Here is a 51,009-nt window from a genome sequence, read left to right on the forward strand (position 1 = left end):
CGTTGGAGGTGCCGACAAACTCGGCAACGAAGGTGGTGGCCGGTTTCATGTACAGGTTGCGTGGGGTATCGACCTGCTCGATGCGGCCGCGATTGAACACCGCCACGCGGTCAGACATCGACAGCGCTTCGGTCTGGTCGTGGGTAACGAAAATGAAGGTGATGCCCAGCTGGCGTTGCAGCTTTTTCAGCTCACCCTGCATCTGCTCGCGCAGTTTCAGGTCGAGTGCGCCCAGCGGCTCGTCGAGCAACAGTACCCGCGGCCGATTGACCAGGGCCCGCGCCAAGGCCACGCGCTGGCGCTGGCCACCGGAAAGCTGCGCCGGTTTGCGCTCGCCATAGCCCGCCAGGGCCACCATCGCCAAGGCCTCTTCGGCACGCGCATGGCGTTCGGCCTTGGCCACGCCCTTGACCTTGAGGCCGTAGGCGATGTTGTCGAGCACGTTCATGTGCGGGAACAGTGCGTAGTCCTGGAACACGGTGTTGACGTCGCGCTGGTAGGGCGGCACACCAGCGGCTTCGACGCCATGGATGCGGATGGAACCACTGTCCGGCTGCTCGAAGCCGGCGATCAGGCGCAGGCACGTGGTCTTGCCCGAACCGGAAGGGCCGAGCATGGAGAAGAACTCGCCGTCGACGATGTCGATGCTGACCTGGTCGACGGCCTTGACCTCGCCGAAGGTGCGCGATACCTCGGTGAACTGGACTGCTAAGGGCATGGGCACGACTCAGTTATTCATCAATTGGCTTCAACGGCCTAATCGCTGGCAACAACGCGAACAGTGTGGGAGCCGGCTTGCCGGCGATGAGGCCGGTCCAGGCCAGATAAAACTCAACGCCCGCCCATGATCGCAATGTAGTCCTGCGTCCAGCGGCTATACGGCACGAACTTGCCGCCCTGGGCCTGTGGGGTCTTCCAGAAGGCGATCTTGTCGAAATTGTCGAAGCCGTTGGTCTTGCAGCCCTCGGCCCCCAGCAATTCGCTGCCGGTACAGGCCGCCGGCACCGCCGGCAACGAGCCGAACCAGGCCGCCACGTCGCCCTGTACCTTCGGCTGCAGTGACCAGTCCATCCATTTGTAGGCGCAATTGGGGTGCTTGGCCTCGCTGTGCAGCATGGTGGTGTCGGCCCAGCCGGTGGCGCCTTCCTTCGGTATGGTCGAGGCTACCGGCTGGTTCTCGGCCTTCAGGCCATTGACCATGTAGCCCCACGAACTGGAAGCGACCACGCCTTCGTTTTTCACATCGCTCATCTGCACCGTCGCGTCATGCCAGTAACGGTGAATCAGCGGTTGCTGCTGGCGCAGCAGGTCGAGCACGGCCTTGTACTGGGCTTCGTTCAGCTCGTACGGGTCCTGGATGCCCAGTTCAGGCTTGGCCGACTTCAGGTATAACGCTGCATCGGCGATGTAGATCGGCCCGTCATAGGCCTGCACGCGGCCCTTGTTCGGTTTGCCATCGGGCAGGTCCTGCGCTTCGAACACCACGCTCCAGCTGTTCGGCGCCTGCTTGAATGTGTTGGTGTTGTACAGCAGCACGTTTGGCCCCCACTGGTACGGGGTGCCGAAAACCTGCTTGTCGACGACGTACCAGCCGCCGTTCTGCAGGCGCGGGTCGAGGTTCTTCCAGTTGGGGATCAGCGCGGTGTTGATCGGTTGCACCTTCTTGCCGACGATCAGGCGCAGCGAAGCGTCGCCGGAGGCGGTGACCAGGTCGTAACCGCCCTTGTTCATCAGGCTGACCATTTCGTCGGAGGTGGCGGCGGTCTTGACGCTGACCTTGCAGCCGGTCTCCTTCTCGAAGCCCGTGACCCAGTCGTAGGCCTTGTCGCTCTCGCCGCGTTCGATATAGCCGGGCCAGGCGACGATATCCAGCCGGCCTTCGCCGGCGCCCAGGGCCTTGGGCAGCTCGGCGGCCTGCAGGCCGGCGCTGGCCAGCAGCGCGCCGGTCACGGCGCCGAGCAATGCGGTCTTGTGCACTGACATGGTGTTCCCTCTTTTTGGAGATCTTGGTCGGGGCAGTCGTCAAGAAAGCAGTGGAGCGATTGTCATAAGCGTAGTGCGCTTGCGCGACTTCGAGTCTAGTTGCGTTTTTTGCTTATCCACGCAACATCCGGAAGCAAATCCAGGGATGGCCTTCCACCCGCCAGGCCGTACTCTGCGGGTTACCTTCGTTACCGTGGAGACGCACGCATGAACACCCGGGGCCTGCTCGATCAATTGCTCAAATCCGGCCAGGAACTGCTGAACAAACAGTCTGGCTCAGGCAAGCCCTCGACCGGTGGCGCCGGCCTCGGCAGCCTGCTCTCCGGGGCTGGCGGCGGGGCCTTGGGGGCTGGGGCGCTGGGCTTGTTGCTAGGCAACAAGAAGGCGCGCAAGTACGGCGGCAAGGTGATCACCTACGGCGGCCTGGCCGCGCTCGGGGTGCTCGCCTACAAAGCCTATGGCAACTGGCAGGCCCGCCAGGGGGCAGGGCAGGCGGGCGAACCGCAAACCCTCGACCGCCTGCCGCCGGCACAGGCCGAGCAGCACAGCCAGGCGGTATTGCGCGCCCTGGTGGCGGCCGCCAAGTCCGATGGCCATATCGACGAGCGCGAGCGCACGCTGATCGAGGGCGAATTTACCCGCCTGGACAGCGACCGCGAGCTGCAGCACTGGCTGCACGACGAGCTGAACAAGCCGCTGGACCCGGCCGAAGTAGCCCGCGCCGCGCAAACGCCTGAGATGGCCGCCGAGATGTATCTGGCCAGCCTGATGATGGTCGACCAGGAGAACTTCATGGAGCGCGCCTACCTGGACGAACTGGCGCGGCAGCTGCACCTGGACCCAGCGCTGCGCCAGGAGCTGGAAAGCCAGGCGCGCCTTGGCGCAGGGCAATAACCTGCAAATGGCCTGTCCATCAGGCATGGATGCCTGATTACCCCGCATTTCAGCCGCAAAAGCGTAGGAAGCCTGGGCTATACTTCGGCGATTTTCCCGCTCGTTGTGAATTCCTGAGGGCTGAATGTGAAGAACTGGACGTTGCGCCAACGGATCCTGGCAAGTTTCGCCGTGATCATCGCCATCATGCTGCTGATGATCGTGGCCGCCTACTCGCGGTTGGTGGCGATCGAAAGTGCCGAGGAGGCGGTCGGCACCGACAGCATTCCCGGGGTTTACTACAGCTCGATGATCCGCAGCGCCTGGGTCGACAGTTACGTCACCAGCCAGCAGTTGGTGGGGTTGTCCGACCACCGCGAAATCACTGCGGCAGACATGGAGCTGTTCAAAAGCTTTGAAGACCGCCTCAAGCAGCACATGGCCAGCTATCAGCAGACCATTCAGGACAATGACGACCAGGCGCGCTTCGACACCTTCATCCAGATGGAGGAAACCTACACGCATATCATCGGCCAGGTCCTGGACGCTTACCGTCGGCACGACTACACCGAAGCCGAGCGGCTGATCAAGGACGTCCTCACCCCGGCCTGGGTGGACGGCCGCAAGCACCTCAATACGGTGATCGAGCACAACCGCGAATCCGCCGATGCCGCTACCCACGAGATCGTCAGCGCCGTGAGCACCGCCAAGGGCAGCATGATCGTCTCGCTGCTGTTGGCGATCGTTGCGGCCGGTATCTGCGGCCTGTTGCTGATGCGTGCTATCACCGCCCCCGTACAGCGCGTGGTGCATGCCCTCGACAAATTGCGTTCGGGCGACTTGAGCATGCGCCTGAGCCTCGACCGCAAGGACGAGTTCGGTGCCATCGAGAGCGGCTTCAACGAAATGGCCGAGGCGCTTGCCAACCTGGTGTCCCAGGCCCAGCGTTCGTCGGTGCAGGTGACCACCTCGGTCACTGAAATTGCCGCCACCTCCAAGCAGCAGCAGGCCACCGCCACAGAAACCGCGGCCACTACGACCGAAATCGGCGCCACCTCGCGTGAGATCGCCGCTACCTCGCGCGACCTGGTGCGGACCATGACCGAAGTCACCAGCGCCGCAGACCAAGCGTCGAGCCTGGCTGGTTCCGGCCAGCAGGGCCTGGCGCGCATGGAAGACACCATGCACCAGGTGATGGGCGCTGCCGACCTGGTTAACGCCAAGCTGGCGATCCTCAACGAAAAGGCCAGTAACATCACCCAGGTGGTGGTGACCATCGTCAAGGTCGCCGACCAGACCAACCTGCTGTCGCTCAATGCCGCGATCGAAGCGGAAAAGGCCGGCGAGTACGGCCGTGGCTTTGCCGTAGTGGCCACCGAGGTGCGGCGCTTGGCTGACCAGACGGCGGTGGCGACTTACGACATCGAGCAGATGGTGCGGGAAATCCAGTCGGCGGTCTCGGCCGGGGTCATGGGCATGGACAAGTTCTCCGAAGAGGTGCGCCGCGGCATGTTCGAGGTGCAGCAGGTGGGCGAGCAACTGACCCAGATCATCCACCAGGTGCAGGCGCTGGCGCCGCGGGTGCTGATGGTCAACGAAGGCATGCAGGCCCAGGCTACCGGTGCCGAGCAGATCAACCAGGCGCTGGCCCAGCTCAGCGACGCCAGCACCCAGACGGTGGAATCGCTGCGCCAGGCCAGTTTCGCCATTGACGAACTGAGCCAGGTGGCCGCGGGCCTGCGCGGCGGTGTTTCGCGCTTCAAAGTCTGACCGCCATGACCGACCTGCACCCTCATACGGCAGCAGCGGCCAGCGCCAAGGGCACGCTGTACCTGCAGTTTCGTCTCAACGAGCAACGCTTTGCCCTGGACGTGCGCGAAGTGGTCGAGGTGCTGCCGCGCCGGCCGCTCAAGCCGATCGCCCAGGCACCGGCCTGGGTCGCTGGCATTGTGGCCCACCGTGGCGTGCTGGTGCCGGTGGTCGACCTGTCGGCGCTGAGCTTTGCGCGCCCGGCGGCAGCGCGCACCAGCACACGCCTGGTGCTGGTGCGCTACCGTGGCGAGCATCAACTTGGGTTGATCCTCGAGCAAGCCACCGAAACCTTGCGTTGCCCCGCCGAGGAATTCCAGCCCTATGGTCTGGATAACGGCGAGGCGCGTTACCTGGGCCCGGTTCGCCAGGACGCCAGCGGCTTGCTGCAGCGTATCGAAGTCGATGATTTGCTAACCGATGCCGTGCGCGAGCTGCTGTTCCCCCCTGAGCCCGGGCAGGTGCCAGCATGAGCGAGCAACGCTTCTTCCGCTTCTTGCAGGAGCGGATCGGCCTGGATGTCGACTCGGTGGGTGCGCCCATGGTCGAACGTGCCCTGCAGCAGCGCTGCGTCGCGGTAAATGCCATCGACTTGCACGACTACTGGCTGCGCTTGCAGCAATCTGCAGAAGAACAGCAGGCGCTGATTGAGGCGGTGATCGTTCCGGAGACGTGGTTCTTCCGGTATCCGGAGTCCTTCACTGCGTTGGTCGGGCTGGCCCACAAGCGCCTGGCCGAGCTTGCCGGCGAACGGCCCCTGCGCTTGCTGAGCCTGCCATGCTCCACGGGGGAAGAACCCTATTCGCTGGCCATGGCCCTGCTCGACTCCGGGATGAGCCCGACGGCGTTTCACATCGACGGCATCGATATCAGCCCCAACTCGGTGGCCAAAGGTGTGCAGGGCGTTTATGGACGCAACTCGTTCCGTGGCAGCGAGCTGGCGTTTCGCGAGCGGCACTTCCACGAGTTCGACGACGGTCACCTGCTGGATGAGCGCGTTCGCGCACAGGTCAGCCTGAAAGTGGGTAACGTGCTCGATCCCGCTTTGAGCAGCCGCAATGGGGACTACGACTTCGTGTTCTGCCGCAACTTGCTGATCTATTTCGATGTGCCGACGCAACAGCGGGTGTTCGAAGTGCTCAAGCGCCTCACCCATGCCCAGGGCGTGCTGTTCATCGGGCCGGCTGAGGGTAGCCTGCTGGCGCGGCTGGGCATGCGGCCTCTGGGGATTGCCCAGTCGTTTGCCTATGTCCGCCAACTGGCGGATACGCCCTCGGCACCACCGCCGATACGGCGCAGCTTGCCGGCGCCAGCAGCGCCGAGCCGGCCCATGCCTGCACCCGCGCGCGTTTCGCGGCCATTGCGCCAGGCCCCGGTTGCCGCGCCTGGCGCCGCGCAGCGCGAAAGCGAAAGCGAGCTGCTGGCCAGCATTGCCCGCCAGGCCAACGCCGGCGACAGCGCGCAGGCCCGCGCCGGTTGCCAGCGCTACCTGCAGCAATTTGCGCCCAAGGCCCAGGTGTATTACTGGCTGGGCCTGCTCAGCGATACCGAAGGCGATGCCCGCCAAGCGCTGACCCATTACCGCAAGGCCTTGTACCTGGAGCCTCAGCACCCCGAAGCGCTGTTGCACCTGGCCATGCTGCTGGCGGCCCAGGGCGACGAAGCCGGTGCCCGCCGCTTGCAGGAGCGCGCGGCGCGCGCAGGCCGGGAGAGTGAACGATGAACGTCGAACACGCGATCAAGCTGCTCGCTGAGGATGACGAGCGCATCGACGATTGCTGGAACCGCATCGGCGTGCACGGCGACAAGCAGTGCCCGCTGCTGGAGCGGCATATCCATTGCCGCAATTGTGAAGTTTACGCCGCCGCTGCCACCCGCCTGCTCGACCGTTATTCACTGGCCCAGGACGATCAGCTGCATGAGGCTGCAGTGGTCGAGAGCCGCGCCGGGCGCTCGTTGCTGTTGTTCCGCCTGGGCGAGGAGTGGCTGGCCCTGGCCACCGCCTGCCTGGCCGAGATTGCGCCAGTGCAGCCGGTGCACTCCTTGCCCCATCAGCGCTCGCGGGTGCTGCAAGGGGTGGCCAATGTGCGCGGTGCGCTGGTGCCGTGCCTGTCGTTGAGCGAGCTGTTGGGGCTGGCGCCTGGGCCTGAGCAGGCGCGTAGCGGCCGCAGCATGCCACGGCTGCTGATACTCGCGGCGGCGGGCGGGCCCGTGGTGGTGGCGGTGGACGAGATCGACGGCATTCATCGCCTCGACACCGCACTGCCGGGCGCCCCGCAAGATTGCGCACCGTACACCGCTGCCGTGCTGCAGTGGCGCGGGCGCAGCGTACGCGTGCTGGACGATCAACAACTACTGTCTGCCGTGCAGCGGAGCCTGTCATGACCCCTGAACAAATGCGCGACGCATCGTTGCTCGAACTGTTCAGCCTTGAAGCCGAAGCCCAGACCCAGGTGCTCAGCGCGGGCCTGATGGCCCTGGAGCGCAACCCGACCCAGGCCGACCAGCTCGAAGCCTGCATGCGCGCGGCGCACTCCCTGAAAGGCGCGGCACGCATTGTCGGCATCGATGCCGGGGTCAGCGTGGCCCATGTCATGGAAGACTGCCTGGTAGCCGCCCAGGAAGGCCGCTTGCTGCTGCGCGCCGAGCATATCGACGCATTGCTGCGCGGCACTGACCTGCTGCTGCATATCGCCACACCCGGTGACCCCGCAGGTGAGGCGGCAGTCCCCGCGTTCCTGGCGCAGATGGCAGGCCTGCTCGACCCAGCTGCCGCGCCTTTACCACCCGCGTTGCCGGCCGAGCCTGCGGTGCCCGTTTTTGTCCCGCCAGTGGTCGAGCCGGTTTTCAGCGACCCCGAGCCCGAAGTCGAACCGCTGTTGCCGCGCAAGGCCGGTAAGCGCGGCGGGGAGGGCGGCGAGCGGGTGTTGCGGGTGACCGCCGACCGGCTCAACAGCCTGCTCGACCTGTCGAGCAAATCGCTGGTCGAGACTCAACGCCTCAAGCCTTATCTCGCCACCTTGCAGCGTCTCAAACGCATGCACGGCCAGGGCATGCGCGCCCTCGACGGGCTGAAGAACCACCTGGAAGACAGCGGCCAGAGCCTGGAAGTGCTCGACGCGCTGGCCCAGACCCAGCGGATGCTGGTGGAAACCCAGCAGATCCTGCAACAACAGGCCGCCGACCTCGACGAGTTCGGCTGGCAGGCCAGCCAGCGCGCCCAGTTGCTCTACGACACCGCTCTGGCCTGCCGCATGCGCCCGTTTGCCGATGTGCTCACCGGGCAGAGCCGCATGGTGCGTGACTTGGGCCGCTCGCTGGGCAAGCAGGTGCGCCTGCAGATCGAAGGTGACAAGACCCAGGTTGACCGCGATGTGCTGGAAAAACTCGAAGCACCGTTGACCCACCTGCTGCGCAACGCGGTCGACCATGGTATCGAACTGCCCGAGCAGCGTTTGTTGGCAGGCAAGCCGGAAGACGGCGCAATCCGCCTTCGCGCCTCGCACCAGGCGGGGATGTTGATACTCGAACTGAGCGATGACGGCGCTGGCATCGACCTGCAGCGGCTGCGGCGCAGTATCGTCCAGCGCGGCTTGTCCCCCGCAGAAACCGTGGCGCAGATGAGCGAAGCGGAGCTGCTGACCTTTCTGTTCCTGCCGGGCTTCAGCATGCGCGACAAGGTGACCGAAGTGTCCGGCCGCGGCGTTGGCCTGGATGCGGTGCAGCACATGGTCCGTGACTTGCGCGGCTCGATCGAGCTGACCCAGCAGGCCGGCCAGGGCTGCCGCTTCCACCTGGAAGTGCCGCTGACGCTGTCGGTGGTGCGCAGCCTGGTCGTGGAAGTCGGCGGAGAAGCCTATGCGTTTCCGCTGGCGCATATCGAGCGCACGTTGGAGGTAGCGGCCGAGCAGATCGTGCAGATCGAAGGCCGTCAGCATTTCTGGCACGAGGGCCGGCATATCGGCCTGGTGGCGGCCACCCAGCTGCTCAACCGGCCGACCGCACAGGGCGATCAAAGCAGCTTGCGGGTGGTGGTCATTCGCGAGCGTGAGCAGTTGTATGGCGTGGCCGTGGAACGCTTGATCGGTGAACGTGTGCTGGTGGTGATGCCGCTGGATCCGCGCCTGGGCAAGGTTCAGGACATTTCGGCAGGGGCACTGCTGGACGACGGCTCGGTGGTGTTGATCGTCGATGTCGAAGACCTGTTGCGTTCGGTCGAGAAGCTGCTCAGCACCGGCCGCCTGGAGCGCATCGAGCGTGGCGTGCAAGGCGGCCGTGGTGCCAGCCGCAAGCGCATTCTGGTGGTCGACGACTCGCTCACCGTGCGCGAGCTGCAACGCAAGCTGCTGAGCAACCGCGGCTTCGAGGTGGCGGTAGCGGTCGATGGCATGGACGGCTGGAACGCGCTGCGTAGCGAAGACTTCGACATGCTGATCACCGATATCGACATGCCACGCATGGACGGTATCGAACTGGTCACCCTGGTGCGCCGCGACCAGCGCCTGCAGGCACTGCCGGTGATGGTGGTGTCGTACAAGGACCGCGAGGAAGATCGACGGCGTGGCCTGGACGCTGGCGCCGACTACTATTTGGCAAAGGCCAGCTTCCACGATGATGCGTTGCTGGATGCCGTGGTAGAACTGATCGGAGATGCTCAGGGATGAAGGTCGCCATCGTCAACGATATGCCCATGGCGGTAGAGGCGTTGCGCCGGGCCTTGGCGTTCGAGCCTGCGCACGAGGTGATCTGGGTGGCCGGTGATGGCGCCGAGGCCGTGCGCCAGTGCGCCGTGGCCACCCCCGACCTGATTCTCATGGACCTGATCATGCCGGTGATGGACGGTGTGGAGGCGACCCGGCGGATCATGGCCGAGACGCCGTGCGCCATCGTCATCGTCACCGTCGACCGCAAGCAGAACGTGCACCGGGTGTTCGAAGCCATGGGCCATGGCGCGCTTGATGTGGTCGACACCCCGGCCCTGGGCGCCGGGGATGCGCGTGAGGCGGCGGCGCCGCTGCTGCGCAAGATCCTCAATATCAGCTGGCTGATCGGCCAGCAACGGCCCGGCGTAACCAAACCGGTGGCGGCACCCTTGCGCGATGCCGCACAGCGCCGCGGCCTGGTGGCGATCGGCTCGTCGGCCGGTGGGCCAGCCGCGCTGGAAGTGCTGCTCAAGGGGCTGCCCAAGGCGTTTCCGGCGTCCATCGTGCTGGTTCAGCATGTCGACCAGGTGTTCGCCGCTGGCATGGCCGAGTGGCTCGCCAGCGCCTGTGACCTGCCGGTGCGCCTGGCCCGTGAGGGCGAGCCACCGCAGCCTGGCCAGGTGCTGCTGGCGGGCACCAACCACCATATACGCCTGCTGCAGAACGGCCAGTTGGCCTACACTGCCGAACCTGTCAACGAAATCTACCGGCCCTCGATCGATGTGTTCTTCGAGAGCGTGGCGCGTTACTGGCGCGGCGATGCGGTGGGTGTTTTGCTCACCGGCATGGGCCGCGATGGCGCCCAGGGCCTCAAACTGATGCGCCAGCAAGGCTTTCTGACCATCGCTCAGGACCAGTCCAGCAGCGCAGTCTATGGCATGCCCAAGGCTGCCGCGGCAATCGGTGCGGCGGTGGAAATCCGTCCGCTGGAACGGATTGCAGGGCGCTTGATGGAAATCTTCGCACAATGACGAATGTATTGAATCACCCCGCCCACGCGGCCGTGATCAGGTGAATACGGATGACTGATCTACCCATCGAAGGTTTTGCGACCGCCAATGAAAATTCGGCGATGGTCTTGCTGGTCGACGATCAGGCGATGATCGGCGAAGCGGTGCGTCGTGGCCTGGCCCACGAAGAGAACATCGACTTCCACTTCTGCGCCGACCCGCACCAGGCGGTGGCCCAGGCCATGCGCATCAAACCCACGGTAATCCTCCAGGACCTGATCATGCCGGGCCTCGACGGCCTGTCCCTGGTGCGCGAGTACCGCAACAACCCGGCCACCCAGGACATCCCGATCATAGTCCTGTCGACCAAGGAAGACCCGCTGGTCAAAAGCGCAGCCTTCGCGGCAGGTGCCAACGACTACCTGGTCAAGCTGCCGGACACCATCGAGCTGGTGGCGCGCATCCGCTATCACTCGCGCTCGTACCTGACCCTGCTACAGCGCGACGAGGCATACCGTGCACTGCGCGTGAGCCAGCAACAGCTGCTCGACACCAACCTGATGCTGCAGCGGCTGATGAACTCTGACGGCCTGACCGGGCTGTCCAACCGCCGCCATTTCGACGAGTACCTGGAGCTGGAATGGCGCCGGGCGATGCGTGAACAGCAGCAGTTGTCGTTACTGATGATCGATGTCGATTACTTCAAGGTCTACAACGACAGTTTCGGCCACCTGGCCGGGGACGAGGCGTTGCGCCAGGTGGCTGAGGCCATTCGCGGTTCCTGCGCACGGCCCACCGACCTGCCGGCGCGCTACGGTGGCGAGGAGTTCGCCCTGGTGCTGCCCAATACCTCCCCGGGCGGTGCGCGCCTGGTCGCCGAGAAGCTACGCCAGACCGTGCATGGCCTGAGTATCCCGCACACGGCGCCGCAGGCCGATTCGCGGCTGACGGTCAGCATTGGCCTGGCGACCCACACACCTGCGGTCGGCAGCCATTGCCGGCAGTTGATTTCGGCAGCGGACAAGGGCTTGTACCTGGCCAAGAACAGCGGCCGCAACCAGGTCGGCATTGCCTGAGGCACGAGCGGTAGCCCAACGGGCTGCCGCAGCTCCCTGGATCGGTTATACTCGCGGGCTTTTCACCGAATTCGTACGAGAGCCGCGCGCCCATGGAAATCCAACCGATTCTGAACACCATCAAGGACCTCACCGAGCGTTCCCAGTCCATTCGGGGGTATCTTTGACTACGATCAAAAGCATGACCGCCTGATCGAAGTCAACCGCGAGCTGGAAGACCCAGCCGTGTGGAACAAGCCCGAGTATGCCCAGGCCCTGGGCCGCGAACGCGCCATGCTGGCGCAGGTCGTCGAGACCCTGGACAAGATGGCCGGCGGCCTGGCCGACTGCAAGGACCTGCTCGACATGGCCGTTGAGGAAAATGACGAAAACGCCGTGAGCGACGTCGTGACCGAGCTGGAAGGCCTGGAAGAAAACCTGGCACAGCTTGAGTTCCGTCGCATGTTCAGCGGCGAGATGGACATGAACAACGCCTACCTGGACATCCAGGCCGGCTCCGGCGGTACCGAAGCGCAGGACTGGGCCAACATCCTGCTGCGCATGTACCTGCGCTGGGCCGACAAGCGCGGTTTCGACGCCACCATCATCGAGCTCTCCGAAGGTGAGGTCGCCGGTATCAAGGGCGCCACCGTGCATATCAAGGGCGAGTACGCCTTCGGCTGGCTGCGCACTGAGATCGGCGTGCACCGCCTGGTGCGCAAAAGCCCGTTCGACTCCGGCGCCCGTCGTCACACGTCGTTCTCGGCGGTGTTCGTATCGCCCGAGATCGACGACAAGGTCGAGATCGACATCAACCCGTCCGACCTGCGTATCGACACCTACCGCTCCTCGGGTGCCGGTGGTCAGCACGTGAACACCACCGACTCTGCGGTGCGTATCACCCACGTGCCTACCAACACCGTGGTGGCCTGCCAGAACGAACGCTCCCAGCACGCCAACAAAGACACCGCCATGAAAATGCTGCGGGCCAAGTTGTACGAGCTGGAAATGCAGAAGCGCAACGCCGCTTCCCAGGCGCTTGAAGACAGCAAGTCGGACATCGGCTGGGGCCACCAGATCCGCTCCTACGTGCTGGATGACTCCCGCATCAAGGACCTGCGTACCGGCGTAGAGCGCAGCGACTGCCAGAAGGTTCTGGACGGCGACCTCGACCAGTACCTGGAAGCTAGCCTCAAGCAGGGGCTGTAAGCCGCACACCACCGCCGCGATGCCCGGCTGCCTGCCGGCATCGCGTGCCCTGCCCGACAAGGGCAACGAATACCTGATGGAAAGAATGACGACATGAGCGACCTCAAGACCGAATCGCAAGACCTGCAACAGGAAGAAAACACCCTGATCGCCCTGCGCAAGGAAAAGCTTGCCGCAGAGCGCGCCAAGGGCAATGCCTTCCCCAATGACTTCCGTCGCGACAGCTACTGCAACGACCTGCAGAAGCAGTACGCCGACAAGACCAAGGAAGAACTGGAAGCTGCAGCGATTCCGGTCAAGGTTGCCGGGCGCATCATGCTCAACCGTGGCTCGTTCATGGTGATCCAGGACATGACCGGCCGCATCCAGGTCTACGTCAACCGCAAGACCCTGCCGGAAGAAACCCTGGCCGCCGTCAAGACCTGGGACCTGGGCGACATCATCAGCGCCGAGGGCACCCTGGCGCGCTCCGGTAAAGGCGACCTGTACGTCGAAATGACCAACGTACGCCTGCTGACCAAGTCGCTGCGCCCGCTGCCGGACAAACACCACGGCCTGACCGACACCGAGCAGCGCTACCGTCAGCGCTACGTCGACCTGATGGTCAACGAAGAAACCCGCCACACCTTCCGTGTGCGTTCGCAAGTGATCTCGCACATCCGCAAGTTCCTCACCGAGCGCGACTTCCTCGAAGTCGAAACGCCGATGCTGCAGACCATCCCGGGTGGTGCCGCGGCCAAGCCGTTCGAAACCCACCACAATGCCCTGGACATGGCCATGTTCCTGCGTATCGCGCCGGAGCTGTACCTCAAGCGTCTGGTGGTCGGTGGCTTCGAGAAGGTCTTCGAGATCAACCGCAACTTCCGTAACGAAGGCGTATCGACCCGGCACAACCCCGAGTTCACCATGCTCGAGTTCTACCAGGCCTACGCCGACTACAACGACAACATGGACCTTACCGAAGAGCTGTTCCGCGAGCTGGCGCAGCTGGTACTGGGCACCACCGACGTGCCGTACGGCGACAAGGTGTTCCACTTCGGCGAGCCGTTCGTGCGCCTGTCGGTGTTCGACTCGATCCTCAAGTACAACCCGCAGCTGTCTGCCGCCGACCTGCAGGACGTCGACAAGGCGCGTGCTATCGCCAAGAAAGCCGGTGCCAAGGTGCTCGGCCATGAAGGCCTGGGCAAGCTGCAGGTGATGATTTTCGAAGAGCTGGTCGAGCACAAGCTGGAGCAGCCGCACTTCATCACCGAGTACCCGTTCGAAGTCTCGCCGCTGGCGCGCCGCAACGACGAGAACCCGGCTGTAACCGACCGCTTCGAGCTGTTCATCGGTGGCCGCGAAATCGCCAACGCCTACTCCGAGCTCAACGACGCCGAAGACCAGGCCGAGCGCTTCCTGGCCCAGGTGGCCGAGAAAGACGCCGGTGATGACGAAGCCATGCATTACGATGCCGACTTCGTTCGCGCCCTGGAATACGGCATGCCGCCGACCGCCGGTGAAGGCATCGGCATCGACCGCCTGGTGATGCTGCTGACCAACTCGCCGTCGATTCGCGACGTGATCCTGTTCCCGCACATGCGTCCACAGGCCTGAGCCAATTGAACAAGCCGCCTTCATGGGCGGCTTTTTCTTGCCTGAAACCTTATGTTGTCTGTCAGGCCCTATCGCCGGCAAGCCGGCTCCCACAGGTTACCGCACTGCGCTTGAGTACAGTGGAGTAGCTGCTATCGCCGGCTTGCCGGCGATAGGGCCGGTACAGTCACCCCAAGATCGATGAGGTACACCCGTGACCCCCGCAACCGCCCAGCAAGGCGCCGCCGGCATTGCCACCGCCGTCGCCGAAAGCGTGCAATACCAGGGTCGCAAGACCGCCCGCCAAGGCAGCGAACAGCGCCGCCAGCTTATCCTCGACGCCGCCATGCGCATCGTCGTGCGTGACGGCGTGCGTGGCGTGCGTCACCGTGCGGTGGCGGCCGAGGCGGGCGTGCCGCTGTCGGCCACCACCTACTATTTCAAGGATATCGAGGACCTGCTCACCGATACCTTCGCCCAGTACGTCGAGCGCAGCGCCGCCTATATGGCCAAGCTCTGGGCCAATACCGAAGTGGTCCTGCGCCAGCTGCTGGCCCAGGGCGATGGCAGCGCGCAATCGCGGGCGCGGCTGGCCGACGAAGTGGCGCGCATGACCGCCGACTATGTGTCCCGTCAGTTGCTCAACCGTCGCGACTTCATGATGGCCGAACAGGCCTTCCGCCAGGAGGCGCTGCTGTGCCCGCGCCTGGCCGAGCTGGTGCGTGCCCATGAGCAGATTCTGCTGCATGGCACGCGGCAGCTTTTGCAGGTCGTCGGCTCGCAGCAGCCGGAACAGGACGCCCAGATGTTGACGGCGATTATCGAGCAGATGGAATATCAGGGCCTGCTCAAGGACGCCGATGCGCAAGCCGATGGGCAGATGCTCGCTATGCTTACCCGTTACCTGCACCTGGTGTTGGCATCGGCCTGAGCACAGTCCGAACTTTCAAGGAGAACCTGATGAAAGCCTGGCGTGTGGTGTTGTTGACGTTGTCATTCCTGCTGCTGGGCGGTTGTCTGGTGACCTTCCATGAGCCGCTGCCGAGTAATCAGGCGGCGCCCAAGGCCCTGCTCGGCCAGTGGAGCAGCAAGGATGCCTGGGGCGAACCGCTGAAACTGGTCATCAGCCGCAGTGGCGCCGATGCCTACAAGGCCGTAGCCACGGCCAAGGGCAAGAAACCTGCAGAATATGTGTTCACCGTATCGCGCCACGGCAACCGCTGGTACCTCTCGGCCGGTGTGCCCAAGCGCCTGGGTGGCAATTTCCTGATCGGCGGCTTCGATATCGTCGATGGCAAGGAGCTGGTGCTATACAACCTCGACGTCGAGCAGGTGCAGCAGGCGGTCGAGAAGAAGGAACTGAGCGGGCACAGCATCGAGGTACCCGAAGACAACGGCGCAGGCGTTCTGATCGACAGCCCGTCCGCGCGGGTGCTGGCCTACCTGGATGACCCGGCCAATTCCGACCTGTTCGTCGAGGTGGCACGCTTCCAGCGCCGCGGCAAATAGCCAGGATCTGATTTCAAGGAGTCCCCGGTGGACGAGTATCAGCAGACCATACGCGCGCTGTCCGACCGCATTGTCGCGGCGCAGACCCCGATCCGCGTGCTGGATGCGGTGAAGTGGGACGATAGCATTCGCCAGGGCTTTCTCAAGTCCAAGGGCAAGGAGCCACCCGCGGTAGACCGCGCCTATTACCAGTCGCGCCCGCTGTCGTTCGATTCCAGCGCGGTCAAGGCCGAGTTCCAGAGCATCGAGCGCGACATCACCCGTCGGCTCGGCCAGTTCAACCCGGTCGGGCAGATCATGCGGCGCATGTGCAAGGAGTACCGCATGGTGGTGCGCATGCTTGAAGCGCGCGGCACCGAGGACTTCGGCCTGATCTCCCAGGAACTGTACGGCGCGGCGTCCGATGCGTTCCACGCCGGCGACCCGACCCTGGCCGATCTGGGCCTGATGCTTTCCGACTACCTGAACAACATCGATGGCCGTGGCGACCTCAAGGACGAGCCAAAGAACCTCACTGCCAAGGAGGCCGTGGACATTCTCCAGCGGCGCCTGAACAAGGTGTTCGGCGAGGCCGAGGAAACCATCCGCGTGTTCGAGTCCGATGGCATCGTCGCCGATGCTGCAGCGGGCGCCGACTACATCAAGGTACGCGCTGACGCCATGTTCAACAGCCGCGACGTACGCGCGCTGGAGGTGCATGAGGGCCTGGTGCACGTAGGTACCACACTGAACGGGCTCAATCAGCCGATCTGCACCTTCCTCGCCAAGGGGCCGCCCTCCTCGACGGTGACCCAGGAGGGCCTGGCGATCCTCATGGAGGTGATCGCCTTTGCCTCCTACCCCAGCCGCCTGCGCAAGCTCACCAACCGCACCCGCGCCATTCACATGGTCGAGGAGGGCGCTGATTTTCTGCAGGTGTTCGAATTCTTCCGCGCCCAGGGCTTCGAGATGGCGCAAAGCTACAGCAACGCCAGCCGGGTGTTCCGCGGTTCGGTGCCCAATGGGTTGCCGTTTACCAAGGACTTGTCCTACCTCAAAGGCTTCATCATGGTTTACAACTACATTCAGTTGGCCGTGAAGAAGGGCAAGCTTGAGCAGATTCCGCTGCTGTTCTGCGGCAAGACCACCCTCGAAGACATGCGCACCTTGCGCCAGCTGGTCGAAGAGGGCCTGGTGGAGCCGCCCAAATACCTGCCGGAGCAGTTTCGCGACCTCAACGCGCTGTCGGCGTGGATGTGCTTCTCCAACTTCCTCAACCACCTGAGCCTTGATCGCATTGAAGCCGATTACGCGAACATTCTCTGAGCGCTGCCGCTGGCTGGCACTAGGCATGTTGCTGCTGGGGCTTGGGGGGTGCAGCAGCCTGCTGTTCTACCCAGAGCCTGGCCAGCCGTTCACGCCGGAGCGGGCGAAGCTGCAGTACCGCGATGTCACCCTTTCTACTGCGGACGGTGTCCGCCTGCATGGCTGGTGGCTGCCAGCCAAGGCCGGCGTGGCGGTCAAAGGCACGGTGCTGCACCTGCATGGCAACGGCGGCAACCTGGCCGGGCACCTTGGCGGCAGCTACTGGCTGCCGGAGCAAGGCTACCAGGTGCTGATGATCGATTACCGCGGCTATGGCTTGTCCCAAGGCAAACCTGGCTTGCCGGAGGTCTATGAAGACATCGCGGCGGCCATGGCCTGGCTCGACCAGGCACCCGAGGTCAAGGGCAAGCCCTTGGTGTTGCTGGGGCAGAGCCTTGGCGGGGCGATGGCCATTCACTACCTGGCCGAGCACCCGGACCAGCGCCAGCGCTTCAGCGCGTTGGTGTTCGATGGGGTGCCGGCCAGCTATCGCGATGTCGGGCGGTTTGCCCTGAGTACCTCATGGATGACCTGGCCGTTGCAGGTGCCGTTGTCCTGGCTGGTGCCCGATGGCGACAGCGCGATCCGTTCGGTGGAGCGCCTGAGTAGCCCGCCGAAGCTGTTCTTCCACAGCATCGACGACAACCTGGTGCCGATGAACAACGGCATCCGGCTGTACCAGCACGCACCGCCACCGCGGGTGCTGCAACTGACCCGTGGCGGCCACGTGCAGACCTTCGCTGACCCGGTGTGGCGCCAGGTGATGCTGCGCTTTCTCGATGACCCGAGCCATTTCAACGGCCTGCGGCGGCTTGCCGAAGTGCCCAACTACCCTGACGAGAAGAACAAGCAATGAGTGAAGAACGCAACGCCATCCCGCTGATTCTGACCGGTGTCGGCAGCATCATCGTGACGGTGGGGGCCCTCTGGTATTACGGCTACCTGCATTTCGCAAAACCGGAGGATGCACTGCTGTTGCAGGACTTCACCATGCTCAAGACCATTCCCGGCGAGGATTACAAGGTATCCCTCGACCGCGCGCCGCAGGTCGCGCAGTGCGTGGATGGCGTGCTGGTATTGTTCGACACCGAGCAGAAAGGCCTGACCGGCGTGCTGGTGGACAACCGCAAGCGTGCGGTGCGGTGCATGGGCGAGGAGACGCCGAAGCAGGTGCAGTGAGCAGTCACTTCCTTTGGCTGTCGCAGGGTAAACCCGCTCCCACAGGTACCTCACTTGTGGGAGCGGGCTTGCCCCGCGAAGAGGCCAGAACTGACAAACAAAAACCCCGCCATCACGGCGGGGTTCTTGTTTCAGCTAGCCAGCTTACTGCGCCTGGCTCACCGAACGCGGTGCCACCGGCTGGTTGTCGTTGGAGATGGTCACCTCCACGCGGCGGTTCTGCGCACGGCCCGCGTTGCTGGAGTTTTCAGCCACCGGGTACTCCTTGCCGTAGCCTTGGGCGACGATGCGCGCCGGGTCTACGCCTGCACGTACCAGGGCCATGCGCACGGCAGCGGCGCGGCGCTCGGACAGGGTCTGGTTGTAGTTGGCCGAGCCGACGCTGTCGGTGTAGCCCTCGACGATCACCTTGCGCTCAGGGTTTTCCTGAAGGAACTGCGCCAGCTTGGTGACGTTAGGCAAGGCGCTGCTCTTGAGCTCGGCCTTGTTGAAATCGAACAGCACATCGCCGAACGTGACCAGCGTACCGCGGTCGGTCTGCTTGGCGTTGAGGCTGTCCTGCAGCTTGGCGATCTGTGCGTCGCGGGCATCCAGCTTGGCCTGGGCACGCTGGGCGGAGGCGTTTTTCAGCTCGCCTTCGGCGGTGCGCAGGGCGATGGTCTGCTTGGCCACTTCGACACGCTGGTTGGTCAGGTAAGCCAGCTGGTCGACCTTCTGGGTGTCCTCACGGTCCATGTAGGCCTTGTCGGCCTTGTTCAGCCAGTCCTGGGCGTCCTTGGTTTCAAGGGCCGCGACCTTGCTCGACTGCGGGTCGCTCTGCAGCGAAGAGAAGTTGGTGCGGGCCGACTCCAGGTTGGCGTTCGGGTCGTGCGAGCAAGCAGCGAGACCGACGCTCAGGGCCAGCAGGGCGGGAATCATGACGTAGTTGCGCATAGTGTTCATCCTTTGATCGAGTGCGAAGGCTAAGGCGGGCAGGGCAGGGCTCACTGAGCGCTGCGCAGGCCTTCCTCACGTACGTCCTGAACGCCCTGGCGGGCATCCTGCACGGCCTTCTGGGCTTTGGCAGCCTGGGCTTTGCGTTCGGCGAGGCGAGCATCCCATTCGGCCTGCTGGGCCAGGCGTCGGGCGTCGTCATACTTCTTGTCATGCATGGCAATTTCGGCCTGCTTGAACTTGTCCTGCGCCGCTTTCATTTCAACGGCGGCAAACTCGGTACCGCCAGCGCTGACGGCGGAGTTCACGGCGGACTGGGTGACGGCATACTGCTCGGTTGGCGGGTTGCCTGCACAGCCGGCCAGGACCAGGCTACTGCCCAGGGCCAGCGCGGCCAGCTTGAACCCGCGCAGGTGAGTGGATGTAAATTTCGAAGTGCGGGTCTTCATGGTGGTCAGCTCCATTGGATCACTCCTGATAACGACGATGTCCGTAGCAGTCCATCGCTCAATCCCTGGCATCGCCTCGCGTGTCGGCTGAACGGTGCACAACGGCAGGTGTGCAGGGTTTTAGCGTGATGGCTATTGGCTCTGACTGAGGCGTTTTTTGAATAGTTCAGAAAAAAATACCAAGTATTTCTGACTGATTGGTCAGCGGTTTTCCCATGGAACTTCCACTGACAGCAGCGGTATTCCGGGCCGATGGGCGGCCCGGAACATCAGGGAGGCGCGTCAGTTGCCGCTGTCGTCGCCGGTGTTGCTGAGGCTCTGCAGGTGGCGCCGTGAAAGGGCCAGGAAGCGCGGCGTAGAGCCGATGTCTTCATAAAGCGGGTCGCCTTCCTCATCGGTCGAAATGACCTTGCGGCCCTGCACGTAAGGGAAGCTGGCCTCGAGCTCTTCGAGTGCGGCGGCGACCAGTTCGCCGAGCAGTTCCTCGGCGGTGCGCTTGGGGTACATGTCGATCAGGGCCGCCAGGCGTGCTTCGGACTCCAGGTCCAGGTGCAAGCTATGGCCGGTCGGGCTCAGGGTGCCGGCGGCATTCTGTTCCCAGTGCTGGGCGAGTTCGCGGATTTTCATGATGACCTCGGTAAACGCCTTCAAAGGCTGCATCGCATCGGACTGTTGTGCCTTTACTTTAGTTTGCTTTGCCCGATCGCGGCTTGCCATCACGCCCCGGCTATGGGCACTCTTGGGCCAGTGCTGTTTCCGGAGCAGAGCGCGGGCGAGCCGCGCCGAAGAGAGGGCCAATGACCGATATCGATGTGCGCTTGCGTGAAGATGTGCATGTGTTGGGCGAATTGCTCGGCGATACCATTCGCCAGCAGCACGGTGAGGCGTTTCTGCAAAAGATCGAGGCCATCCGCCACAGCGCCAAGGCCGACCGGCGCAGTGCCGGCGAGCAGTTGAGTTCGACCCTGGCGGACCTCGCCGAGGAAGACCTGCTGCCAGTGGCGCGGGCATTCAACCAGTTTCTTAACCTCGCCAACATGGCTGAGCAGTATCAGTTGATCCGCCGCCGTGATGCCGACCAGCCCGAGCCCTTTGAAGCGCGGGTGTTGCCCGAGCTGCTGGCACGCCTCAAGCAGGCCGGGCACAAGGACGATGCCTTGGCCAGGCAGTTGGCCAAGCTCGACATCCAGCTGGTGCTCACGGCCCACCCTACCGAAGTGGCACGCCGCACTCTGATCCAGAAATACGACGCCATCGCCGGCCAGCTGGCCGCCCAGGACCACCGCGACCTGACCCCCGCCGAGCGCGAGCAGGTGCGCGAACGCCTGCGTCGGCTGATCGCCGAGGCCTGGCACACCGAAGAAATCCGCCGTACCCGGCCAACCCCTGTAGACGAAGCCAAATGGGGCTTCGCGGTGATCGAACACTCGCTCTGGCATGCAATCCCCAGCCACCTTCGCAAGGTCGACAAATCATTGTTCGACGCCACCGGCCTGCACCTGCCGCTGGAAGCTGCACCCATTCGCTTCGCCTCGTGGATGGGCGGCGACCGCGACGGCAACCCCAATGTCACTGCCGCCGTCACCCGCGAGGTGCTGCTGCTGGCGCGCTGGATGGCCGCTGACCTGTTCCTGCGTGACATCGATGCGCTGGCCGCCGAGTTGTCCATGCAGCAGGCCAGCAGTGCCGTACGCGAGCGGGTGGGGGAGAGTGCGGAGCCTTACCGCGCCGTCCTCAAGCAGTTGCGCGACCGCCTGCGGGCGACACGTGCCTGGGCCCATGCGTCGCTGGCCAGCAACCAACCGGCCAGCGCCGACGTGCTGGTGGACAACCGTGACCTGATCGCGCCGCTGGAGCTCTGCTACCAGTCGCTGTACGAATGCGGCATGGGCGTTATTGCCGATGGCCCGTTGCTCGACACCTTGCGCCGTGCAGTGACCTTCGGCCTGTTCCTCGGTCGCCTGGACGTGCGCCAGGATGCTGCCCGGCACCGCGACGCGCTGTCGGAGATCACCGATTACCTTGGCCTGGGCAACTATGCCGACTGGGATGAAGACAAGCGCATCGCGTTCCTGCAGGCCGAACTGAAAAACCGCCGGCCATTGCTCCCTGCCCACTTCACGCCCCAGGCCGACACCGCCGAAGTGCTCGCCACCTGCCGTGAAGTAGCCGCAGCACCTGGCGCATCGCTGGGGTCGTACGTCATCTCCATGGCCGGCGCGGCGTCCGATGTGCTGGCCGTGCAGTTGCTGCTCAAGGAGGCCGGCTTGACCCGGCCCATGCGTGTGGTGCCACTGTTCGAAACCCTGGCCGACCTGGACAACGCCGGGCCGGTGATGGAGCGGCTGCTGGGCCTGCCGGGCTACCGTGCGGGCCTGCGCGGGCCGCAGGAAGTGATGATCGGTTACTCCGATTCGGCCAAGGACGCCGGCACCACGGCTGCAGCCTGGGCGCAGTACCGTGCGCAGGAAAACCTGGTGCGCATCTGCCGTGAACATCAGGTCGAGCTGCTGTTGTTCCACGGCCGTGGCGGCACTGTCGGGCGTGGCGGTGGCCCGGCCCACGCGGCGATCCTGTCGCAGCCACCGGGTTCGGTGGCGGGGCGTTTTCGCACCACCGAGCAGGGCGAGATGATCCGCTTCAAGTTCGGTTTGCCGGGCATTGCCGAACAGAATCTCAACCTTTACCTAGCGGCGGTGCTGGAGGCCACCTTGTTGCCGCCGCCACCCCCTGAACCGGCCTGGCGTGCGTTGATGGACCAGTTGGCGGCCGACGGCGTCGACGCCTACCGCAGCGTAGTGCGGGAGAACCCAGACTTCGTCGAGTACTTCCGCCAGTCCACGCCGGAACAGGAACTGGGGCGCCTGCCACTGGGCAGCCGCCCGGCCAAGCGCCGCGCCGGGGGTATCGAAAGCCTGCGGGCCATCCCGTGGATCTTCGGCTGGACCCAGACACGCCTGATGCTGCCCGCCTGGCTGGGTTGGGAAACCGCCCTGAGCAACGCGCTGGCACGTGGCCAGGGCGCGTTACTGGCGCAGATGCGCGAGCAGTGGCCGTTCTTCCGTACCCGCATCGACATGCTGGAGATGGTCCTGGCCAAAGCCGACGCACAAATCGCCGAGGCCTACGACGAACGTCTGGTGCAACCCGGCCTGCTTCCTTTAGGTGCACATCTGCGCGACCTATTGTCGCAGTCCTGCCAAGTGGTCCTGGGCCTGACCGGGCAGCCGGTGCTACTGGCGCACAGCCCCGAGACCCTGGAATTCATCAGCCTGCGCAACACCTACCTGGACCCGCTGCACCGCCTTCAGGCCGAGCTGCTGGCGCGTTCGCGCAGCCGTGAAGCCGCTCTGGACAGCCCATTGGAGCAGGCCTTGCTGGTCACCGTGGCGGGGATTGCCGCAGGCCTGCGCAATACCGGCTGAGGCCATCGTGCTCTGCCCGTCACCCTGGGCGCCGTGTGACCCAGGGTAGGGTAGCGAGGGTGGTTGCGCCGGGCGCAACCGCCTGCAACCGCAGCCACGCATGGCACATTCTTGTAACTTTGGGGCGCTTGTCTGGCTGACGGGCGCTGTGTATCTTGAGCAGCCTTCTGACCGATTTATGGTCATACCCGATATTCCGGACTTGGCCCTGGTTGCCGAATCCATTGAATTTCATAAAAAAATTTGAGGAGCACGAGATGCGCGTAATTCTGCTGGGAGCTCCCGGGGCCGGTAAAGGTACTCAGGCAAAGTTCATCACCGAAAAGTTCGGTATTCCACAGATTTCCACCGGTGACATGCTGCGTGCTGCCGTCAAGGCTGGCACCCCGCTGGGCCTGGAACTGAAGAAAGTCATGGATGCCGGCCAACTGGTTTCCGACGAGCTGATCATCAGCCTGGTCAAGGAGCGCATCGCCCAGCCAGACTGCGCCAACGGCTGCCTGTTCGACGGTTTCCCACGCACCATCCCGCAAGCTGAAGCCATGGTCACTGCCGGTGTCGACATCGACGCCGTGGTCGAAATCGCTGTCGACGACGAAGAGATCGTTGGCCGTATGGCTGGCCGCCGCGTTCACCTGGCCTCGGGCCGCACCTACCACATTCAGTACAACCCGCCGAAAGTGGAAGGCAAGGACGACGTCACCGGCGAAGACCTGATCCAGCGCGACGACGACAAGGAAGAAACCGTGCGTCATCGCCTGTCGGTCTACCACACCCAGACCAAGCCGCTGGTGGAGTTCTACCAGAAGCTGTCGGCTGCCAACGCTGGCAAGCCTAAGTACAGCCACATCGAAGGTGTTGGTTCGGTCGACGCCATCACTGCCAAGGTCCTGGCAGCCCTGAGCTGATCCATCACCTGCCGCACATCACAACGGCCCGCTTATGTGGCAGCGGCCTTGTGTCGCGAAAGGGCTGCAAAGCAGCCCCATCGAATTCTGTAGCGTCGCTGAAACCCTGGGGCCCCTTGCGGCCCTTTCGCGACGCATGGCCGCTCCCACATGAGCCGCTGGTGCCCTATACTGCCGCTCTTTTCATTCGCACCTGGATACCCGTTCGATGACCACCCTGCTGGCCCTGGATACCGCCACCGAAGCCTGTTCCGTCGCGCTGCTGCATGATGGCAAGGTAACCAGCCATTACGAGGTGATCCCGCGCATGCACGCGCAGAAGCTGCTGCCGATGATCAAGCAGCTGCTGGGTGATTCCGGTGTGGCGCTCAACGCCCTCGATGCCATCGCCTTCGGCCGTGGCCCGGGCGCGTTCACCGGTGTGCGTATTGCCATCGGCGTGGTGCAGGGCTTGGCTTTTGCCCTGGAGCGCCCGGTGCTGCCGGTGTCCAACCTGGCCGCGCTGGCCCAGGGCGCGCTGCGCGAGCACGGTGCCGAGCAGGTGGCAGCTGCCATCGACGCGCGCATGGACGAAGTGTACTGGGGTTGCTACAAGGCGGTGGCCGGCGAGATGCGCCTGCAAGGCCAGGAAGCAGTGCTGCCGCCCGAGCGCGTGGCGTTGCCTGACGGCAGCAGCGGCAACTGGTACGGCGCCGGCACCGGCTGGGGCTACGCCGAGCGCCTCGCTGTGCAGGCCAGCGCCAGCAACCCGGCGGCGCTGCCGAATGCGTTGGATATCCTCAGCCTGGCACGCTTTGCCTGGGCACGTGGCGAGGCAATCGCCGCCGACCAGGCGCAACCGGTTTACCTGCGCGATAATGTAGCTACGCCCAAAGCCCGCTGAGTGCTGTTCGTCGGTTATCGCGGTTGTCGATAAAACCTTTGGTACAAACTGTGGTCCAGTTATCACTCGAGCATTAGCGACGGAACACTGATGCTGCTAAATTGCCATCATTGGTCCTGAGTGCTCATCATGCGTATCGACGGTTTTTCATCGCAGTCCTACCCGGTCAAGCGCACACCGCGCAAAGCGGCGGTGCGCGATGAAAGCATCGACGATGCCGAACTGGTCGAAGACGCCGAAGTCGCGCAGGAGGCCGCGCAGCGCCGCCGCCCCGGTGGCCTGCCGGCTCGCCAGCAAGACATGGTTTTCCCCCGCGCCCGTGACCGCCGTACTGCAACCGCGCTTGCAAGCTACCTCAGTACCGCCGGTTTTACCGATTGGGACATGGAAGTGCTGGGGCTCGACCTGTACATTTGATGGATGATTCCATCACCCCTGCCATATTTTCTCGGTTGTCCGTCATGGAGCGAAAACGCCTGGCGCGATTACCTGTACCCCGCTGATGCCACAACCCGCGAATACCTGGGCCTGTACAGCCAGGTGTTCAACGCGGTCGAGGGCAATACCACCTTCTACGCGCGCCCCGCGCCCGGCACCGTCGCGCGCTGGGCGCAGGTGATGCCGGCGCACTTTCGCTTCACCGCCAAATTCCCCCGCGATATCAGCCATGAAGGCGACCTGCGCGAGCGTTTCGAAGCCGCCTGCGATTTCACCCGGCTGCTGGCGCCGCTTGGCCAGCGAGTGTCGCCCTACTGGCTGCAATTGCCGGCGCAGTTCGGCCCGGAGCGTCTGATGGAACTGGGGCAGTTTCTCGATGAGATCGGTGTGCCGGTGGCCGTTGAGGTACGCAACCAGGCTTTCTTCGCCAAGGGTGAGGAAGAACGCCTGCTCAACCGCCTGCTGCATGAGCGCGGCGTGGAACGTATCTGCCTGGACCCGCGCGCGCTGTTCAGCTGCACGTCACGCGACACCGCTGTGCTCGACGCTCAAGCCAAGAAACCCAAGGTGCCGCCGCGCCCGGCAGCGTTCAGCCAGCACCCGCAGGTGCGCTTCATCGGCCACCCCGTGCTGGATGCCAACGAACCCTTCCTCTTGCCCTGGGTTGAGAAGGTCGCCAGTTGGATCGAGGAAGGCCGTAGCCCTTACATTTTCCTGCATACCTCCGACAACCGCCTGGCTGCCGCACTGGCCCAGCGTTTTCACCAGCGCCTGATGACCCGCTTGCCCGGCCTGGCAGCTCTGCCGGAATTGCCGCGCGCCCCTGAGGTCGAACAACTGGGACTACTCTGACCATTCCCCGACCACCCGGAGGTTGTGACCATGGATGTACAAACCCTGCGTGCCGAAGCCTTCAAGGCGCTGCACGAGCGCGATGGCGCCTTCGTCATCCCCAACCCCTGGGATGCCGGCTCCGCCAAGCTGCTGGCCAGCCTGGGCTTCGAAGCGCTGGCCACCACCAGTGCGGGGCTGGCTTTCAGCCTGGGCCGACCGGATGCGGAAGCGGCCTTGAGCCTGGACGAGACCCTGGACAACGCCGCGCTGATCGTCGACGCCACGGCCTTGCCCGTCGCCGCCGACTTGGAAAACGGCTTCGGCGACCTGCCCGATGACTGTGCGCAGACCATCCTGCGGGCTGCCGAGGCCGGGCTGGTCGGCGGCTCGATCGAAGATGCCAGCGGCCGGAGCGACGCCCCGATCTATGACTTCGGGCTGGCCGTGGAGCGCGTGCGCGCTGCGGTGCAGGCAGCTCGCAGCCTGCCCTTCCCCTTCATGCTCTGTGCCCGCGCAGAAAACCTGCTGCACGGGCGCATGGACCTGGACGACACCATCCTGCGCCTGCAGGCTTACGCCGAGGCAGGCGCCGATGTGCTCTATGCGCCGGGCTTGCGCAGTGTCGACGAAATTCGCGCAGTCGTGCAGGCCGTGGCACCGAAACCGGTCAATGTATTGATGGGCCTGGCCGGCGTGCCGCTGAGCGTCAACCAGCTGCAGGACCTGGGCGTACGCCGCATCAGCGTTGGGTCATCGCTGGCCCGGGCGGCGCTGGGGGCGTTCCAGCGCGCGGCGCTGGAGATTCGTGACCAGGGCACGTTCAGCTACGGTGAGCAGGCCTTGCCGTTCGCCCAGCTCAACGACCTGTTCCGCCGCTGAGGCGCAGTGCGCGCACTGGTGCTGCTGTGCGGCCTGCTGCTTGTGGCGGGCCTGCCCTGGCTGCTGGGTTGGCGCCTGCCGGATGCCTGGAACCCATGGGCGCCGCTGGACGTGCGCGAGCCTGCGAACCTGCTGACCCCTTACAAGTTGTCGCGGCTGCGTGATGACCCGGGCTTGTGTAAACAAGCGCTCGAGGCCAGCCAGCTGCGCTTCAGGGCACAAGCCGACAGCCCGGCCTCGGCCAAGTGCCCGTTGCAGAACGTATGGCGCATCGAGCAAGGCGATGCGCGCTTGAGCAGCAGCTTCCTGGCCAGTTGCCCGCTGGCCGTGGCTTACGCGCTGTTCGAGAACCATGGCCTGCAACCGGCTGCGCAGCGGGTGTTCGGCCAGCGCGTCGTGCAGGTGGATCACCTGGGCAGTTTCGCTTGCCGCAATGTGTATAACCGCAAGCAGGGCCGGCTCAGCCAGCACGCCACGGCCAATGCGCTGGACATCAGCGGCTTCCGCCTGGAGGGCGGCCAGCGCATCGTGCTGGCGCGGGACTGGCAGGCGGATGGGCAGAAGGCGACCTTTCTGCGCGAAGTGCAGCAGGCCGCCTGCGAAAGTTTCAGTACGGTGCTGGGCCCGGATTACAACGCGGCGCACCACAACCACTTTCACCTGGACATGGGGCGCTGGCAGATCTGCCGCTGACTTCAGGCGTGGGCGCGGACGTTGTTCAGCACCACCGGGCGCGCCCAGTGCATGTCGAATTCCAGGTCGTTCTGCTGCTTGGCCATGGTCGCTTCGTCGAATGGCTCCGGCGCGGGGTCGAGCAGGTTCATTTCAAACTCGGCGATGGGCAGGTGCAGCGGGCGCGGGGAAGGGGCCGGGCCGGGCTCGCCGAGCGGCTGGCCCTGGCTCATGACCACCGGGCGCAGCCAGGTGTTGCTGATGTCGAGCTGACGTTGCTGCTGGATCATCTCGGCGGTGCTGAAAGGCTCGGGGGCCGGCTCCAGCAGGTTGGCTTCCAGTTCGGCTTTGGGCAGGAATAGTGGCTCGGGCGGTGCGACGATGGTGTCGTGCACTGGGCAGGCCCGCTGGGCGTCGATCAACGCCAGGGCCTTGGCCCCGCCAATCGGCTCACCGCTGTGCTGATCGTATTGCACCAGCGCCTGGCTGACGCTGTCGGGCTCTTGCGCTTGCTGCTCGGCCAGCGCGCGAGCAAAGAAATCCTGCCACAGGTGGCTGACGCCCCCGAGTGCCTGGGTATTCTGCCGACCGTAGTTGCCGACAGGCGACAAGTAGGTCAAACCGATGGGAAGAGTCTCTGTCATGGCAGTCGCGCGCGTTGTGCTCTGGCAGAATAGCGGGATATTGCCTGTATCGGCCGTTTTGCCGATTCATTAAGGGCTTGGTTTGATTTTTTAGGTGTGGACGATGCAAGAGCAAGGCACGGGTATCAGGGTCGAGTCGATGGCGGCCGAGTATGCGGAACAGGCCAGGGCATGGGCCGAGCGCCTGGGCCTGCCGCTGCAGGACGATGCGGCAGGCTTCGCCGTGCAGGTAGGCGCCGAAGGCTTGCAGATCCAGCAACTGGGGCCGCAGGCTCCGGGGCCGGTGCGGGTCGATTTCGTCGAAGGCCAGGCCGCACATCGGCGCCAGTTTGGCGGCGGCAACGGGCAGATGATCGCCAAGGCCGTGGGCATTGCCCAAGGCGTGCGGCCACAAGTGCTGGATGCCACGGCAGGCCTGGGCAAGGACGCATTCGTGCTGGCCAGCTTGGGTTGCCAGATGACCCTGATCGAGCGCCAGCCGTTGATCGCGGCGTTGCTCGAAGATGGCTTGGCACGGGCCAGGGCCGACGCTGAGGTCGGGCCGATCGTCGGGCGCATGCGCCTGCTGACCGGCAACGCCATCGAGCGCATGCGCGCCTGGGAGGGTGAACCGCCGCAGGTGATCTACCTCGACCCGATGTTCCCGCATCGCGACAAGAGCGCGTTGGTGAAGAAGGAAATGCGCGTGTTCCGGCCGTTGGTCGGTGATGATATGGATGCGCCGGCGCTACTCGAAGCCGCCCTTGCGCTGGCCAGCCACCGGGTGGTGGTGAAGCGGCCGCGCAAGGCGCCGATTATCGAGGGGCCGAAGCCGAGCCATAGCCTGGAAGGCAAGTCGAGCAGGTATGACATTTATCCAAAGAAGACATTGAAAGTCTAATCTCCTATCAGATATACGTTGTCTTGTACAATTTCATTAACCTTGGCTTAATGGTCGTTCAAATGATCCTCGAATTTTGTATATTTCATGGTTAACAGCGTTGCCAGAGTAGATGTATATGTGGTCCGCTGCTGAGCCCGTTCTGGGTAACGTCCACGGACGTCCATCCGCAGGCATGTGGCGAATTTGGATGGCTACAAATCGTCGCTTAATGTCAGCCCATTGTTCTGAGGTCATACTGTCGCTCGACCCTCGGCGATCTCCGAGCGTGCCAGTAGGACTGAGCGTGCCAGTAGCGCTGGGTGGGTCGGAAGGGTGCAGTAGCGACTTATATGCTTCAGGATTGTGGTAACGGTCTTTTTTACCGGAGACTTCCAATAGACGTAACGAATTGATCTTTCGCTGTTGCGCGGCATATTCCTTATTTGTGGGGTTCATGTCAAAGCGTTTTTTTATGGATTTCTTGAGGGCCTTATATTCTCGCGTGGAGAGGTTGGGCTCATCTAACGCCAGTCGCTTGGAGAGTTTTGCGTATGAGTAACCGCCTCTCAATCTTTTAAAGTTGAATATAAAGCTCTGTCCAGTCGGATCGCTTCGATTAATCGAGTCATTGCCGCAGTACGCATAACCATTGAGCCCCCCTTCATCGAATGGCGACAAGCTATCCGGACTGTGAAAGCGCATCAATCCTGTGTTGAATAGGCGGTGGCCGTTACCCAGCAGGTAACTCTTGGTTAATAAAGGTAATAAAATTTGTCCTGTGAACCGGGATAGTAACAGGCTGTCAGCTGGAAAACTGTCATTTCCATAGGGGCTGTAGGCAATCATGCTCTGGTATTCTGACTTTATGATTATTGTTGATTCTTGTATGTCGGTGGCCAGCAATCGTGTTTGCGCAGTCTGGCTGTTCGTTTCGTACAGGTTCTGGTTGTTGGCGCTGATCACGCTGTGATGAGCACCGGTCGTATGCACGGTCGAGAGTTTGTTGCCCTTGTAAAAGAGCTTGAGTGCTTGCGATGGCATGGTGGTGCTCTCATGTACAGGTAGTACATGAGAGTCTGTCTGGATGGTGCCTGGTTGAATACTGGCAAAAATGTCAGGTAGGTGTGCCGGTTGCGGCGCACTCTGATTGGTGGGCACGGTCCGTGTGGGAGCGGCCCACAAAGGTCTGTATCTGCCTCAGGGTTGGTACGCCCGCATAAACACCTCCACCACCTCGCGCACATGCGCCTCGGCCTCGTTCCCCTCCAGCGGCCCCGCGCACCCCAGCAGCAAGCGGTAATCCGGTGCCCCTTTGACCAGGCAGAAGAAGTGCTCCGCCGCACGCAGCGGGTTGTCGATGCGCAGCAGTCCGCGTTCGTCCGCCCCGCGCAGCAGCGCTTCCATCCCCGCCAGCACGCGCTTGGGCCCAGCTTCGTAGAAGTATTCGCCAAAGCTTGGGTCCAGGCTGCCCTGGGCCATGATCAGGCGGCTGAGCTTGACCGCTTCGTCGCTGCTGATCAGTGCCTGGAAGCCTCGGGCAATGGTCAGCAGTACCTCCTCCACGGGTGCCCCCTCGGGGTACTCGAACAGCAGGTCAGGCAGCTGGATCTGGCAGGTGGCCATGACCGCCGAGCCGAACAGGGTCTGCTTGTCGGTGAAGTGGCTGTACACCGTGAGTTTTGAAACACCTGCCGCCGCAGCGACCGCATCCATGCTGGTGTTGGCATAGCCAAGGCTGAGGAACAGCGTCTTGGCCGCTTCGAGGATCGCCTCGCGCTTGGCCAGGTCCTTGGGGCGACCTGGGCCGATGGGTGCGTCGTTGGGCATTGGAATCCGCATCTGGTTGAAGGAGCGCCCATCTTACCGGCTCGGCTGCCATCCGGCTTGAAGGAATGCCCTAGCGTTAATGTTGATTTTCTTTCCGACGCTGGCTTCCCGGCTTCGGTTCCCTGACTTAATATACTCGCCAGTATAAATATTCGATGCGCTCGTCGCGGAAGGATTCATCATGTTGCGTCATGCCTTGTCCCTCGCCCTGCCTGCCGCCGCCGTGCTGTTCCTGGCGGCCTGCGGCCAGGAAGCCGCCGCCCCGGCCGCGCCTCGCCCCGCGCTGGTGGTGCAGCCGCAGCCAGCCGAAGCCGCTGCCGACAGTTACCCTGGCGAGGTGCGCGCGCGCCTGGAACCGGAGCTGGCGTTCCGCATCGCGGGCAAAGTCAGCAAACGCCTGGTGGAGGAGGGGCAACGGGTCAAGGCAGACCAGCCTTTGGCCGAGCTCGACCCCCAGGACGTACGCCTGCAACTGGAGGCCAACCGCGCGCAACTGGCGGCCGCCGAAGCCAACCTGGCACTGGTGCGCGCCGAGCGTGACCGCTACCAGAAATTGCTCGACCGGCAGATGGTCAGCCATTCCCTCTACGACAATGCCGAGAACCTGTACCGTGCCGGGCTGGCGCGCCTCAAGCAGGCCAAGGCCGAGTTCGACGTGGCCGGCAACCAGGCTGAGTACGCTGTGCTGCGTGCGCCGCAGGCCGGCGTCATCGCCAAGCGCCAGGTCGAGGTCGGCCAGGTGGTTGCTGCCGGGCAAACCGTGTTCACCTTGGCTGCCGACGGTGAGCGGGAGGTGGTGATCGGGCTGCCCGAGCAGCAGTTCGCCCGCTTCGCCGTTGGCCAGGCGGTCAGCGTAGAGTTGTGGTCGCATGGCACCGAACGCTTCCCGGGGCGCATCCGTGAGCTGTCGCCGGCAGCCGACCCGCGCTCGCGCACCTTCGCCGCGCGCATCGCCTTCACCTCGGCCAAGGTACCCGCAGACATCGGCCAGAGCGCACGCGTGTTCATTGCCCATGATGGGCTGATCCCGTTGGCTGTGCCGCTGGCGGCGGTTACCGCGGAAAACGGCCAGGCCTATGTCTGGCGGGTCAACCAGGACCGTCGCCTGGAGCGGGCGGCGGTGCGCCTCGGGGTGTATGGCACCGACAGTGTGCCGGTGCTCGAAGGTTTGAACCCTGGCGACTGGGTGGTCGCCGCTGGCGGCCATGTGCTGCGCGAAGGGCAGGAGGTGCGGCCTGTGGACCGCACCAACCGCGTGGTGAACCTGACGGCCAAGGAGTAAGTCCCGATGGGTTTCAACCTTTCCGCCTGGGCGCTGCGCAATCGCCAGATCGTACTGTTCCTGATGATCCTGCTGGCTGCCATTGGCGCCATGTCCTACACCAAGCTTGGCCAGAGCGAAGACCCGCCGTTCACTTTCAAAGCCATGGTGATCCGTACCCTGTGGCCGGGTGCTACGGCCGAGGAAGTGTCGCGCCAGGTAACCGAACGGATCGAGAAGAAGCTGATGGAAACCGGCGAGTACGAGAAGATCGTCTCGTTCTCGCGCCCCGGCGAATCGCAGGTGACCTTCATGGCCCGCGACTCGCTGCACTCCAAGGACATCCCCGAGCTGTGGTACCAGATCCGCAAGAAGGTCGCGGACATCCGCCATACCTTGCCACCGGAAATCCAGGGGCCGTTCTTCAACGACGAGTTCGGCACCACCTTCGGTAACATCTACGCGCTGACCGGTGCCGGCTTCGATTATGCGGTGCTCAAGGACTACGCCGACCGTATCCAGATCCAGCTGCAGCGGGTCAAGGACGTGGGCAAGGTCGAGCTGGTCGGGCTGCAGGACGAGAAGATCTGGATCGAACTGTCCAACCTCAAGCTGGCCACCCTGGGTGTGCCGCTCGAGGCCGTGCAGCAAGCCCTGCGCGAACAGAACGCGGTGAGTACCGCCGGGTTCTTCGAAACCCCCAGCGAGCGCCTGCAGTTGCGGGTGAGCGGGCAGTTCGACAGTGTCGAGCAGATTCGCCAGTTCCCCATCCGGGTGGGGGACCGCACCTTCCGCATCGGTGACGTCGCGGACGTGCACCGGGGTTTCAACGACCCACCCGCGCCGCGCATGCGCTTCATGGGCGAGGACGCAATTGGCCTGGCCGTTTCGATGAAGGATGGCGGCGACATCCTGGTGCTGGGCAAAGCGCTGGAAGGCGAGTTCGAACGCCTGTCGCACAACCTGCCTGCCGGCATGGAGCTGCGCAAAGTGTCCGACCAGCCGGCGGCGGTCAAGGCGGGTGTCGGCGAGTTCGTCCAGGTGCTGGTCGAGGCCCTGATAATCGTGTTGCTGGTGAGTTTCTTCTCGCTGGGCCTGCGCACCGGCCTGGTGGTGGCACTGGCCATCCCGTTGGTGCTGGCCATGACGTTTGCGGCCATGCACTACTTTGGCATCGGCCTGCACAAGATCTCGCTCGGTGCGTTGGTGCTGGCACTGGGCCTGCTGGTGGACGACGCGATCATTGCCGTGGAAATGATGGCGATCAAGATGGAGCAGGGCTTCGATCGGCTCAAGGCGGCCAGCTATGCCTGGACCAGCACGGCCTTCCCGATGCTCACCGGTACCTTGATCACCGCTGCCGGTTTCCTGCCGATTGCCACGGCGGCGTCGAGCACGGGTGAATACACCCGCTCGATTTTCCAGGTGGTGACCATCGCGCTGTTGACCTCGTGGGTCGCCGCGGTGGTGTTCGTTCCCTACCTGGGCGAACGGCTGTTGCCGGACCTGGCCAAAATGCATGCCGCCCGTCATGGCAGCGACGGCCATGCACCAGACCCTTACGCCACCCCGTTCTACCAGCGCGTACGGCGCGTGGTGGAGTGGTGCGTGCGGCGGCGCAAGACGGTGATCCTGCTTACCATCGCCGCCTTTGTCGGTAGCATCCTGTTGTTCCGCTTCGTGCCCCAGCAGTTCTTCCCCGCCTCGGGGCGCCCGGAGCTGATGGTCGACCTGAAGCTGGCCGAGGGCGCTTCGCTGGCCAATACCGCCGAGCGAGTCAAGCAACTGGAAGCGCTGCTCAAGCAGCAGGACGGCATCGATAACTATGTGGCCTACGTGGGCACCGGCTCGCCACGTTTCTACCTGCCCTTGGACCAGCAACTGCCGGCGGCAAGCTTTGCCCAGTTCGTCGTGCTGGCCAAGTCGATGGAACAGCGCGAACGCCTGCGCAGCTGGCTGATCGATACCGTAGACCAGCAGTTCCCCGACCTGCGCGCTCGCGTCACCCGCCTGGAAAACGGCCCGCCCGTGGGTTACCCGGTGCAGTTCCGTGTCACCGGCGAGCATATCGAAAAAGCACGCGCCCTGGCCCGTGAGGTCGCAGCCAAGGTGCGCGAAAACCCGCATGTGGTGAACGTGCACCTTGATTGGGAGGAGCCGAGCAAGGCCGTGTTCCTGTCGATTGACCAGGACCGTGCGCGTGCCCTCGGCGTCAGCACTGCGCACCTCTCGAGCTTCCTGCAAAGCTCGCTGACCGGTACCACGGTCAGCCAGTACCGCGAGGACAATGAGCTGATCGAGATCCTGCTGCGCGGCACCCAGAAGGAGCGCGGCGAGCTGGGCAACCTCGGTAGCCTGGCGCTGCCCACCGACAACGGCCAGAGCGTCGCGCTGTCGCAGGTGGCGACCCTGGAGTACGGGTTCGAGGAGGGCATCATCTGGCACCGCAACCGCTTGCCGACGGTGACCGTGCGTGCCGACATCTACGACAAGGAGCAGCCGGCGACCCTGGTACGGCAGATCGAGCCGACCTTGAGTGAAATCAAGGCCAAGCTGCCGGATGGCTACTTGCTGGAAGTGGGCGGTACCGTGGAGGATTCGGAGCGTGGGCAGAACTCGGTCAATGCGGGCATGCCGTTGTTCATCGTGGTCGTGTTGAGCTTGTTGATGATCCAGCTGCGCAGCTTCTCGCGCACGGTGATGGTGTTCCTCACCGCGCCCTTGGGGCTGATCGGCGTGACCCTGTTCCTGCTGGTGTTCCGGCAGCCGTTCGGGTTCGTCGCGATGCTCGGCACCATTGCCCTGGCGGGTATGATCATGCGCAACTCGGTGATCCTGGTGGACCAGATCGAACAGGACATCGCTTCGGGGATGGACCGTTGGCAGGCGATCATCGAGGCCACGGTGCGGCGCTTCCGGCCGATCGTGCTGACGGCGCTGGCGGCGGTGCTGGCCATGATCCCGCTGTCGCGCAGTGTGTTCTACGGGCCGATGGCGGTGGCGATCATGGGCGGGTTGATCGTTGCGACGGCGTTGACGCTGCTGTTCCTGCCGGCGTTGTATGCGGCGTGGTTCAGGGTGAAGAAGGGCTGAAGGCCGCAGGGGAGGGCGTTGCCCTCCATTCGCCGGCAAGCCGGCTCCTACAGTGTCGGCGCCGCTGGTGAAAGCTGTGCTGTACCTGTGGGAGCCGGCTTGCCGGCGATGGGCTGCAACGCAGCCCTTGGCCTCTACAGGGCGCCGAAGACCTTCTTCGCCAGGCTGGTAGCCGCCTGCGCCGGGTTCTGGCGAATGCTCTGCTCCTGTTTGGCGATCATTTCGAACAGGCCATCGAGGGCCTTTTCGGTCACATAGCTCTCGACGTTGGCGCTCTTGGCGTTACCCAGGCCAAGGGCCGAAGCCTGGCCAGCAAAGCTGTTGTACTGCTGAACCACGCCAACCTTGTCGGTTGCCGCCTTGACGATCGGCAGGAACTTGGCGCGGATCTGCTCGCGGCTGCTTTTGTTCAGGTATTGGGTAGCCGAGTCATCGCCACCGCTGAGGATGCCCTTGGCATCGGTCACGCTCATGTTCTTGACCGCATCCACCAGGATCGCCTGGGCTTGCGGTACCGCTGCTTCAGCGGCTTTGTTCATGCTGTCTTCCAGGGCCGTGACCTGGTCACCCTTGCCGAACATTTTCATGGCCTTGGCGGCCTTGCCGAGGTTGCCGGGTAGCTCGATGCGCACGTCGGGGTTGTTGCTGAAACCGCCGGGGGTGCTCAGCTGCTTGACGGCAACCTGTGCACCTTGGGTGAGGGCGTCCTTCAGGCCGCCGGTGGCGTCTTTCTGGGTCAGGTCGCCCAGCGACAGGGCCAGGGCGCTGGCCGACAGCAGCAAGCCGGTGCACAGGGCGGTGAAGCGCAGGGAGGAGCGAATCATGAAGCATTCCTTTTCAACAGAAGTAGGCGGATATCAGCGCACCGGATCAACTTTGATCCGTACGGGCTGCGCGTCGCTGCCATCCAGCGTGACGCCGTGGTGCTCGGTGTTGATGAACAGCAGCTTGCCGTCCAGCTCGATGCGGGCGCTCAGCGCATAACGGTGGCCAGGCTTGACCTGGGCCGGGTCATAGGTGAGGTGAAACGGCAGCGGCACGTTGCCTTTCACAGGGCCGGCCTGGCGCGCCAGGGTGACGGCAGGGGCGTCCATCAGCGACACGTCCTGCAGCTCCACACTCAAGGTGGCGGCAGGTGGCAGGGCAATGCGCTGCAGGTAGAAGACTTCGCCATCCAGGCTGGCCTGGGTGGTCGGGGTGTGGCTGGAACAGGCCGCGAGCAGGGATGCGCAACACAGCATTACGAGCTTTTTCATGGAATCTCCGTTGTCCTTGGGGCTGGCTTGTGGCCAACCCCAGGGACTTTAGCGGATTTTCCCGGCTGATAAAGCTTCAGAGACCCGAAGTTTCCGGTGAATAATCGCGGTGCAGTGCCACCTGGCGGATCGACAGGCGCAGCTCGGCCGACAGCACGCGCTTGGCCACCCCTTCGGCCAGTTCGCCGAGCTTGTCGTGATAACCCAGCTTGCCATTGCCATCCGGGCGCAGCACGCCTTGCTCGATCAAGGTCTGGATAAAATGTCGGAACAGGGCCTTGTCGAAGAACTCCGGGGCATTGAGCCCATGCAGGATCGACAGGCGCTGGGCCATCATCACGCAGAGGTCTTCCAGCTCTTCGGCGGTAAGGGTGTGCTGGCCGCTGTTGAGCAGCAGCGACGTGGCCATGTAGAAGCGTTGCAGGGTCTGGGTGATGGTGCGCGCAAGCAGGGTCAGCAGGACGAACTGACGTGAACTTGGTGGTGGGCGCACATAGCTGTCGTTCTCCTGGCGCAGCAGGCCATGTTCAACCAGCGCCGACAGCCATTGGTCGATCACCGCGTCGAGCTGATCGGGTGACCAGCGCAAGAACAGCTCGGCCTGCAGGTACGGGTACAGCGCGTGTACGTATTGGCCGAGCAGTTCGCGGCTCATCCGCGAGCTGCTGTGGAAGAAACTTGCCAGCAGCGCCGGCAAGGCAAAGATGTGCAGGACGTTGTTGCGGTAATAGGTCATCAGCACCGCGTTGGCTTCATCCAGGTAGAGGATGCGGCCGAGGGCGTCTTTCTGCTCGGACAGCAGGTCCATCCCCCTGACGTGCTCTATCAGCGCCTGGCCGTCGCCTTCCGGCAAGGTGGTGTGCTCGGAGTAGGGCACCTTGCGCAGCAAGGCGAGGTACAGGTCCAGCACGCGCGTCAGCGCACTTTCGTCCAGTGCCAGGCGGCTGGTGGAGAGCAGCGCCAGGGCCACCAGGTTGACCGGGTTGACTGCAGCCGCCTCGTTGAGGTGACGGGCCACGGTTTCGCCCAAGCGGGTGGTGGTCTCGTTGAGCCAGGCCGGGCGGAACTGCGGGCCCAGGTCCTGCTCGCGCCAGCCGGGTTGCTGCTGGTCGAGAAAGCCCGCCAGGCGGATCGGCTCACCGAAGTTCACGTAGACCTGGCCAAAACGCTGCTTCAGCGCGCCGATGACCTTGAAAATATCGAAGATCGACTCTTTCTTCTTGCTCGCCCCGCGCAGCTCACCCAGGTAGGTGCGGCCTTCGAGCACGCGCTCGTAGCCGATGTACACCGGTACGAAGACGATCGGCGTGCGCGATGAGCGCAGGAAGCTGCGCAGTGTGATCGCCAGCATTCCGGTACGTGGTTGCAGCATGCGCCCCGTGCGCGAGCGCCCGCCCTCGACGAAGTACTCGACCGGGAAGCCTTTGGTGAACAGAGTGTGCAGGTATTCGTTGAACACGGCGGTGTACAGCGGGTTGCCCTTGAACGTGCGGCGCATGAAGAAAGCGCCACCGCGGCGCAGCAGGCTGCCGACCACCGGCATGTTGAGGTTGATGCCGGCGGCGATGTGTGGCGGCGTCAGGCCGTTGCGAAATAGCAGGTAGGACAGCAGCAGGTAGTCGATGTGGCTGCGGTGGCAGGGTACGTAGATGACTTCGTGGCCCGGCGCGATGCCTTGCACCTGCTCGATGTGGTTGACCTTGATGCCGTCGTAGATCTTGTTCCAGAACCAGCTGAGCACCACTTCGAGGAAGCGGATGGCGGTGTAGGTGTAGTCCGAGGCGATTTCGTTGCCGTAGCGCAGGGCCAGCGCTTCAGCCTTGGCCACCGGGATGTTTTCCCGTTGCGCTTCGTCGCTGATCGCCTGGCGCACCATCGGCGCATGCACCAGGCCTTTGACCAGGTTGCGCCGGTGCGAGATGTCCGGGCCGATCACGGCGGTCTTGAGGTTGCGGAAATGCACGCGCATCAAGCGCTGGGCCATGCGCACCGTGCGTTCATGGCCTTTGTTGTGCTGCACCAGCTCGCGCACGTGGATGGGCGCGGAGAACTGCACGCGGGTCTTGCGCCCCAGAATCACGATGGTCAGCAGCCGGCGCAGGCGCCCGGTGACTGCCCAGCTGTCGGCGAACAGCAGCTTCCAGGGGCTGGACTCGCTGGCCGGTGTCTGGCCCCAGAACACACTGACCGGGATGATCTGTGCGTCTTCTTCGGCATGCTGGCTGACAGCCGCAATCACCCGCTCGAGGGTCGGTGGTGCACCGCGCTTATCGTGGCGGCCGAGCCAGTCCGGGTCGGGCGTGAGGTAGAAGAAACCGGCTGGCTCATGCAGGGTGCCCACAGCCACCGGCAGTACCGGGCGCGGTAGCCCCGCTTTGGTGCACTCGTGGTCGAGCACGGCCAGGTCGGTGAGCGATGGCGAGGGCAGGGCGTAGAACACCGGGCGGCTGCGGTCTAGTTGCAGGCTGGTGGCGGACTGGTTGATGGTCTCGGAGCGCACCCACAGGTACAACAGGCGACGCAGCGCGCCGAAGATCAGGCGGCGCAGGGGGGAACGGGTCATGGGGTGTGTGCCCTGGGTGTGATTTTTAGTGAGTGTGCAAGCAGTTAGTCTGCCGTATCTGCGTAAGTTCAGCAAAAACCTGCAAATGGCGCGGCGGTCATGAAAATTCTTTGTTCTGTGTCATATACTCGGCCTGCCCCTTGCAGGATATTTCGGCAAGCGGCGTCGACACGGGGAGCGATACCTGTGTCTGCAAGGCGATCTTCACAATAAAAATCCGGAGTAGTTCAGATGTCGTCTCGTGAGACTGGGAATGTAAAGTGGTTCAACGATGCCAAAGGCTTTGGCTTCATTCAGCGCGAAGGTAGTGCGGATGTGTTCGTCCATTATCGGGCGATCCGCGGTGAGGGGCATCGTACCCTGGTCGAAGGGCAGCGGGTCGAGTACTCCTGCGTGCAGGGCCAGAAAGGCCTGCAAGCCGAGGATGTAGTCGGGCTCTGAGCCTCCTGAGGCAACGCTCAAGCTGTAGGAGCTGGCTTGCCGGCGGTCACCGGCAAAGCCGGTGCCATACACCGCGGTGGCTGCATCGCCGGCAAGCCAGCGCCTACAAAAAATGCCGAGTATTCATGTGCGCCAGGTGATTTCCTCTTCACCGTCGGCGCTGATGCGGACCCAGCGGTCGGCATCTTCCTCGCCATCCTCTTCTACCCAGCCACCCGGTGCGCAGCGTACTTCCACGCCCAGTGCGGCGAACGCGGCGCGTGCACAGGCGACGTCATCGGCCCACGGGGTCTGGTCACTTTCCAGGTACAGGCTGTTCCATTTCCCTACAGCTTTGGGTAACCAAGTCACCGAAATGTTACCGGCCTTGCATTTGAAGGTCTGGCCTTTCTGTTGCCATTCGCTGCAGGGGCCAATCGCTTCGCCCAGCCACTGGGCAATCTGCTTGTGGTCGACGTCGGCGTCCTTCAGGTAGATCTCTATATCAGGTTGGCGCATAAGGGCTCCGGGTGTGCTCAGTCTTGGCGCACGAAATAGTCATAACGCATGGAAACCGTGACTTCGAACGGCTCGGCCTGGTCGATGACCTGGGCGCGCTTCTCGGCGCTTGCGCGCCAGCCGTGCGGGGTCATGGCCAGCAGGTCGGCGCGGGCCTTCGGCGCGGCCAGGCTCAGGTGGAACTCGAGGGTTTCGCTGTGGGCGTGGGCCATGCCTTCAGGTACCAGGGCCAGGTGCTTGTCGTCGGCGTAGGGGCGTACTTCATCGTAGAGCACCTCGCGCAGTTCCATCAGGTGGCCGCTGGTCGGGCCCACGCGCATCAGGCCGCCGCCCGGGCTGAGCAGGCGTTTGGCCTCGGCCCAGTCCAACGGGCTGAACACGCTGGCGAGGAACTGGCAGCTGGCATCGGCCAGGGGCACACGGGCCATGCTGGCGACCATCCAGGTAACCGAAGCGTCGCGGCGGCACGCGCGCTTGACGGCTTCGCGCGAGATATCCAGGGCGTAGCCTTCAGCCTGTGGCAGGGCCTGGGCGAGCTGCGCGGTGTAATACCCTTCGCCGCAACCGATGTCGAGCCAGGCGCCGGGCTTGCGCTCGGCGGCAAGCTGCGCCAGGCGGCGGGCTACCGGGGCGTAGTGGCCGGCGTCGAGGAAGTCACGGCGTGCTTCGACCATGGCCTGGTTGTCGCCCGGGTCACGGCTGTTCTTGTGCTGCACCGGCAGCAGGTTCAGGTAACCCTGGCGGGCACGGTCGAAGCGGTGGCCGGCCGGGCACACCACACCGTTGTCGAGCCGCGTCAGGGCCGCCTGGCAAATTGGGCAGGCAAGCATCAGGCGAGCAACCGGACCAGGGTCTGGTAGTAGATCTCGGTCAGCAGGTCGAGGTCGCTGGCCAGGATGCGCTCGTCCACCTGGTGGATGGTGGCGTTGACCGGGCCCAGCTCGACCACCTGGGTGCCCATGGTGGCGATGAAGCGGCCATCGGAGGTTCCACCGCTGGTGGACGGTTGGGTGTCGCGGCCGGTGACGCCCTTGATGCTGGCCGAGACGGCATCGAGCAGCTCACCCGGTTCGGTGAGGAACGGCAGGCCCGACAGCGCCCAGTCGATCGACCAGTCCAGCCCGTGCTTGTCGAGGATTGCCGATACCCGTGCCTGCAAACCGTCGACCGTCGACTCGGTAGAGAAACGGAAGTTGAACAGCGCGGTCAGCTCGCCCGGGACCACGTTGGTGGCGCCGGTGCCTGAGTTGAGGTTGGAGATCTGGAAGCTGGTCGGCGGGAAGAACGCGTTGCCTTCGTCCCAGTGCTCGGCGGCCAGCTCTGCCAGTGCTGGCGCGGCCAGGTGGATCGGGTTGCGCGCCAGGTGCGGGTAGGCCACATGGCCCTGTTTGCCACGTACGGTCAGCTTGGCACCCAACGAGCCACGGCGGCCGTTCTTGACCATGTCACCGAGCAGGCTGGTGCTCGACGGTTCGCCGACGATGCACCAGTCCAGCCGCTGGTTGCGTGCTTTCAGGCGCTCTACCACTGCCTTGGTGCCGTGATGGGCCGGGCCTTCCTCGTCACTGGTGATCAGGAACGCGACCTGGCCACGGTGGTTTGGGTAGTCACGCACAAAGCGCTCGCTGGCCACTACCATGCACGCCAGGCTGCCCTTCATGTCGGCCGCGCCACGGCCACAGAGCATGCCATCGGCATCGATCAGCGCCTCGAACGGCTCATGCTGCCACTGCTGCACCGGGCCGGTTGGAACCACGTCGGTGTGGCCGGCAAAGCACAACACCGGGCCTTGCTGGTTGCCGTGGGTAGCCCAGAAGTTGTCGACGTCCTCGATGCGCATCGGTTCGAGCTGGAAGCCCACGGCGCCCAGGCGGTTCATCATCTGCGCCTGGCAATCGGCGTCGACGGGGGTGACCGAGGGGCGACGGATCAGGTCGCAGGCCAGTTGAAGGGTAGGCGAGAGCTCGGCTGGGGCCGTCATGGGGGAACTCCGGGGCAAGGCAAGGCGGGGAAATCTGAGGGGCGTTATCTTATATCAAATAGCGTCGCGATAGGGGCGCAAAGCGCCCCCCGGCAATCTCAAGCCTGTTGCGGTTCGGCGGCCTTTTCCTGCGGCTTGGGCAGCGAAGACAGAAACGCCATCACCAACGCCGCCAGGTACGGCAACGACTGCACCAGCAGCATCGCCACCCAGAAGCGCATGTCGGAGCTCGGCAGCCCCTGCACCAGGTAGATGCCAAGCGCAGCCCCCCACAGCAGCAACATGATGAACAGCTCTTCCCGCGCTTCGGAAATGGCCACCAGCAGCCCATGGCTGTCGGCATTCTTCGGCGTGCGGAAGAACGGCATGCTGCTGGTGAAGAACCCGTACAGCACCGCCTTGGCGATGGTGTGCGACAGCGCCAGCCCCGCCAGCGCCGCGGCGAAGGCATCCTTGAGGTTGACCCCTACTGCCCGACGGTACAGGAAGATGATCTTGCCGACCTTGAAGAAGAACAGCGCCAGCGGCGGGATGGCGAAGATCATCAGTGGCGGGTCCACCCGGTGCGGCACGATGATCATCGCCGCCGACCACAGCAACGCACCGACGGTGAAGAAGATGTTCATGCCATCGGCGACCCACGGCAGCCAGCCGGCCAGGAAGTGATAACGCTGGCCACGGGTCAGCTCGCTGCCCTTGCCGCGCAGCAGGGCGGCGGCGTGGTGCTTGATGATCTGGATGGCACCGTAGGCCCAGCGAAAGCGCTGCTTCTTGAAGTCGATGAAGGTGTCGGGCATCAGGCCCTTGCCGTAACTATTGTGGGCGTAGGCGGCCGACAAGCCTTTCTCGAACACCCTCAGGCCCAGCTCTGCGTCCTCGCAGATGCACCATTCGGCCCAGCCTAGCTCCTCGAGCACGCTGCGCCGGGTCATGGTCATGGTGCCGTGCTGGATGATGGCGTCACGGTCGTTGCGGGTCACCATGCCGATATGGAAGAAGCCTTTGTACTCGCTGTAGCAGAGCTTCTTGAAGGCGCTCTCGTGCTGGTCGCGGTAGTCCTGCGGCGATTGCACCACGGCGATTTTCGGGTCGGCGAAGTGCGGCACCATGTGCTTGAGCCAGTTGCGATCGACGCAGTAATCCGAGTCGATCACTGCAATCACTTCGGCATCCTTGGCGGTGTGTGGCAGCAGGTAGTTCAGGGCGCCACCTTTGAAACCGGCCAACGGTGCGACATGGAAGAACTTGAAGCGCTCGCCGAGCTTTTCGCAGTGGGCCTTGAGCGGCTCCCACACGGCAGGGTCCTTGGTGTTGTTGTCGATCACCAGTACTTCGTAATCCGGGTAGTCCAGCGCGGCGAGCGCGTCGAGGGTCTGTTTGACCATCTCCGGTGGCTCGTTGTAGCACGGCACATGCACCGAGACCTTCGGCCGGTAGGCGCTGTCGCCCTGTACCGGCAGGAACTCCCGGCGCCGCTTGTGGATCCACACGGCCTCGGCCAGTTCGTGGGCCTCGGTCAGCAGCACGATGAACACCCCCAGCGCGCCCAGCGCCAGCAACACGCCCACGGTCAGGCTGAACCAGGTGCTGTACTGCTGGCTGTAGTCGTAAGCGATCCACACCAGTACCGACCCGCACAGGAAGGTGATGAATGTCAGGAAGGTTCGCCCGCGCTGGCGCAGGGCCGAGCCGTCGATGAACAACACCATCAGGGCGATCACCGCCAGCACCACCGAGGCTACCGCCAGGGCACGCCATTGAGGGATCGCTACCACAGGCCCTTCAAAGTTGAACTTCTGCTGGCGCTCAGCGTTGTACACGCCCCAGTAAGCACCCACGGAGCCTTCGTCGCTGGCCTTCCACGGTTGGTCATAGGCTTCGATGACAAAGTAGTTGTAGCCACGGCGGTTGAGGGTGTTGACCAAGGTGCGCAGGTAGATGGCCTGGTCGGCCTGAGTGGCATCGGCACCCCCGCGCATGCGGCCGTTGCTCGGCCAGCCGACTTCCGATAGCAGCAGCGGTTTACGGGCGAACTGTTGCTTCAGTTCACGTGCGCGGTCCAGCACGAACTCGACCGAATCCTTCATCGGCACGAACTCCCAATAGGGCAGGATGTGCGCGGCAATCAGGTCGACGTGCTTGGCCAACTCTGGGTGTTCCTTCCAGATATGCCACTGTTCACTGGTGGTGACGGGCACTTTGACCGCAGCGCGTACCCGGTCTAGGTATTTGATCAGGTTTTCCGGTGTGACTTCTTCACGGAACAGTGCCTCGTTGCCCACCACAACCCTCACCACGCTGCGCGAAGTGTTGGCCAGCTCGATGGCGGTGGCGATTTCGCGCTCGTTGCGTTCCAGGTCCGGGCTGATCCAGATGCCCAGCGTTACCCGCAAGCCGAACTCTTCTGCCAGGCGCGGGATATCAGCCTGGGTACCCTCCACGGTGTAGATACGAATGCTGTCGGTCAGCTTGCTCATCTGCTCCAGGTCCTGGCGCATCTCGTCATCGCTGGGGTATTGACCCTTTTGCGGGCTTTCCCCAAGGCGGAATGGCGAGTACGAGAAGCCGGAGATCTGCTCGGGCCAGGCAGGTGCGGAAACCGGGCGGTTGATCAGCGCCCAGAACCCGGTGAACAGCGCGGCGATGGCCAGGACCACCACCAGGTTGAGGCCGAATTTGCGTGATGACATTGTGGTCCATTTCTATCGAGGTGGTAGGACATTAAAGCAGCATTGGTAGTGTCTTTCCTAACGATGGAGCTGAAAGCGGCTGCTGGCCTATAATGCGCGCCGGTTTTCGAGGTATAGGTTTCGGGTAGCACCATGAGCACAGAAGATCCACGCTTCGCCGGCGTTGCCCGGCTTTACGGCGACGACGGGCTGCACCGCTTGAGCCAGGCCCATGTGGGGGTCGTCGGAATCGGCGGGGTTGGTTCGTGGGCGGCTGAGGCGCTGGCGCGCAGTGGCGTGGGGGAGATCACCCTGTTCGACCTCGACGACGTCTGCGTCAGCAATACCAACCGCCAGGCCCATGCCCTGGAAGGGCAGGTGGGGCGGCCCAAGGTCGAGGTGATGGCCGAGCGCCTGCGCGCGATCAACCCGGCGTGCACGGTGCATGCGGTGGCCGACTTCGTCACCCGCGAGACCATGGCCGAATACATTACCGAAAACCTCGATTGCGTTATCGACTGCATCGACAGCGTGATGGCCAAAGCCGCGCTGATTGCCTGGTGCCGGCGGCGCAAAATCGCCGTGGTGACCACCGGTGGCGCGGGCGGGCAGATCGACCCGACGCAGATCCAGATCGGCGACCTCAACAAGACCTTCAACGACCCGCTGGCATCGCGCGTGCGTTCCACCTTGCGCCGGGACTACAACTTCTCGCGCAACGTCAGCCGCAATTACGGTGTGCCGTGCGTGTTCTCCAGCGAGCAGCTGCGCTATCCCAAGGGGGATGGCAGCGTTTGCCTGCAGAAAAGCTTCGTCGGTGAAGGCGTGCGCCTGGACTGCTCAGGGGGCTTTGGCGCAGTGATGATGGTCACCGCGACCTTCGGCATGGTGGCTGCCAGCAAGGCGGTGGAAAAACTGGTGGCGGGTGCGCGGCGGCCTTCTGAACGGGTTAAACCGGAGTAAGGCGCTGGACCTCTGCGGGCTTCTTCGCAGGCCCCTGCAGGCGCGGGCTTGCCCGCGATGAACCCACCGCCGGTTCAACTGACCGAAACCAGCTCCGCCATCCGCTGCAACACCGCATGCAACCCATTGCTGCGCGACGGCGACAATTGCCGCTCCAGCCCCAGCCGGGTGAACCACTCGCGTAAATCCAGTGCAGCCAGTTCAGCACTGTTCAGGCCCTGCACCCGGACCAGCAGCAACGCCAGCAAACCGCGTAACAACCGCGCGTCGCTGCCTGCCTTGAACAGCCACTGGCCATCGCGCTGTTCAACCACCAGCCACACCAGGCTTTCGCAGCCATGCACCCGGTTGCCTTCGCACTTTTGCGCATCCTCCAGCGGAGCCAGGCGGTCACCCATTTGCATCAGCAACCGCGCACGCTGCTCCCAGCCACGGGCTTGTTCGAAGCTGTCCAGCGCCGCTTGGGCGTCTACAGGCAGGCTCATCGCAGCAACTCCAGGCCTTGGTCGAGGGCGTCGAAAAACCGCTGCAGGTCGTCGCTGTCGTTGTACAGCCCCAGCGACACCCGAATCGCCCCGTCCAGCCCCAGCCCTTTGAGCAAAGGCATGGCGCAGTGATGGCCAGCGCGTACGGCAATGCCCTGTTCGGTCAGCAGGTGAGCGATGTCGGCATTGTGCACGCCGTCGATGACGAAGCTGGCCAGGGCCGCCTGCGGTGAGCCCAGTACGCGCACGCCGTCACGGTCGGCCAGCCCGCGCAACAGGTGCTGATGGAGGCTGGATTCATGGTTGCTGACCGCCATGGCATCCAGGCTGGCCAGGTAATCGAGGGTCGCGCCCAGCCCGATCACACCGGCGATGGGCGGTGTGCCGGCCTCAAAGCCCAGCGGGGCGGGGCGGAAGCTGGCGCTGTGGTAATCGGCCAGCTGCACCATCTCTCCGCCGAACTGCCAGTGGCGCAGCAACTCCAGCGCCTGTGGGCGACCATAGAGCACGCCGACGCCTTCAGGGCCGTACAACTTGTGGCTGGAGAACACGTAGAAGTCACAGCCCAGTTGCTGCACATCGTGACGCCCATGCACCACGCCCTGTGCACCATCCACCACGGTCAACGCCCCTTGGGCGCGTGCGTGGGCGAGCAAGCTTGGCAGCGGCTGCCAGGTGCCGAGCACGTTGGACAACTGGCTGACGGCCAGCACCCGTGTGCGTGGGCCAATCAGTTGCAAGGCCTGGTCGAGGTCGATGCGGCCATGCGCGTCCACCGGCAGCACTACCAGGCGCATGTTGCGCCGCTGCGCCAGTTGCTGCCAGGGCAGCAGGTTGGCGTGGTGTTCCAGGGCGCTGACGGCGATCTCTTCGCCCGCCTCAAAGCGGTGTTCCAGGCCATAGGCCAGCAGGTTCAGCGCCGACGTGGCGCCGTGGGTGAAGATGATTTGCCGCGATTCGGCGGCATTGAGCCAGGCGGCCACCTTGTCGCGGCTGGTTTCGAACGCTTGGGTCGCCAGCGCGCCGGGCAGGTGCTGGGCACGGTGCACATTGGCCGCGCCGTGGCCGTAATAGTGGCTCAGGGCATCGAGCAGGGCCTGGGGCTTCTGGGTGGTGGCGGCGCTGTCCAGGTAGGTCTGGTGCTGCCGTTGCAGGGCGTCGATAGCGGGGAAATCGGCACGCCAGGGGGAGGGCTGGAACATGATCACGGGGCCTGGAATGAAAATCGGGTCTGGCGTGGTGCCAGACCCGATCTTAACATTTCATACGCTGAGCGTGCGCTGTTCGCGGGCAAGCCCGCTCCTGCAGGTACTGAAGGATTCTCAGTTGTGCGCGTGCAGCGCCTCGTTCAGCTCGATCGCCGACTTGTGCGTCTTGCACTCGACGGCGCCATTGAGCGAGTTGCGGCGGAACAGCAGGTCGGTCTGGCCGGCCAGGTCACGGGCCTTGACCACTTTGACCAGCTCGTTGTTCTCGTCGAGCAGGTTCACCTTGGTACCGGCAGTGATGTACAGGCCAGCTTCGACGGTGTTGCGGTCGCCCAGCGGGATGCCGATACCGGCGTTGGCGCCGATCAGGCAGCCTTCGCCGACTTTGATGATGATGTTACCGCCGCCGGACAGGGTGCCCATGGTCGAGCAGCCGCCGCCCAGGTCCGAGCCCTTGCCGACGAAGACGCCCGCCGAGACACGGCCTTCGATCATGCCTGGGCCTTCGGTGCCAGCGTTAAAGTTGACGAAGCCTTCGTGCATGATGGTGGTGCCTTCGCCGATGTAGGCGCCCAGGCGCACACGGGCGGTGTCGGCAATGCGCACGCCGGCCGGGACCACGTAGTCGGTCATCTTCGGGAACTTGTCCACCGAGAATACTTCCAGCAGCTCGCCCTTCAGGCGTGCTTCCAGTTGCAGTTCGGCAAGCTCCGCCAGGTCGACGGCGCCCTGGTTGGTCCAGGCCACGTTCGGCAGCAGCGGGAAGATACCGGCCAGGCTCAGGCCGTGCGGCTTGACCAGGCGGTGCGACAGCAGGTGCAGCTTGAGGTAGGCCTCTGGGGTCGAGGTCAGCGCAGCGTCTTCGGCCAGCAGGGTGGCAACCAGCGGCTTGTGGCTTTCGGCCAGGCGGGTCAACAGCGCGGCCTGGGCGGCATCGACGCCTTTCAGGGCTTCGGCCAGCTGCGCGGCCTGGCCGTTGCTGAAGGTGATGGCCTGGTTGCCGCCTTCGTAACCGAGGATCGGCGCTACGGCGGCGACCAGCTCGGCGCTCGGCTTGAGCAGCGGTTGTGCGTAGAACACTTCCAGCCAGGTGCCCTGGCGGTTCTGGGAGCCGACACCGAAGGCCAGGCTGAACAGGGTATTGGACATGTGATTACCTCGTGCGAAATAGGGTGTGAAGCGCTAGCGGGCTCAGGCCAGCGCGGCGGCGTACAGGTCAGGCTTGAAGCCCACCAGTGTGCGCGCGCCCAGGTCGAGCACCGGGCGCTTGATCATCGACGGCTGGGCCAGCATCAGTTCAACGGCCTTGGCCTGGTCGAGATCGGCCTTGCTGGCGTCGTCGAGCTTGCGGAAGGTGGTGCCGGCACGGTTGAGGATGACTTCCCAGCCGTGTTCGTCGCACCAGCGGTTCAGGCTGTCACGGTCGATGCCTTGAGCTTTGTAGTCATGGAATTCGTAGGCGATGGCTTTGTCTTCGAGCCAGGTGCGCGCCTTTTTCATGGTATCGCAGGCTTTGATGCCGTAGAGCGTGTAGGTCATTGTGTGCATTGAGGCCACAGGCTGCCCCAATCTCTCCATTTCCGAATGTCAGTCGCGGGATTATGCGGGAACGATTCTTTGAGCGCCACGGGTGTGGGGCGAATGGGGGGCCGTGTGAGCCAAGCGCATCGAGGTCGCAGCTCTCTAGTATCATCGTGTTACATATTCATCTGTCACCTGCGACTATCGTGCAGCGGTCTCGATTTAGCCATCCCCGCTAACATATTGTTTCAATGGCGATGTTTCGCCCCGCTGTAGTTCTTGATTCATAAAGGAAGCTTTTACGGATGCAGTCAGCCTATACCGTCCTCATCCTGCTGACGCTGGTAAGCGTGTCGAAACTGGTCGGGCGTATGGTCCCGCTACCCCTGCCGCTGGTGCAGATCGCCGCCGGCGCACTGTTGGCCTGGCCGACCCTGGGCCTGCACGTGGCGCTGGACCCTGAGCTATTCCTCTTCCTGTTCCTGCCCCCGCTGCTGTTTGCCGACGGCTGGCGCATCCCCAAGCGTGAGCTGTGGCGCATTCGCGGGCCGGTGGTGGCATTGGCCGTGGGGCTGGTGCTGTTCACCGTGGTCGGTGCCGGCTACTTCATCCACTGGTTGCTGCCGAGCATCCCGCTGCCCGTGGCATTCGCCTTGGCAGCCGTGTTGTCGCCGACCGACGCCGTGGCGGTTTCGGCGATAACCCAGGACCGCCTACCCACCCCGCTGATGCACATGCTCCAGGGCGAGGCGTTGATGAACGACGCGTCGGGCCTGGTGACCTTCAAGTTCGCGCTGGCAGCGGCGATCACCGGCGTGTTCTCGTTGGCCGATGCCAGCTTCAGCTTCGTGCTGGTCGCATTGGGAGGCCTGGCGGTGGGTGTGGCCCTGAGCTGGCTGATCGGTCGCCTGCGCGCCTGGATGATCGCCCGTGGCTGGGATGACCCGGCTACCCATGTGGTGTTCATGCTGCTGCTACCGTTTGCCGCTTATGTGCTGGCCGAGCGCCTTGGTGTGTCGGGCATTCTCTCGGCGGTGGCGGCCGGCATGATGCAGAGCTGGCTCGACCTGCTGCCGCGCCAGACCAGCACCCGCTTGCTCAACCGCAGCGTCTGGTCGCTGCTGGAGTTCGCGTTCAACGGCTTGATCTTCTTGCTGCTGGGCCTGCAGTTGCCCGACATCATCAAGGCGGTGGTCAGCCACGAGGCGACGGTCTGGCCAACCCTGGCCTGGCGTTGCCTGGACGTGCTGGCGATCTTCGCAGCGTTGATCCTGCTGCGGTTTATCTGGGTACAGAGCATCTGGCGGGCGATTGGTGTGGTGCGGCGCTGGCGCGGCAAGCCGGCGCTGGTGCTGATGCCAACCGCACGCTCCTGCTGGCTGCTGACCTTGGGCGGGGTACGGGGTGCGGTAACCCTGGCGGGTGTGATGTCGATACCGTTGCTGATGGGGGCGGGCCAGGCGTTCCCTGAACGAGACTTGCTGATCTTCATTGCCGCCGGGGTCATTCTATTGTCGCTGATCAGTGCCTGTATCGCGTTGCCGATCCTGCTGCGTGGCATCACCAAGAGCCCGGACGAGCGCCTGCATCAAGAGGTGCAGGAAGCCTGGCGCCGTACCGCCGAGGCGGCGATCCATGCGTTGGAAGCTGAGGAAGTGATCGACGCCAGCGCGCCGCAGGATGCCGCGCAGGCGACACTGGCCACCGAGCTCAAGGCAAGGTTGATGGCCGAGTATCGGGACGAGCTGAACAGTTACAACGACACGGCTGAGGCGAGAGCTTTGGCAGAGCAGATGGATTTGCTCGAGCGGCGTTTGCGTTTGCGTGCGCTACGGGCGCAGCGGCTGGAGCTCTATAACCTGCATCGCCAGCACCTGGTGGGCGATGAGGTGGTGCGGCAGGTGTTGGGTGAGCTGGATATGAGTGAGGCCAACCTGGGGCAGGTCAGGTAGATCTCATTGTTGGCATTCGCGGGGCAAGCCTACTCCCACAGGTCTCCAGCAACTTCAAATGCAATGGAGAACCTGTGGGGGCGGGCTTGCCCCGGGTACAAACCGAAGACATCGTTTACATTTCAAACCGGGAACATGGTTTACAGGCTAATACGCATGATCAGGAGGTATTTGA

47 protein-coding genes (1 of these 47 cut by a window edge) are annotated in these 51,009 nt (G+C 63.9%); 28 read left to right on the forward strand and 19 right to left on the reverse strand.

What is annotated here, in order from left to right:
* A protein-coding gene (locus ACFY68_RS07650; protein WP_387525206.1) for an ABC transporter ATP-binding protein crosses the window boundary here: on the reverse strand, positions 1-718 show its 5' portion. The gene continues 323 nt to the left of window position 1, outside the view; the window shows 718 of its 1,041 coding nt (coding positions 1-718); it begins with the start codon at positions 716-718; its stop codon lies off the left edge, out of view.
* A 113-nt stretch (positions 719-831) separates the two neighbouring features.
* A complete protein-coding gene (gene ydcS, locus ACFY68_RS07655) occupies positions 832-1,983 on the reverse strand; it encodes a putative ABC transporter substrate-binding protein YdcS (protein WP_387525208.1) in 1,152 nt (383 codons plus the stop codon).
* 207 nt (positions 1,984-2,190) lie between these two features.
* Between ydcS and ACFY68_RS07660 the strand changes: the two genes are divergently transcribed.
* The 15 genes from ACFY68_RS07660 (at position 2,191) to ACFY68_RS07730 (ending at position 18,189) form a co-directional block, all read left to right on the forward strand.
* Complete coding sequence (locus tag ACFY68_RS07660; RefSeq protein WP_387525211.1) at positions 2,191-2,877, forward strand: tellurite resistance TerB family protein; 687 nt, start codon at positions 2,191-2,193, stop codon at positions 2,875-2,877.
* Between the two features lie 126 nt (positions 2,878-3,003).
* Positions 3,004-4,626 (forward strand): methyl-accepting chemotaxis protein, encoded by a 1,623-nt coding sequence (locus ACFY68_RS07665; RefSeq protein WP_387525213.1) that lies wholly within the window; start codon positions 3,004-3,006, stop codon positions 4,624-4,626.
* A 5-nt stretch (positions 4,627-4,631) separates the two neighbouring features.
* Entirely contained in the window at positions 4,632-5,138 is a 507-nt protein-coding gene (locus tag ACFY68_RS07670) for a chemotaxis protein CheW (RefSeq protein ID WP_387525216.1), read from the forward strand.
* The gene (locus tag ACFY68_RS07675; protein WP_387525219.1) at positions 5,135-6,388 is read left to right on the forward strand and encodes a CheR family methyltransferase; all 1,254 of its coding nucleotides are present in this window, start codon (positions 5,135-5,137) and stop codon (positions 6,386-6,388) included. The genes ACFY68_RS07670 and ACFY68_RS07675 overlap by 4 nt, the downstream gene beginning before the upstream one ends.
* The gene (locus ACFY68_RS07680) at positions 6,385-7,050 is read left to right on the forward strand and encodes a chemotaxis protein CheW (protein WP_387525222.1); all 666 of its coding nucleotides are present in this window, start codon (positions 6,385-6,387) and stop codon (positions 7,048-7,050) included. Before ACFY68_RS07675 ends, ACFY68_RS07680 begins: the two co-directional genes overlap by 4 nt.
* Positions 7,047-9,329, forward strand: a complete 2,283-nt coding sequence (locus ACFY68_RS07685) for a hybrid sensor histidine kinase/response regulator (RefSeq protein WP_387525225.1) — start codon at positions 7,047-7,049, stop codon at positions 9,327-9,329. Before ACFY68_RS07680 ends, ACFY68_RS07685 begins: the two co-directional genes overlap by 4 nt.
* Positions 9,326-10,339 carry a chemotaxis response regulator protein-glutamate methylesterase gene (locus ACFY68_RS07690; protein WP_387525228.1) on the forward strand — a complete coding sequence of 338 codons (1,014 nt, stop codon included), beginning with the start codon at positions 9,326-9,328 and terminating at the stop codon, positions 10,337-10,339. The genes ACFY68_RS07685 and ACFY68_RS07690 overlap by 4 nt, the downstream gene beginning before the upstream one ends.
* Before the next feature lie 50 nt (positions 10,340-10,389).
* Entirely contained in the window at positions 10,390-11,394 is a 1,005-nt protein-coding gene (gene wspR / locus ACFY68_RS07695; RefSeq protein WP_387525231.1) for a Wsp signal transduction system regulator diguanylate cyclase WspR, read from the forward strand.
* Between the two features lie 92 nt (positions 11,395-11,486).
* Positions 11,487-12,582, forward strand: a protein-coding gene (gene prfB, locus ACFY68_RS07700; protein WP_387525234.1) for a peptide chain release factor 2 whose coding sequence is annotated in 2 segments (ribosomal slippage) — positions 11,487-11,558 and positions 11,560-12,582 — 1,095 coding nt in all. Because the reading frame shifts where the segments join, the coding sequence is not laid out codon by codon here.
* Positions 12,583-12,675: 93 nt separating this feature from the next.
* Positions 12,676-14,178: a lysine--tRNA ligase gene (gene lysS, locus ACFY68_RS07705; protein WP_387525237.1), complete on the forward strand. Its 1,503-nt coding sequence runs from the start codon at positions 12,676-12,678 to the stop codon at positions 14,176-14,178.
* Between the two features lie 193 nt (positions 14,179-14,371).
* Positions 14,372-15,088, forward strand: a complete 717-nt coding sequence (locus ACFY68_RS07710) for a TetR family transcriptional regulator (protein ID WP_346611828.1) — start codon at positions 14,372-14,374, stop codon at positions 15,086-15,088.
* A gap of 29 nt (positions 15,089-15,117) precedes the next feature.
* On the forward strand, positions 15,118-15,666 hold the full coding sequence (locus ACFY68_RS07715) for a hypothetical protein (RefSeq protein ID WP_387525239.1): 549 nt from the start codon (positions 15,118-15,120) through the stop codon (positions 15,664-15,666).
* Between the two features lie 27 nt (positions 15,667-15,693).
* A complete protein-coding gene (locus ACFY68_RS07720; RefSeq protein ID WP_346611826.1) occupies positions 15,694-16,971 on the forward strand; it encodes a flavohemoglobin expression-modulating QEGLA motif protein in 1,278 nt (425 codons plus the stop codon).
* Positions 16,943-17,866 (forward strand): alpha/beta hydrolase, encoded by a 924-nt coding sequence (locus ACFY68_RS07725; RefSeq protein ID WP_346611825.1) that lies wholly within the window; start codon positions 16,943-16,945, stop codon positions 17,864-17,866. Before ACFY68_RS07720 ends, ACFY68_RS07725 begins: the two co-directional genes overlap by 29 nt.
* A complete protein-coding gene (locus tag ACFY68_RS07730) occupies positions 17,863-18,189 on the forward strand; it encodes a hypothetical protein (RefSeq protein WP_387525243.1) in 327 nt (108 codons plus the stop codon). Before ACFY68_RS07725 ends, ACFY68_RS07730 begins: the two co-directional genes overlap by 4 nt.
* A 144-nt stretch (positions 18,190-18,333) precedes the next feature.
* On the opposite strand, the gene ACFY68_RS07735 is transcribed toward ACFY68_RS07730, so the two are convergent.
* From ACFY68_RS07735 to ACFY68_RS07745, 3 genes are all read right to left on the reverse strand, one after another.
* Positions 18,334-19,122 carry an OmpA family protein gene (locus tag ACFY68_RS07735; RefSeq protein WP_387525246.1) on the reverse strand — a complete coding sequence of 263 codons (789 nt, stop codon included), beginning with the start codon at positions 19,120-19,122 and terminating at the stop codon, positions 18,334-18,336.
* A gap of 50 nt (positions 19,123-19,172) precedes the next feature.
* Positions 19,173-19,586: a DUF4398 domain-containing protein gene (locus tag ACFY68_RS07740; RefSeq protein WP_346611822.1), complete on the reverse strand. Its 414-nt coding sequence runs from the start codon at positions 19,584-19,586 to the stop codon at positions 19,173-19,175.
* A 267-nt stretch (positions 19,587-19,853) separates the two neighbouring features.
* Complete coding sequence (locus ACFY68_RS07745; RefSeq protein ID WP_387525249.1) at positions 19,854-20,198, reverse strand: pilin assembly protein; 345 nt, start codon at positions 20,196-20,198, stop codon at positions 19,854-19,856.
* 170 nt (positions 20,199-20,368) lie between these two features.
* Here ACFY68_RS07745 and ppc point away from each other — a divergent pair, with 170 nt between their 5' ends.
* The 7 genes from ppc to ACFY68_RS07780 all read left to right on the forward strand — a co-directional run bounded on the left by ppc (position 20,369) and on the right by ACFY68_RS07780 (position 27,631).
* A complete protein-coding gene (gene ppc / locus ACFY68_RS07750) occupies positions 20,369-22,996 on the forward strand; it encodes a phosphoenolpyruvate carboxylase (RefSeq protein WP_387525252.1) in 2,628 nt (875 codons plus the stop codon).
* 257 nt (positions 22,997-23,253) lie between these two features.
* The gene (adk, locus tag ACFY68_RS07755) at positions 23,254-23,904 is read left to right on the forward strand and encodes an adenylate kinase (RefSeq protein ID WP_346611819.1); all 651 of its coding nucleotides are present in this window, start codon (positions 23,254-23,256) and stop codon (positions 23,902-23,904) included.
* Between the two features lie 208 nt (positions 23,905-24,112).
* Positions 24,113-24,787, forward strand: coding sequence for a tRNA (adenosine(37)-N6)-threonylcarbamoyltransferase complex dimerization subunit type 1 TsaB (gene tsaB, locus ACFY68_RS07760; RefSeq protein WP_387525255.1), 675 nt, complete (start codon positions 24,113-24,115; stop codon positions 24,785-24,787).
* Between the two features lie 129 nt (positions 24,788-24,916).
* Positions 24,917-25,204 (forward strand): hypothetical protein, encoded by a 288-nt coding sequence (locus ACFY68_RS07765; protein WP_387525258.1) that lies wholly within the window; start codon positions 24,917-24,919, stop codon positions 25,202-25,204.
* A 3-nt stretch (positions 25,205-25,207) separates the two neighbouring features.
* Positions 25,208-26,077 carry a DUF72 domain-containing protein gene (locus tag ACFY68_RS07770; RefSeq protein ID WP_387525261.1) on the forward strand — a complete coding sequence of 290 codons (870 nt, stop codon included), beginning with the start codon at positions 25,208-25,210 and terminating at the stop codon, positions 26,075-26,077.
* Positions 26,078-26,107: 30 nt separating this feature from the next.
* Complete coding sequence (locus tag ACFY68_RS07775; RefSeq protein WP_387525263.1) at positions 26,108-26,938, forward strand: oxaloacetate decarboxylase; 831 nt, start codon at positions 26,108-26,110, stop codon at positions 26,936-26,938.
* Positions 26,939-26,944: 6 nt separating this feature from the next.
* Positions 26,945-27,631 carry an extensin family protein gene (locus tag ACFY68_RS07780; protein WP_387525266.1) on the forward strand — a complete coding sequence of 229 codons (687 nt, stop codon included), beginning with the start codon at positions 26,945-26,947 and terminating at the stop codon, positions 27,629-27,631.
* A gap of 2 nt (positions 27,632-27,633) precedes the next feature.
* On the opposite strand, the gene ACFY68_RS07785 is transcribed toward ACFY68_RS07780, so the two are convergent.
* On the reverse strand, positions 27,634-28,254 hold the full coding sequence (locus tag ACFY68_RS07785; RefSeq protein ID WP_387525268.1) for an energy transducer TonB: 621 nt from the start codon (positions 28,252-28,254) through the stop codon (positions 27,634-27,636).
* Positions 28,255-28,357: 103 nt separating this feature from the next.
* Here ACFY68_RS07785 and ACFY68_RS07790 point away from each other — a divergent pair, with 103 nt between their 5' ends.
* Complete coding sequence (locus ACFY68_RS07790; protein WP_387525271.1) at positions 28,358-29,134, forward strand: class I SAM-dependent methyltransferase; 777 nt, start codon at positions 28,358-28,360, stop codon at positions 29,132-29,134.
* A gap of 36 nt (positions 29,135-29,170) precedes the next feature.
* On the opposite strand, the gene ACFY68_RS07795 is transcribed toward ACFY68_RS07790, so the two are convergent.
* Both ACFY68_RS07795 and ACFY68_RS07800 read right to left on the reverse strand, forming a co-directional pair.
* On the reverse strand, positions 29,171-30,157 hold the full coding sequence (locus ACFY68_RS07795; RefSeq protein WP_387525274.1) for an RHS repeat-associated core domain-containing protein: 987 nt from the start codon (positions 30,155-30,157) through the stop codon (positions 29,171-29,173).
* A gap of 156 nt (positions 30,158-30,313) precedes the next feature.
* Positions 30,314-30,955 carry a TetR/AcrR family transcriptional regulator gene (locus tag ACFY68_RS07800; RefSeq protein WP_387525277.1) on the reverse strand — a complete coding sequence of 214 codons (642 nt, stop codon included), beginning with the start codon at positions 30,953-30,955 and terminating at the stop codon, positions 30,314-30,316.
* Between the two features lie 169 nt (positions 30,956-31,124).
* On the opposite strand from ACFY68_RS07800, the gene ACFY68_RS07805 reads away from it, so the two are divergent.
* Both ACFY68_RS07805 and ACFY68_RS07810 read left to right on the forward strand, forming a co-directional pair.
* Positions 31,125-32,225 (forward strand): efflux RND transporter periplasmic adaptor subunit, encoded by a 1,101-nt coding sequence (locus ACFY68_RS07805; RefSeq protein ID WP_387525280.1) that lies wholly within the window; start codon positions 31,125-31,127, stop codon positions 32,223-32,225.
* A gap of 6 nt (positions 32,226-32,231) precedes the next feature.
* Entirely contained in the window at positions 32,232-35,297 is a 3,066-nt protein-coding gene (locus ACFY68_RS07810) for an efflux RND transporter permease subunit (protein WP_387525282.1), read from the forward strand.
* A 134-nt stretch (positions 35,298-35,431) separates the two neighbouring features.
* On the opposite strand, the gene ACFY68_RS07815 is transcribed toward ACFY68_RS07810, so the two are convergent.
* The 3 genes from ACFY68_RS07815 to plsB all read right to left on the reverse strand — a co-directional run bounded on the left by ACFY68_RS07815 (position 35,432) and on the right by plsB (position 39,116).
* Complete coding sequence (locus tag ACFY68_RS07815) at positions 35,432-36,121, reverse strand: DUF4197 domain-containing protein (RefSeq protein WP_387525285.1); 690 nt, start codon at positions 36,119-36,121, stop codon at positions 35,432-35,434.
* A 33-nt stretch (positions 36,122-36,154) separates the two neighbouring features.
* Positions 36,155-36,553 (reverse strand): YbaY family lipoprotein, encoded by a 399-nt coding sequence (locus ACFY68_RS07820; protein ID WP_387525288.1) that lies wholly within the window; start codon positions 36,551-36,553, stop codon positions 36,155-36,157.
* 76 nt (positions 36,554-36,629) lie between these two features.
* The gene (gene plsB / locus ACFY68_RS07825; protein ID WP_387525290.1) at positions 36,630-39,116 is read right to left on the reverse strand and encodes a glycerol-3-phosphate 1-O-acyltransferase PlsB; all 2,487 of its coding nucleotides are present in this window, start codon (positions 39,114-39,116) and stop codon (positions 36,630-36,632) included.
* Positions 39,117-39,347: 231 nt separating this feature from the next.
* Here plsB and ACFY68_RS07830 point away from each other — a divergent pair, with 231 nt between their 5' ends.
* Positions 39,348-39,557 (forward strand): cold-shock protein, encoded by a 210-nt coding sequence (locus ACFY68_RS07830; protein WP_346611805.1) that lies wholly within the window; start codon positions 39,348-39,350, stop codon positions 39,555-39,557.
* 123 nt (positions 39,558-39,680) lie between these two features.
* Here the strand turns inward: ACFY68_RS07830 and ACFY68_RS07835 are convergent, their stop codons facing one another.
* From ACFY68_RS07835 to ACFY68_RS07850, 4 genes are all read right to left on the reverse strand, one after another.
* Positions 39,681-40,055 carry a hypothetical protein gene (locus ACFY68_RS07835; RefSeq protein WP_346611804.1) on the reverse strand — a complete coding sequence of 125 codons (375 nt, stop codon included), beginning with the start codon at positions 40,053-40,055 and terminating at the stop codon, positions 39,681-39,683.
* A 17-nt stretch (positions 40,056-40,072) separates the two neighbouring features.
* The gene (locus ACFY68_RS07840) at positions 40,073-40,885 is read right to left on the reverse strand and encodes a putative RNA methyltransferase (protein ID WP_387525294.1); all 813 of its coding nucleotides are present in this window, start codon (positions 40,883-40,885) and stop codon (positions 40,073-40,075) included.
* Positions 40,885-42,036 (reverse strand): succinyl-diaminopimelate desuccinylase, encoded by a 1,152-nt coding sequence (dapE, locus tag ACFY68_RS07845; RefSeq protein ID WP_387525297.1) that lies wholly within the window; start codon positions 42,034-42,036, stop codon positions 40,885-40,887. The genes ACFY68_RS07840 and dapE overlap by 1 nt, the downstream gene beginning before the upstream one ends.
* Positions 42,037-42,134: 98 nt before the next feature.
* Positions 42,135-44,726: a glycosyltransferase gene (locus ACFY68_RS07850; RefSeq protein WP_346611801.1), complete on the reverse strand. Its 2,592-nt coding sequence runs from the start codon at positions 44,724-44,726 to the stop codon at positions 42,135-42,137.
* A 132-nt stretch (positions 44,727-44,858) separates the two neighbouring features.
* On the opposite strand from ACFY68_RS07850, the gene tcdA reads away from it, so the two are divergent.
* Positions 44,859-45,668 (forward strand): tRNA cyclic N6-threonylcarbamoyladenosine(37) synthase TcdA, encoded by an 810-nt coding sequence (gene tcdA / locus ACFY68_RS07855; protein WP_387525300.1) that lies wholly within the window; start codon positions 44,859-44,861, stop codon positions 45,666-45,668.
* 74 nt (positions 45,669-45,742) lie between these two features.
* On the opposite strand, the gene ACFY68_RS07860 is transcribed toward tcdA, so the two are convergent.
* The 4 genes from ACFY68_RS07860 to ACFY68_RS07875 all read right to left on the reverse strand — a co-directional run bounded on the left by ACFY68_RS07860 (position 45,743) and on the right by ACFY68_RS07875 (position 48,900).
* Entirely contained in the window at positions 45,743-46,153 is a 411-nt protein-coding gene (locus ACFY68_RS07860) for a SufE family protein (RefSeq protein ID WP_387525303.1), read from the reverse strand.
* A complete protein-coding gene (locus ACFY68_RS07865; protein WP_387525306.1) occupies positions 46,150-47,355 on the reverse strand; it encodes a cysteine desulfurase in 1,206 nt (401 codons plus the stop codon). The genes ACFY68_RS07860 and ACFY68_RS07865 overlap by 4 nt, the downstream gene beginning before the upstream one ends.
* 120 nt (positions 47,356-47,475) lie before the next feature.
* Positions 47,476-48,510: a 2,3,4,5-tetrahydropyridine-2,6-dicarboxylate N-succinyltransferase gene (gene dapD / locus ACFY68_RS07870; protein WP_387525309.1), complete on the reverse strand. Its 1,035-nt coding sequence runs from the start codon at positions 48,508-48,510 to the stop codon at positions 47,476-47,478.
* A gap of 42 nt (positions 48,511-48,552) precedes the next feature.
* Positions 48,553-48,900 carry an ArsC family reductase gene (locus ACFY68_RS07875; protein ID WP_306381699.1) on the reverse strand — a complete coding sequence of 116 codons (348 nt, stop codon included), beginning with the start codon at positions 48,898-48,900 and terminating at the stop codon, positions 48,553-48,555.
* Positions 48,901-49,187: 287 nt separating this feature from the next.
* On the opposite strand from ACFY68_RS07875, the gene ACFY68_RS07880 reads away from it, so the two are divergent.
* Positions 49,188-50,834 (forward strand): Na+/H+ antiporter, encoded by a 1,647-nt coding sequence (locus ACFY68_RS07880; RefSeq protein ID WP_387525311.1) that lies wholly within the window; start codon positions 49,188-49,190, stop codon positions 50,832-50,834.
* The last annotated feature ends 175 nt before the right edge of the window (positions 50,835-51,009 follow it).

This window comes from Pseudomonas sp. NPDC012596 (genome assembly GCF_042902325.1).
GTDB lineage: Bacteria > Pseudomonadota > Gammaproteobacteria > Pseudomonadales > Pseudomonadaceae > Aquipseudomonas.

What these genes read in the sequence shown, in the direction of transcription:
- ydcS (WP_387525208.1), bottom strand. Translation starts at nt 1,983, where the DNA reads ATGTCAGTGCACAAGACCGCATTGCTCGGCGCCGTGACCGGCGCGCTG.
- ACFY68_RS07660 (WP_387525211.1), top strand. Translation starts at nt 2,191, where the DNA reads ATGAACACCCGGGGCCTGCTCGATCAATTGCTCAAATCCGGCCAGGAA.
- ACFY68_RS07670 (WP_387525216.1), top strand. Translation starts at nt 4,632, where the DNA reads ATGACCGACCTGCACCCTCATACGGCAGCAGCGGCCAGCGCCAAGGGC.
- ACFY68_RS07675 (WP_387525219.1), top strand. Translation starts at nt 5,135, where the DNA reads ATGAGCGAGCAACGCTTCTTCCGCTTCTTGCAGGAGCGGATCGGCCTG.
- ACFY68_RS07680 (WP_387525222.1), top strand. Translation starts at nt 6,385, where the DNA reads ATGAACGTCGAACACGCGATCAAGCTGCTCGCTGAGGATGACGAGCGC.
- ACFY68_RS07685 (WP_387525225.1), top strand. Translation starts at nt 7,047, where the DNA reads ATGACCCCTGAACAAATGCGCGACGCATCGTTGCTCGAACTGTTCAGC.
- ACFY68_RS07690 (WP_387525228.1), top strand. Translation starts at nt 9,326, where the DNA reads ATGAAGGTCGCCATCGTCAACGATATGCCCATGGCGGTAGAGGCGTTG.
- wspR (WP_387525231.1), top strand. Translation starts at nt 10,390, where the DNA reads ATGACTGATCTACCCATCGAAGGTTTTGCGACCGCCAATGAAAATTCG.
- lysS (WP_387525237.1), top strand. Translation starts at nt 12,676, where the DNA reads ATGAGCGACCTCAAGACCGAATCGCAAGACCTGCAACAGGAAGAAAAC.
- ACFY68_RS07715 (WP_387525239.1), top strand. Translation starts at nt 15,118, where the DNA reads ATGAAAGCCTGGCGTGTGGTGTTGTTGACGTTGTCATTCCTGCTGCTG.
- ACFY68_RS07730 (WP_387525243.1), top strand. Translation starts at nt 17,863, where the DNA reads ATGAGTGAAGAACGCAACGCCATCCCGCTGATTCTGACCGGTGTCGGC.
- ACFY68_RS07735 (WP_387525246.1), bottom strand. Translation starts at nt 19,122, where the DNA reads ATGCGCAACTACGTCATGATTCCCGCCCTGCTGGCCCTGAGCGTCGGT.
- ACFY68_RS07740 (WP_346611822.1), bottom strand. Translation starts at nt 19,586, where the DNA reads ATGGAGCTGACCACCATGAAGACCCGCACTTCGAAATTTACATCCACT.
- ACFY68_RS07745 (WP_387525249.1), bottom strand. Translation starts at nt 20,198, where the DNA reads ATGAAAATCCGCGAACTCGCCCAGCACTGGGAACAGAATGCCGCCGGC.
- ppc (WP_387525252.1), top strand. Translation starts at nt 20,369, where the DNA reads ATGACCGATATCGATGTGCGCTTGCGTGAAGATGTGCATGTGTTGGGC.
- adk (WP_346611819.1), top strand. Translation starts at nt 23,254, where the DNA reads ATGCGCGTAATTCTGCTGGGAGCTCCCGGGGCCGGTAAAGGTACTCAG.
- tsaB (WP_387525255.1), top strand. Translation starts at nt 24,113, where the DNA reads ATGACCACCCTGCTGGCCCTGGATACCGCCACCGAAGCCTGTTCCGTC.
- ACFY68_RS07765 (WP_387525258.1), top strand. Translation starts at nt 24,917, where the DNA reads ATGCGTATCGACGGTTTTTCATCGCAGTCCTACCCGGTCAAGCGCACA.
- ACFY68_RS07770 (WP_387525261.1), top strand. Translation starts at nt 25,208, where the DNA reads ATGATTCCATCACCCCTGCCATATTTTCTCGGTTGTCCGTCATGGAGC.
- ACFY68_RS07775 (WP_387525263.1), top strand. Translation starts at nt 26,108, where the DNA reads ATGGATGTACAAACCCTGCGTGCCGAAGCCTTCAAGGCGCTGCACGAG.
- ACFY68_RS07785 (WP_387525268.1), bottom strand. Translation starts at nt 28,254, where the DNA reads ATGACAGAGACTCTTCCCATCGGTTTGACCTACTTGTCGCCTGTCGGC.
- ACFY68_RS07790 (WP_387525271.1), top strand. Translation starts at nt 28,358, where the DNA reads ATGCAAGAGCAAGGCACGGGTATCAGGGTCGAGTCGATGGCGGCCGAG.
- ACFY68_RS07795 (WP_387525274.1), bottom strand. Translation starts at nt 30,157, where the DNA reads ATGCCATCGCAAGCACTCAAGCTCTTTTACAAGGGCAACAAACTCTCG.
- ACFY68_RS07800 (WP_387525277.1), bottom strand. Translation starts at nt 30,955, where the DNA reads ATGCGGATTCCAATGCCCAACGACGCACCCATCGGCCCAGGTCGCCCC.
- ACFY68_RS07805 (WP_387525280.1), top strand. Translation starts at nt 31,125, where the DNA reads ATGTTGCGTCATGCCTTGTCCCTCGCCCTGCCTGCCGCCGCCGTGCTG.
- ACFY68_RS07810 (WP_387525282.1), top strand. Translation starts at nt 32,232, where the DNA reads ATGGGTTTCAACCTTTCCGCCTGGGCGCTGCGCAATCGCCAGATCGTA.
- ACFY68_RS07815 (WP_387525285.1), bottom strand. Translation starts at nt 36,121, where the DNA reads ATGATTCGCTCCTCCCTGCGCTTCACCGCCCTGTGCACCGGCTTGCTG.
- ACFY68_RS07820 (WP_387525288.1), bottom strand. Translation starts at nt 36,553, where the DNA reads ATGAAAAAGCTCGTAATGCTGTGTTGCGCATCCCTGCTCGCGGCCTGT.
- plsB (WP_387525290.1), bottom strand. Translation starts at nt 39,116, where the DNA reads ATGACCCGTTCCCCCCTGCGCCGCCTGATCTTCGGCGCGCTGCGTCGC.
- ACFY68_RS07830 (WP_346611805.1), top strand. Translation starts at nt 39,348, where the DNA reads ATGTCGTCTCGTGAGACTGGGAATGTAAAGTGGTTCAACGATGCCAAA.
- ACFY68_RS07835 (WP_346611804.1), bottom strand. Translation starts at nt 40,055, where the DNA reads ATGCGCCAACCTGATATAGAGATCTACCTGAAGGACGCCGACGTCGAC.
- ACFY68_RS07840 (WP_387525294.1), bottom strand. Translation starts at nt 40,885, where the DNA reads ATGCTTGCCTGCCCAATTTGCCAGGCGGCCCTGACGCGGCTCGACAAC.
- dapE (WP_387525297.1), bottom strand. Translation starts at nt 42,036, where the DNA reads ATGACGGCCCCAGCCGAGCTCTCGCCTACCCTTCAACTGGCCTGCGAC.
- ACFY68_RS07850 (WP_346611801.1), bottom strand. Translation starts at nt 44,726, where the DNA reads ATGTCATCACGCAAATTCGGCCTCAACCTGGTGGTGGTCCTGGCCATC.
- tcdA (WP_387525300.1), top strand. Translation starts at nt 44,859, where the DNA reads ATGAGCACAGAAGATCCACGCTTCGCCGGCGTTGCCCGGCTTTACGGC.
- ACFY68_RS07860 (WP_387525303.1), bottom strand. Translation starts at nt 46,153, where the DNA reads ATGAGCCTGCCTGTAGACGCCCAAGCGGCGCTGGACAGCTTCGAACAA.
- ACFY68_RS07865 (WP_387525306.1), bottom strand. Translation starts at nt 47,355, where the DNA reads ATGTTCCAGCCCTCCCCCTGGCGTGCCGATTTCCCCGCTATCGACGCC.
- dapD (WP_387525309.1), bottom strand. Translation starts at nt 48,510, where the DNA reads ATGTCCAATACCCTGTTCAGCCTGGCCTTCGGTGTCGGCTCCCAGAAC.
- ACFY68_RS07875 (WP_306381699.1), bottom strand. Translation starts at nt 48,900, where the DNA reads ATGACCTACACGCTCTACGGCATCAAAGCCTGCGATACCATGAAAAAG.
- ACFY68_RS07880 (WP_387525311.1), top strand. Translation starts at nt 49,188, where the DNA reads ATGCAGTCAGCCTATACCGTCCTCATCCTGCTGACGCTGGTAAGCGTG.